The organism is Neorhizobium galegae (assembly GCF_021391675.1).
Lineage (GTDB): Bacteria > Pseudomonadota > Alphaproteobacteria > Rhizobiales > Rhizobiaceae > Neorhizobium > Neorhizobium galegae_B.
The window spans coordinates 1,692,380-1,746,076 of the sequence record NZ_CP090095.1 but is presented as its reverse complement, the minus strand read 5'-3'; the positions used below and the strand labels follow the sequence as shown (position 1 = coordinate 1,746,076).

Genomic DNA, 53,697 nt, shown 5'->3' with positions numbered 1-53,697 from the left:
GCCCCGTCCGATCTCCGGGTCCAAACCAAGAATCGCCAAGGGATAAGTGTCTTATAAAACCATCCCTCCGCTCTTCATCAATCCGTCGCAGCCGCGAGAATTTGGCCGCCATTGCGCTCCTGAACGAGCAGAGCACGTTTCTCGTTGGGCTTTGCCGGCGATATCGTCTGGCTTTGTGCCTTGCCGTTCCACAGCCCAAGATGCGTCAGTTCGCGCACCACATGTGCATGGGGCAATGTCTCGCCGGCATTTTCGCCGCGCGCCACGGGAACCTCGACAAGGCCCGCATCATAGCGGACCAGCCAGATATCCGCAGGCGACGCCGGTTTGCCGCCGCCGTCGATCGTTGCAGTATCGCCCTTCAGGCGCACGGCAGGTCCGGCAAGCGGCCTCTCTGCTGAAATCAGGCTGCGGACTTCACCGAGATCCTGGCCGACCGTCGAAGTGCGGCCATTGATGACCATCTGAGGCGTGAACGGGCTCGACTGACCCAGCGCCGGTTCGTAGGTTACTTGGCGCTGGGTGAACTCCTCCTTGCCGAAAATGTCCTTCCAGCCGAGATAGTCCCAATAGGTCACGGCGAAGCTGAGCGCCAGGATGTCGGGATCGCTGCTCAGCTTGACCAGATTGGCATTGGCGGGCGGGCAGGACGAACAGCCCTGGCTCGTAAACAACTCGACCACCACGGGATTTCGCGCGCCGGCCGAGGCGGGCGCGGCGCCCAGAAGGCTCAGGGACGCGGCGGCGAATGCGAGACGAAACGAATTCCGGTTGTTCACGGGGATGCTCCTTGCAGCATGGCCATTACAGCCTCATTCGCGGCCGGCAGCACCCCGGTTACAGGCTCACGCTTTAGTGACCATTCGGGCTCGACCGGGGACGTCACCACACCTTGAACCGGTCCGTCGGCAACCGCCCCGTCTCTGCAAAAATCGTTAAATAACTCGGCGTCAGGAACCAACCGTCGGCCGGCGTGTTGGGGGAACGCAATTCGACAACAAACTGTGTTCTTTCAGGAGGTTCACCATGGGACGCGGCATTCTGCTTTGGCTTCTCGGCATCCCGCTGCCGATCGTCATCCTTCTCGTTCTCTTCATGCGTTGAGGAGGCGGAAAATGCCCATTTCATCCACAGGCTCCGCGGTCGCAACTCCGGTGGAGTCGTCAAAATCTGCGATCGCATGGGGCCCGATCATCGGCGGCGCGGTTGCCGCCATCGGCATCAGCCTCATCCTCATCCTTTTCGGTTCCGGCCTCGGCCTCACCATGATCTCCCCCTGGTCGGGTGAAAGCAGTTCGGCCGCCACCGTCGGTATCAGCGCCGCGATCTGGCTGGTGGTGGTGCAATGGCTGTCGGCAGCGCTCGGCGGATATCTGACCGGCCGGCTGCGCACCAAATGGGCCGCAGTCCACACCGACGAAGTGTTCTTCCGCGATACCGCCCACGGCTTCGTTTCCTGGGCCGTCGCAACCGTCTTCGTCGCGGGTTTCCTCGCTTCGTCGCTCGGTTCGCTTGCCGGCGCCGGCGCTCAGGCGGTCGGCTCGGCGGCGGCGACTGCCGGCGTCGCCGGTACCGCAGCGGCCGCGTCGTCGGACAGCTCGTCCGGCGGCACAGATATGGCGACGTCCTACTTCACCGATGCGTTGCTGCGTCCGCAGCAGGCCCAGGCCCGCGCCCAGAACGACGACGGGGCGGCCACCGCGGAAGTGTCGCGCATTCTTCTCAACGGTGCCGTAAAGGGCGGCGTGCCGGAAGACGACAAGGCCTATCTGGCAACCATCGTCGCGGCCCGCACCGGCCTTTCGCCGCAGGATGCCCGTGCCCGCGTCGATGCGGTCCTCAAGCGGATCGAGGATGCCAAGGTCGCCGCCCAGCAGGCCGTGGACGAGGCCCGCAAGGCGGCCGCCACGACCGCCCTGGTCGGCTCGCTGTCGCTGCTCGTCGGCGCGTTCATCTCCTGTGCAGCCGCCGCCCTCGGCGGCCGCCAGCGGGACGAGGAGGAAGACCTGCTGGTCGCGACGCGCTACTAGACGCCGCGATCATGATCGAGCGGCCATGCGAAAAGCGTGGCCGCTCTTTTCGCGTCTCAAGGTTTGCCGGCGCGGATATGCAGGAAGATCGGCGCAACGCGGGTATCGGCAACGACCGGTTCTGCCAGCGCCACCTCTTCCGACGCCATCGGCTCGCCAAAGGCTTCGATCACCAGCCCGGCCTCGACAATCATCGACACCCAGGTGGTCAGCGTCCGGTGGAAACGCGGCACCGCAAACGGCGTCAGCTTCGCCCGCTCCTCGGCCGGGATGTCCGAAAACAGCCAGCGTTCGATGCGGCCATCGGTCTCGTCGAAATAGTCAGCGATCTGCACCGCCACGGCCTCGCCCGTCTCGTCGCGGATGTTCTTGCGCGTCGGCGGCACGAAACAGGGATGCAGGATCGAGAACTGCAGGAAGCCGCCGGGTTTCAGCACACGGCAGATGCCCGTCAGCACCCCTCGCTGATCGGCCATGTCCATCATCGACATGAAGGCGGTGACGAAATCGAAGCTCTCGTCCGGGAAGTCGATCCCCTGCCCGTCACCGAGCACATAAGTGACGCCGAGCGGATCGGCAGCCTCCGTCTCGCGGGCATAACGGATGAAGGTCGGGGCGATGTCGAGGCCGGTCATATTGGCCCCGCGCCGCGCGACCTCGCGGGTATTGGTGCCCTCGCCGCAGCCGAGATCGAGGCCTTTCAATCCGGCGACCGGCGGCAACATCTCGAGGAAGGCCGGCGTATTCAGCGCATCCCGATATTTGTCGTAACCCGCCCGCGAATAGATCGTCCAGGTCTCGGCATTGCTCTCCCAATGGGCGCCGACATCAGTCGCATCCATGCTCGTCCTCCTCTCAATCGTCGAATGGGCCGCGAGCTATACCGCCACGCGATGACTGTGGAAAGACGAGAGAAGTGCCTCCCGGCAGCCGAAACCGCCGGAAGGCCTTTGCGAGAACCGGTCCCCGCGGTCAAAAACCCGGAAAGCGGTTGCGGTGGAAACGGGACACCTCCTCGCGAAAGCCGATATCGCGCAGCAGGTGCTCGTCGATCATGGGCAGCGCCCTGAGCCTCGCCCGGCCCCGCTCGCCATCGGCATCCTTCACCGTAACGCAGGGATTGAGCCAACGGCCGGAGATCAGGGCGATGGCGCCGAGCAATGTAGTGGCAGGCATGCTCCTCCCTCCTCCCTCAGGCCGCGGCCGCCGGCAGGCAGGCGTCGCAGATCGCCTGCAGGTGCCGGTGGTCGGTGCCGCAGCAACCGCCGAGCACCCGCATTGCCGGATGGTTTTGGCGCAGCCTCCGGTAACGGGCGCCGAGATCGCGCGGATCGCCGATATCAAGCTCCGTCGACTCGTCGAGTTCCTGGTGGCTCTTGGCGGACGCGTTGGCGCGAATGCCCGCGATCCGCTTCACCCAGGCCTCGCCGCGGACAAGCGCATCCTCGAAATGGCTCGGATGGGCGCAGTTGACCATGTAATAGGCCGCGTAACCATCCGTCGCCGCATCGGTCTCCTCGATCGCCGCCTGCAGCGTCTTGCCGTTGACGAGCCTGCCGTCGGTCTCGACCGTGAAGGAAACGACGCAGGGCATGCCGGCACGTTTCGAGGCCCGGACGATGCCGACCGCCTCGCCGACATTGTTCATGGTGATCGCCGAGATCATGTCCGCCTCGCTGTCGGCAAAAGCCTCAGCCTGGAAGGCGTGATAGTCCTCGGCCGCCAGGGGCTCCATGTTGCCGTCCTTGTAGCCGTCGCCGCGCGGTCCGATCACGCCGTTGAGGACGATCGGGGTGCTTGGCCGTTCCCACAGGCGGCGCAGCTTCTCGACATAGTCGACCGAGCGGATGTTGAGCGCCCTCAGTGCCGCGCGGTCGTAACCGAGCTGCGGCCCCCAATCGGCATTCGCCCGCCAGGTCGGCGTGTCGAGGATGAAGCCGAGGCCCCGCTCGCGGGCGATCGCCAGGTAGGCCTCGTAATATTCGGTCAGTTCCTCGCGGCCCTTTGCGGCATCGAGAAGCGGGAAGGCGGCGAAGGCCGGAAGATCGATGCCGCGGTGGAAGACCAGCGTCGTCTCGAGCCCGCCGTCGGAAAGGAAGTCGCCGCGTTTGAGCTGCGGCAGGTTATGGCGATACTTGGCCATCATCTGTCTCCTGTGGTAAAACATGGCAAGCGGATCCCGGCTTTGCTCCGGGCCGCTCTGGGAATGACCGATTTTTTGCAGATTTCCGTGCCGAGCTTCTAGTAAGCTTACGGTACAGCCGGTATATTTTTTGAAATTCTCTAGAATTCACGGGAGGTTAGCATGTCTCAACGGACGGGTATGCTTGACGCTGCCGATGCTGGGCAGGGCGAAACTGTACCGGCGGTCAAGTTTTCGGAAACGCGGGAGACACGCAAAGGGGCAGCCACCCGCGACCGCATCCTGGAGATTGCGGAAGCCGCGGTGCTCGCCAAGGGCTTCGCCGCCACCTCGATCGACGAGCTGATCGCCGAAGCCGGGATCACCAAGAGCGGGTTCTTCTACCATTTCCGGGACAAGAACGAGCTGGCGCGCGCGATGCTGCGCCGCTATGTCGCCGAGAACGACCGTATCTTCGACGATATCTTCGGCCGGGCCCGGGAGCTCAACGACGATCCGCTGCAGGCTTTTCTTCTGGGGCTGAAGTTGCTCAGCGAGCTGGTGCGCAATCTGCCGGGCGGCCATCCGGGCTGTCTGATCGCCTCGGTCTGCTACCAGGAGCGGCTGTTCGACCATGAGGTGCTGACGCTGAACTCGGATTCGATCCGGTCCTGGAACGCGCGGTTTCTAGGGTATATTGAGGAGATCGCCACAATCTATCCGCCGCGCGAACCGGTCAATCTGGTCGATGTCGCCAACATGGTGTCCTGCGTCATGGACGGGGCGATCATCATGTCGAAGGCGCTCAAGGAGCCCGCCCTGCTGGAGCGGCAGGTTCTCGCCTACCGCTCCTATGTCAAACTGCTGTTTTCGAAATAGGCCGGAGCCTGATTACTGCAGCGTGCGCTGGTAAGGCTGCATGTCCGGCGAAGTGCCCGGAGCAACACCCGCTTCGCCGCCATCGAGGCCGGTCGCGACGACCGAGACGCGGAACTTGCCGTCGAGATTGCGGTCGAAGATCGCGCCGACGACGATGTCGGCATCGTCCATGACCTCGTCGCGGATGCGGCTTGCGGCTTCGTCCACCTCGAACAGCGTCATGTCGGAACCGCCGGAGATCGAGATCAGCACGCCCTTGGCGCCCTTCATCGAGATGTCGTCGAGCAGCGGGTTGGCGATCGCGGCTTCGGCGGCGAGCAATGCACGACCTTCGCCGGAAGCTTCGCCGGTGCCCATCATCGCCCGGCCCATGCCCTTCATCACCGATTTCACGTCGGCGAAATCGAGGTTGATGAGGCCTTCCTTGACGATCAGGTCGGTGATGCAGCCGACGCCGGCAAACAGCACCTTGTCGGCGGTCATGAACGCGTCGGCGAACGTGGTCTTGGCGTCGGCGATGCGGAACAGGTTCTGGTTCGGGATGACGATGACGGTATCGGCGGCGCGGCGCAGTTCCTCGATGCCGGCATCGGCCGTCTTCATGCGGCGGTTGCCTTCGAAGGTGAACGGCTTGGTGACGACCCCGACGGTCAGGATGCCGGCATTGCGGGCCGCCTGGGCGATGACCGGTGCGGCACCGGTGCCGGTGCCGCCGCCCATGCCGGCCGTCACGAAGCACATATGTGAGCCGGACAGGTGATCCATGATCTCGTCGATCGACTCTTCTGCTGCAGCGCGGCCGATCTCCGGCAGCGAACCGGCCCCGAGGCCTTCGGTCACGTGAGCGCCGAGCTGGATACGGCGGGATGCCTTGGAGGTCGCCAGAACCTGCGCGTCGGTATTGGCGGCAACGAAATCGACGCCCGCCAGCTCCTCGGCGATCATGTTGTTGATCGCGTTGCCACCGCCGCCGCCGACGCCGATCACGGTGATCTTCGGCCGCATTTCGGTGATCTGGTATTTCTTGGCGTCCGTCATCACAATCTCCTTGGCATCGGCACCCGCCGGCCGGGCGGCCTCGTGGCACCCGAATCACATGTATTTTAGCTCGGCAACAAGGCAGAGGCTTGGCGAAAGAACAAGCTTTGGGCCACAGAAAGCGTCCTCATGAAATTTTCCACAAGTTGGGTGGAACTTTTTCCGCTCACAGCAATTGTGAGGATTCGATCACAAAAGAGAGAGGAGCCCAGCGTATCATGCCTACGTCCGCTGCACGTACGTCCATCGCCCCGCCGGATGAGCATATCCTCACCGTTCAGGAGGCCCTCGAACCGCTCTTTCTTGCGCTCGAAGAGGAAGCGGAGATCAAGATGGTTGCCGCTGCCGTCAAGGCCGGTTGGTCCGTCGAAGACGCCGTCGCTGCGATCGACGAACTTCGCCGGACAGAGCTCATATCCGCCAGCTGGGCCCATTGATCCTCCCAAAAACTCGCTCGCCTGAGTGCCGAAGATGTCCTAAACCTACCGCGCTGCAATAAGCATTGGCGAGGACATCATGACCATCAGGAATATCTGCATCTATGGTGCGGGCGCTCTCGGGGGCACGTTTGCGACGAAGATCGCAAGCGGGCTCGGCGCGGAGGCCAATGTCTCGATCGTGGCGCGCGGCGCGCATCTCGCCGCCATTCGCGACAAGGGCCTGACCGTCGAGCAGGGCGGCGATACCGCGCCGCTCAAGGCGCGCGTCACCGCCACCAGCGACCCGTCGGAGCTGCCGAAACAGGACCTGATCGTTACCGGTCTCAAGGGACACCAGCTTGGCGATGCCGCCGAGGGCCTTGCCGGCCTTCTCAAGGAAGGCACACGGGTCATCATGATCCTCAACGGCATTCCCTGGTGGTATTTCCATCGGGATTCCGAAAGCGGGCATGCGGAAAGACAGCTCCCGGAACTCGATCCGGAAGGCAGGCTCTGGCGGCTGGTCGGGCCGGAACGGGTCATCGGCTGCGTCGCCTATCAGGGCGCGGAAGTGACCGAACCCGGCACCATTCGCCTCAATGGCGAGGGCCGCTTTTTCCTCGGCGAACCCTCCGGCGAGCTTTCGCCGGACCTGGTGTCAATCTCCGAGCTTCTCGGCCGCGCCGGCCTCAACATCATCCCAACCCAGCGTATCCGTAACGAGATCTGGACCAAACTGATGGGCAACGCCGCATACAACCCGATCAGCGCGCTTACCCGCGGCCGGATGAACAGCATCATGGAAAATCCAGTGCTGGTCGCGCAGGTCGGCAAGGTGATGGCGGAAACCAAGGCCGTTGGCGAGGCGCTCGGCGCGGTCTTCAGCAGCGGCGTCGACCAACAGCTCGGCCGTTCGGGCGGTTTCGGCCCGGTCAGAACCTCGATGCTGCAGGACCTGCTTGCTGGAAAGGCGCTGGAGATCGTTCCGCTGACCGGCATGGTGGTGGCGCTCGGCAAGCTCGCCGGCGTGCCGACCCCGACCTGCGAAACGGTGCTGGCGCTGACACTGCAGCTCGACCGCGAAAACCTCAGAAACTGATTCAAGTGTTTCCGAACGAGAATCCGCAGATGCCGGCAAGTGCTTGAAATCGAACCTATGCCGGCCTTTTGGCCGGCATAGCATTATTTTGATTTTCACTTCTTGACCTGCTCCGCCCAGTTCGGCGCGTTGCTCTTGCCGTCCAGGAAAGGAAGCACGGTCGGCGCCAGGGCCGGCGACGCGAATGCTTCGTAGTGGGTCAGATCGGGCAGGATCGCCAGCCGGTTCTTCGGCATGTTCTCACGCATCCAGCCGGCATCCTTCAGGCCGCCGCCGAGCTTCTGATAAAACTCGACGATATGCTCCGGGCGCACCATGTCGCTGTCGCCGAAGACCAGCATGACCGGCATGGTCAACCTGGCGACCGCATCGGAGAAATCGTAGTCCCGGCGCATCAGGTCGCCCATCGCATCGAGGAGCCGCGGGAATTCGGAGACATCCGAAGCCACGGCCTTGTAGGAGATGAACATCGGCGTGTCCTTCATCATCTCGGCCATGGCACCGGTGACGGACTCCTGCTGCGGGATCATTTCCGGAAAGAAGCCGCGCTTGGCAAACGGTGCCGAGGCAATGACGAGCCGCCGCACCTTTTCCGGCGCCTGAGCGGCCATCTGCAGCGCGATGCCGCCGCCCATGGAATAACCGAGCACATCGACCTGGCGGAAGCCGAGTTCGGAGACGATCTTGCCCATGTCGGCGCCCATGGCCTCCAGGCTGATCGGACGCTTGCCGAGCGGGGTGCGGCCATGGCCCTGGAGATCGACGGCGATGACCTGGCGGTGCTCCGTCAACGCCGGCATGATCGGGGCGAACATGTCGATGGAGCCGAGACCGCCATGGAGCAGCAGGAGCGGTTCGCCTTCCCCGCGGATCTCGTAATAATAGCTGATGCCGCCGGCCTCGACACGGCCCTTCTTCGACGGCTCGGCGGCGGCCGCCGCCTGCGGTGCGGCCGATTTCGGCTCCTGCGCTTCGGCGAATGCCGGAACGAACGATGCGGCAAGGGCTGCAATTGCGGTGGCGATTATCCTGATCGACATGATGTCCTCCTCGGGAATTTGGCTGGTGGTGATGCCCCAAGGACGGAGAGGAAGAGCCCGAGCCTACAATCCACGCCACAAAAATCCTGGCGCAAAGAAAATCCCGCCGCGAGGAGACGGCGGGACAGGCAGATTGGAGGTCAAAATATTATTCTTGTACGGCGGCTGCAGGGGACGAAAGCCGCCTGATTATCTTCGGCGCGGCATGGGGATTGTGCCGGCTGAAGCTGGTCTTCAGAAAACTAAACACACAGGTAGCCGCTATGTTCCACCATTCGTTAACGACATATCGTTAAGATTGATGAACTTCTATGCTGGCATCAATGAGGCAGGAATGGCCGTCCCGAATTTCCGCTTTACCCACTACGATCTGAAACCGCAGCGCGCGGGGACGACGATCGAGGTGACGTTGAATGCGGTCAACAACGTGCGCCTGATGAACGCCGCCAACTTCCAGCGCTTTACGGAGCTTCTCGATTTCAAATATGTCGGCGGCATCGCCAAGCGGTCCCCCATCCGCCTGGTGATCCCGGAGGCCGGCCACTGGCACGTCATCGTCGACATGGAAGGCCATCACGGGCTGGCGGAATCCTCCGTCCGGCTGATCGGGGCGCCGGCCAACGTCGTGGCCCAGAAACAGGCCTCCTGACCGGTTTCAGAAGAGAGTCACTTCGGGCTTCGTTCCTTGCGAAGCTTGGCCCACCAGTCGAGTCGCTTGCGGATGTCACGCTCGAAGCCGCGCTCCGGCGGGTCGTAGAACGTCTGACGGCCCATCTTTTCCGGAAAATAATCCTGACCTGAAAAAGCGTCCGGCTCATCGTGGTCGTAGCGATAACCGTCACCATACCCCTCGCCCTTCATCAGCTTGGTCGGGGCATTGAGGATGTGCTTGGGCGGCAGCAGCGAGCCGTTTTCCTTGGCGGCCCGGGTGGCAGCCTTGAAGGCCATGTAGACCGCATTGGATTTCGGCGCGGTCGCCAGATAGACGCAGGCCTGCGCGAAGGCCAGCTCGCCTTCCGGCGAACCGAGATAGTCATAGGCATCCTTGGCGGCATTGCAGACGACCAGCGCCTGCGGATCGGCAAGGCCGATATCTTCGACCGCCATGCGCACCAGCCGGCGGCCGAGATAGAGCGGGTCCTCGCCGGCATCGAACATGCGCGCCAGATAATAGAGCGCCGCATCCGGATCCGAGCCGCGCACCGACTTGTGGAGCGCCGAGATCAGGTTGTAGTGGCCGTCCTGCGCCTTGTCGTAGACCGGAGCGCGGCGCTGGACGATCTGGGTGAGGCCCGTCGTATCGAAGACCTCCCCTTCCCGCGCGGCGCGCCAGACCTCCTCGGCGAGCGTCAGCACGGCGCGGCCATCGCCATCCGCCATGCGGATCAGGCTGGCGCGCGCATCCTCGTCAAGCGGCAGCGGCTTGCTTTCGGCCTGTTCGGCGCGGATGAGAAGCTCGCTCAGGCTTTCCTCGTCATGGCTGCGGAAGGTCAGCACCCGGGCACGCGACAGAAGAGCGGCGTTGAGTTCGAAGCTCGGGTTTTCGGTGGTGGCGCCGACCAGGATGACGGTGCCGTCCTCCATGACGGGCAGGAAACTGTCCTGCTGGGCGCGGTTGAAGCGGTGTATCTCATCGACGAAGAGCAGCGTCTGGCGGCCGTCCATGCGGCGCAGGCGCGCCGTCTCGAAGACTTTCTTCAAATCGGCGACGCCGGAAAAGATCGCCGAGATCTGTTCGAAGGCAAGCCCCGCCTCGCCGGAAAGCAGCCGCGCCACCGTGGTCTTGCCGGTGCCGGGCGGGCCCCAGAAGATCATCGAACCGAGCGATCCGCTATCGATCATCCGCCGCAGCGCGCCGTCCTCGCCCGTCAGATGCGGCTGTCCGGTGACCTCGGCAAGCGACTTCGGCCGCAGCCGGTCGGCAAGCGGCCGCCGGTTGGCGATCTCTTCGGGAACCTTCGGCGCGAAGAGATCACCGCTCATCGGAAGAACTGCCTGATACGCTGGCCGCCACGCTCGATCTCCACCCGCCAGAAGCCCGGATCGTCGTCGAGCATGGTTTCCATGCCCTTGGTGCTGGTGACGGCAGTGCCGTTCAGGGAGATCAGGATGTCCTTCGGCTCGAAACCGAGGCGGGCGGCGGGAGAGTTGCGCGTCACGTCGGTCACGACCACGCCGGTCTTTTCAGCCGGGATGCGCAGTTCGGTCGCGAGCTTCGGCGACAGGTTGGCAACGCGAAGGCCGGCAAACGGATTGCGCCCCTCGATCAGCCGCTCGTCGCGCGGCGTGGTTTCGGGGGCGGTGTTGAGCGCCAGGTTCACCTGCCGCTGGCCATCGGCGGTCTGGACAGTCAGTACCGCCTGTCTGCCGAGACCGGCGGTCGTCAGCCGGTAACCGAGAGCATCGGGATGCTCGACCGAAATGCCGTTGACGGCGGTTACCACTTCGCCGGGCTTCAGGCCGGCCTTGTCCGCCGGTCCGCCTTCGACAACGCGTGTCACCAGCGCGCCGCGGGCGGTCTTGAGGCCGAGCGCTTCGGCCACATCCGAATTGACGGCATCGAAGCTCGCGCCGACGAAGGGGCGTTCGAAGCTCGTCTTGCCTTCGGAGGCGGCGGCCAGGAAGACTTTCACGAGATTGGCGGGGATCGCGAAACCGATGCCGTTCGAGCCGCCGCCGCGCGAAAAGATCGCGGTGTTGATGCCGATCAGCTCGCCGTTCATGTTCATCAGCGCGCCGCCGGAATTGCCCGGATTGATCGAGGCGTCGGTCTGGATGAAGAAGCCGAAATCGCCCGTGGTGACCTGGTTGCGGGCAAGTGCTGAGACGATGCCGCTCGTCACCGTCTGGCCCACGCCGAACGGGTTGCCGATCGCAAGCACCAGATCGCCTACTTCGGTGCGATCGGAATCACCGATGGCGAGAACCGGAAAATGCTCCTTCGACTTGATGCGCAGCACGGCCAAGTCGATGCTCGCGTCCTTCAGCACCACGTCGCAGGGGAATTCGCGGCCGTCGGCGAGCGCGATCTTGATATCGTCAGCACCTTCGATGACGTGGTTGTTGGTCACGACGAGGCCGTCTGCCGCAAGGATAACGCCGGAGCCCAGCGACGACTGCTTTTCCGAACGGTTCGGCATGCGCTGGCCGAAGAACTGCTCGAAGAAGGGGTCCCCCGCAAACGGATTGAGGCGCTGCACGACCCGTTCGGCATAAACGTTGACGACGGCGCCGGCGGTCTGCTTGACCAACGGCGAGAAGGAGAGCTGCATTTCCTGGCGGCTCTGCGGCACCGCCTTCTCCTGGGCGAGCACTGCCACGGGCATCAGGAGAGCGAGAGCGAGAAGGCCGGTCGACACGCGTTTCAGCATGGTCAGCATGTAAGTCCTCATTTTCAGAAAATCCGGATCGATTTGTAGCGCGGGACGCTAGAAAGGAAAGGTGGCGGAACAACGGAAATATGGCGAAAACCGTCAAGCTTTTCACACTATATAGGACCGATATGCGGAGAAGAACATGACCTGGTTGGCGAAGGCGAAAGGTTGGGCGAAACGGCTGAAACGCGACGTTCTGGCGTTGTGGTTCGCTGCGCGCGACCGCCGCGTGCCGTGGCATGCCAAGTTGGTCGCGGGCTCGGTTGCTGCCTATGCGCTGTCGCCAATCGACCTCATTCCCGATTTCATCCCCGTTCTCGGTTATCTCGACGATATACTGATCGTGCCGCTCGGTATCGTACTGGCGGTCAGGCTGATGCCAGCGCCGCTGATGAGCGAGTTCCGTGGCAAGGCCGAGCGCTGGGCGGAACGCCCCACCAGCCGCACCGGCCTCGCCTTCATCCTTTTCGTCTGGTTCTCTTGTCTCGTCTTCGCTCTGTGGAGCCTCTGGGAACTGACCTGATCTCCAGGCGTTGCGCATCGAGATCAGGAGTGCAGACATGAGACGTTTTACCATCGCCATCGCCTTGACGAGCCTTCTCGGCCTGACGCTTTCAGGCCGACCCGCCGCAGCGGCAAGCTTCGATTGCGAGCGGGGAAATCTTGCGGCAGATGAAAAAGTCATCTGCGACACCCGCACGCTCAACGATGCCGACGTGAAGATGGTGACGACCTTCGACATTCTCACCGGCCTCCTGGCGATGGGCAATCGCGGCAAGCTGCAGGACGAACAGAGCGCCTGGCTGAAGAAACGCCAGGCCTGCGGCGAGGATGTCGAATGCCTCCGGGCGTCTTATACGGAGCGGTTGAAGCAGCTTGACGAGGCTTACAAGAACTTGAGCCGGCCGCTTTGAAACCGCCAAAGGCTCGATTAGATGACCTCTATAAGCGTTTCGCCGCGTTCGAGAGCATCGATGATGTCCGGCAGCGCTCTTTCAAACCAATCAAGCAGATCACGGCGGCGTGAATTCGGCAGACGGACCCAGACGATAGACGGCCCAGACTGCAACAGGGCTTTACGCTGAGCGAAATCCTCATCCTTGGTGACAACGATCGCACCGGAGGCAGCCGCAAAATCCCATATCTCCCGATCTGGGGCTGACTGCAGGCCACAATCCATGACGTGTTCGGCCTCATGCCCCCGCTCAGCGAGCCATCGCGCGAGAGCTGGCGGTAGCTGTGCATCCACCAGAAAGCGCATCAGGCGACGCGCAATACGGTGTGATCGCTTTGACGGGCGGCGTATTCAAGCGCGGCAACAATGTCCGGCGCTTCCAGCAACGGGTAGTCTTCCAGAATTTCTTCATGCGTTGCGCCTGAAGCCAGCAGTTCCAGAACGTCTTTCACTCGGATGCGCAGCCCGCGGATTGTCGGGCGTCCCGAACAGATGTGCGGATCAAAAGTGATGCGATGAAGCTCGGACATTTCTCACCCCTTGGGCAACAGAAACATCAACATAACACAAAGCGCCGACAGGAAAACCTGACGGCGCTTTGTGAATTTTCAACACAGCTGCCTGCCAACTCTTACTCCGGCAAGATCCGCACGGCGCCCTTGTCAGCACTCGCAGCAAACGCAGCGTAGGCCTTCAGTGCCGTGGTGACATTGCGCTTGCGGGGCTGCGACGGCTTCCAGCCGAAAGCGTCCTGCTCTTTGCGGCGCTCGGCGAGGACGGCGTCCGAAACCGCGAGATTGATCGTGCGGTTCGGGATGTCGATCTCGATCATGTCGCCTTCGCGCACCAGACCGATCGTGCCGCCGTTTGCCGCTTCCGGGGAGGCATGGCCGATCGACAGGCCGGACGTGCCGCCGGAGAAGCGGCCGTCGGTGATGAGAGCGCAGGCCTTTCCAAGGCCCTTCGACTTCAGGTAGCTGGTCGGATAGAGCATTTCCTGCATGCCCGGGCCGCCCTTCGGGCCTTCGTAGATGATGACCACGACATCGCCCGCCACGATCTCGTTGGCGAGGATCGCCTTAACCGACGCATCCTGGCTTTCGAAGACGCGGGCCGGGCCGCTGAACTTCAGGATCGAGTCGTCGACGCCGGCCGTCTTCACGATGCAGCCGTCGATGGCGATATTGCCCTTGAGGACCGCAAGGCCGCCGTCCTTCGAGAACGGATGTTCGACCGAGCGGATGACGCCGTTTTCGCGGTCGGTGTCGAGCTCGTCCCAGCGCGCTTCCTGGCTGAAGGCGACCTGAGTCGGGATGCCGCCGGGTGCCGCGCGGAAGAAGTTGCGGACCGTCTCGCTGTTGGTGCGGGTGATATCCCAGCGGTCGATCGCGTCGCCGAGCGTTTCGGCATGGACGGTGTAGCAATCTCGGTTGAGCAGACCGCCCTTGTCCAGCTCGCCGAGGATCGACATGATGCCGCCGGCGCGGTGGACGTCTTCCATATGCACGTCGGCCTTGGCCGGCGCGACCTTGGAGAGGCACGGAACACGACGCGAGAGCTGGTCGATGTCGTCGAGGTTGAAATCGACCTCGCCTTCATAGGCTGCAGCTAGGATGTGCAGAACGGTATTGGTCGAGCCGCCCATGGCGATGTCGAGCGTCATGGCGTTCTCGAAGGCCTGCTTGGTGGCGATCGAGCGCGGCAGGACGGAATAGTCTTCCTGCTCGTAATGGCGGCGGGCGATATCGACGATCAAATGACCGGCCTCGACGAACAGGCGCTTGCGGTCCGCATGGGTTGCCAGCACCGAGCCATTGCCGGGCAGAGACAGGCCGAGCGCTTCGGTCAGGCAGTTCATCGAATTGGCGGTGAACATGCCCGAGCACGAGCCGCAAGTCGGACAGGCCGAGCGCTCGATGACCTTGACGTCCTCGTCGCTCATCTTGTCGTCAGCGGCGGCGACCATGGCGTCGATCAGGTCGAGCGAATGGGTCTTGCCCTTCAGGACGACCTTGCCGGCTTCCATCGGGCCGCCCGAGACGAAGACCGCCGGGATGTTCAGGCGCATTGCTGCGTTGAGCATGCCGGGAGTGATCTTGTCGCAGTTGGAGATGCAGACCATGGCGTCGGCGCAGTGAGCGTTGACCATGTATTCAACCGAGTCGGCGATGATTTCGCGCGACGGCAGCGAATAGAGCATGCCGTCATGGCCCATGGCGATGCCGTCGTCGACAGCGATCGTGTTGAATTCCTTGGCGACGCCGCCGGCCGCTTCGATCTCGCGGGCGACGAGCTGGCCGAGGTCCTTCAGGTGCACGTGGCCGGGCACGAACTGGGTGAAGGAGTTGACCACCGCAATGATCGGCTTGCCGAAGTCGCTGTCCTTCATGCCCGTCGCGCGCCAGAGCCCGCGCGCACCTGCCATGTTGCGGCCATGGGTCGTGGTTCTAGAACGGTAAGCTGGCATGGTGTTGTCCTCGATCTCTTGTTCGGGCCCGCGCAGTCTACCGGTTTCCTGACCGTGGCGCAAAAGCCCATAGTTTTGCGGCTTTCCTAGCGCAAAGCGCCCGGAGTGTCACTATCACGACAGGCCAAAGCGGTACGGTTGGAGCTGAGCGTCGGACCAGGCACCCTCACCTCTCCCGCAGCTCGTCCGGATGGATACCGAAGTGCTCGAGAATCATCTTCACGTTACGGCGGTGCGACTTGAAGAAGAGGTCGAAGACATCGCCCGCCAGCGGCACGCTGCCGAGCACGGAGTCGGCGGCGACATTGCCGAGCATCCTGGTGAGCTTTGCGGGCGGCAGGCCGAGCTTGCGCGCTTCGTTGACAATGTAAAGGCCGACCAGCGCACCGCCCGCATCCCCCACGAGCGGGATGAGGCCGAAGACGGAATCGGCGCCGAAACGGATGCGGGTGCCCGGAATGCCGATCGCCGTATCCATCAGCCGCGCGATGCCCGCAAGGCGGCGCAGGCGCCGCAATCTCTCGGCGCGATCGGCAATTGTTTCATCCCGCCCGGCATCCCAGGTGCGTGCCGTCATCTGCAATCTCCTCCTGTCGGGCGAATGGCCCTGCGATGAGAACTGAAGAAACCGAAATGGGGTTCCATCGATTGCATTTCCATCCGCAAACCTTCGGTTTTTCACGCAAACGTGGTTCGAAGCAATCTTCGCGCCGCTGTGAAACCTTTCGGTTCCGCGTTACGTATAGGAGCAAGAAGGCACCCGTTGCCGCAGAGGAGATTTTCGACATGCCCGCCTATCGTCCGCCGCATATTCCGGCTTCCGAGATCACACCCCGCGACATCTACATGTCGCGCCGGAATTTTATGGGCGCCGCGGCCGTCGCCGGGCTTGCCTTTGCGGGCGCAGACAGCGCTTTCGCCGCCCCACTGTCGGCCAACCCCAGCGCCTTCAAGCTGGACGAGACGCTGACACCGAAGGAAGCGGTCACCACCTACAACAATTTCTACGAATTCGGCGTCAACAAGGAAGATCCCGCCGCCAATTCCGGTGACTTCAAACCGACGCCGTGGTCCGTCAAGGTCGACGGCATGGTCGGCAAGCCGAAGGAATTCGGCCTCGAGGAACTGATGAAGATGACCCTCGAGGACCGCACCTACCGGATGCGCTGCGTCGAGGGCTGGTCGATGGTGATCCCGTGGATCGGTTTCCCGCTGTCTGCGCTTCTCGACCAGGTCGAGCCGCTCGGCAGCGCCAAATACGTCTCGTTCGAAACCGTGGTGCGGCCGGAGGAAATGCCGGGCCAGAAGGGCTTTTTCCAGGCGTTGCCCTGGCCCTATGTGGAGGGCCTTCGCCTCGACGAGGCGCGCCATCCCCTGACGATCCTCGCGGTCGGCCTTTACGGCGAGACGCTGCCGAACCCGAACGGCGCCCCGATCCGGCTCGTGGTGCCGTGGAAATACGGCTTCAAGAGCATCAAGTCGATCGTCAGGATCTCGCTTGTCGAGAAGCAGCCGGAGACCACCTGGAAGAACGCCAACGCCCGCGAATACGGCTTCTATTCCAACGTCAACCCGGCGGTCGATCATCCGCGCTGGAGCCAGGCGACTGAACAGCGGATCGGCGAAGGCGGTTTCTTCGGTGCCAACCGTCGCCCGACGCTGCCCTTCAACGGTTACGCCGATCAAGTGGCGAGCCTTTATGATGGCCTCGATCTGAAGGCGAATTATTGAGAATGGTGAGCCTCCCCGCCCTGCCCCGCCGCTATCACAAGGCCAGCGTCTGGGCGCTCTACGCAATCGGGCTCATTCCGGCCGCCTGGTACTTCTACCTCGGGCTGACCGGAGGGCTCGGCTTCAATCCGGTCAAGGAGTTCGAGCATCAGCTCGGCATCTGGGCGCTGCGGTTCATCATCGCGACACTTGCGATCACGCCGCTGCGCGATCTCGCCGGCATCAACTGGGTGCGCTATCGCCGGGCGCTCGGGCTGATCGCCTTCTACTACGTGCTCTTGCATTTCTCGGTCTATGTGTCGCTCGACCTACGCTTCAATTTCGGTGCGGTGGGCGGCGATATCGCCAAGCGGCCCTATATCACCATCGGGTTTGCCTGCCTGCTGATGCTGATCCCGCTTGCGGTCACCTCCAACAACTGGTCGATCCGCAAGCTCGCGCAGGGTTGGAACAGGCTGCACAGGCTGATCTACCTGATCGCCGCCGGCGGGGCGCTCCACTATGCGCTCGCGGTCAGATCGGTGACGCTGGTGCCGTTCATCCATATCGCGCTGATTACGCTGCTGCTTGCCTATCGATCCATCAGGCGGCCGGTCATGAATTGGAAGAGGGCCAACAGCAAACCGGCGAAGCCTGCAGCTTCCCAGAGGGCGAGGCAGAACGGTTGATGCGGAGGACGGATTTGGGCGCCGCGGGTCGCATGCTTGCCCTCAACGCAAAGAGCCGGATCCATCGGTCCGGCTCCTTTCATGTTCAGCAGCCTTTCGGGACCACTCAGAATTGCTTGCGGAACAGCAGCCGGTCGAGCGACAGGTAGCCTCCTCCGAAGGCGGCGTAAAGGAAGGCGCCTCCGGTCCAGAACAGCGATGCCAGTTCTGCCTTGCCCTGAACCTGTTCCAGGAAAACGTGACCGCCATCCTTCAGCCGCACCAATGCCTGCGGCGTGAACAACTGCTGGCCGCCGGCCTTCAACGCCTCGATGCCGGCCGGGGTCAGGAAGGCGTCGCCATAGGGATGGGTGACGTGGAACCAGAGGGTCATGGCCAGCATCACGGCATTGGCGAGCGCCATGGGGCGGGTGAACAGGCCGGCGGCGATGAACATGCCGCCGAAGAATTGCAGGGCGGCCAGGAAGGGCGACCAGAACCAGCCCGGGTACATTCCGATATTTTCGACGAAGCCGACCTGCGCAAACGGCGCAATGATCTTCGGCCATCCTTCGATTACCAGCATGCCGCCGACCGCCAGCCGGAATATGCTCCAGGCCATGGGCTGCGCCAGCTTTTCATAGACAGGGGCCAAAGCGGGAATGACGAGTTCGTCTTTTGCATTATCAAAAACTACATGTTCAACCATTTTCCGTACCTCACGATTTTGTCTCAATGCCGAGACCTTATCGCTTTGGCCGAGGAAGCTCTTGACGCAAGTCAAGCCATACGATCGATCGCGGGATCGCCACCATCGTTGGCCTGAAACGCGAAAAAGCCGGGCGTCTCCACCCGGCTTTTTCAATTCCGACGATGCGGAAAATTATGCGGCTTCGGCAGCTTCTGCTTCAGCGGCAACACGAGCCTTGTCGGCTGCGCCCTTGGCGTCAACATCGCGTTCAACGAACTCGATGACGGCCATGGCAGCGTTGTCGCCCTGGCGGAAGCCAGCCTTCATGATACGCAGGTAACCGCCGTTGCGGGTTGCGTAACGCGAAGCGATGGCGTCGAACAGCTTCTTGACGGCGTCCTGGTCCTGGATCTGCGAGATCGCCTGACGACGAGCGTGCAGGTCGCCGCGCTTGCCGAGGGTGACGAGCTTTTCAACGATCGGACGGATTTCCTTCGCCTTCGGAAGGGTCGTGACGATCTGCTCGTGGGTGATGAGCGAAGCCGCCATGTTGGCGAACATCGCCTTGCGGTGGCTGGCGGTACGATTGAGCTTGCGGCCGGCTACTCCGTGGCGCATGGCTATTCTCCTTTAATGCAGGTACCCATTCTTCTTAGGGCCTGCCGTTTCCTGGCACATACGGGCACTCCTATCTTTCGATCAGAGGCCCGCTGTTTGACGGGGAAAGGCAGTCAAAACCTGCCTTTGTTGATTTCAGTACTGGTCTTCGTAACGCTTGGCGAGATCTTCGATGTTTTCCGGCGGCCAGGCGGGAACTTCCATACCGAGATGGAGGCCCATGGATGCCAGAACTTCCTTGATCTCGTTCAGCGACTTGCGACCGAAATTCGGAGTGCGCAGCATTTCCGCCTCGGTCTTCTGGATGAGATCGCCGATGTAAACGATGTTGTCGTTCTTCAGGCAGTTGGCCGAACGGACCGAGAGTTCCAGTTCGTCCACCTTCTTGAGAAGCGCCGGGTTGAACGCGAGTTCGGTGACCGACTCTTCTTCGACGTCCTTCTGCGGTTCGTCGAAGTTGACGAAAACCGAGAGCTGGTCCTGAAGGATGCGAGCCGCGAAGGCAACGGCGTCTTCACCCGTGACCGAGCCATCGGTTTCGATGGTCATGGTCAGCTTGTCGTAGTCGAGAACCTGACCTTCGCGGGTGTTTTCCACCTTGTAGGACACTTTCTTGACCGGCGAATAGAGGCTGTCGACCGGGATGAGACCGATCGGAGCGTCTTCGGCACGGTTGCGATCGGCCGGGACGTAACCCTTGCCGTTGTTGACCGTGAATTCCATGCGGATCTCGGCACCCTCGTCGAGGGTGCAGATGACATGGTGCGGATTGAGGATCTCGATATCGCCAACCGTCTGAATGTCGCCGGCGGTTACCGAACCCGGGCCCTGCTTGCGCACGACCATGCGCTTTGCGTCGTCGCCATCCATCTTGATGGCGATTTCCTTGATGTTGAGCACGATATCCGTCACATCTTCCCGGACGCCCGGGATGGAGGAGAACTCATGCAATACGCCGTCGATCTGCACGGCGGTCACAGCCGCACCGCGCAGAGACGACAAAAGCACGCGACGAAGCGCGTTGCCGAGCGTCAGGCCGAAGCCGCGCTCGAGGGGTTCGGCAACCAGGGTTACCTTGGTACGGCCGGAGGAGGAGAATTCCACCTTGTTCGGCTTGATCAATTCCTGCCAGTTCTTCTGGATCATCACAAAATACCTTCCGTTCGTTGCCACCATCCAATCGTGGCAACCGAGCATGAGGGGCACCGATCGGAACCATGTCCATCGGCGATATGGGTAAAGCCGCCGAACCTCAGCAGAGGGTCAGGCGGCTATTCCCGAGTTCAGACAGAGGCCGCCCAATTCTCGATGTGAGATTCGGCAGCCCCTTCAATTTCCGACGATCAGACGCGGCGCTTCTTGCGCGGGCGGCAGCCGTTGTGCGGGATCGGTGTCACGTCACGGATCGAGGTGATCATGAAGCCGGCAGCCTGCAGAGCGCGCAGAGCCGATTCACGGCCGGAACCCGGGCCGCAGACTTCGACTTCCAGCGACTTCATGCCATGCTCCTGCGCCTTCTTGGCGCAGTCTTCGGCAGCGATCTGGGCTGCGAACGGGGTCGACTTGCGCGAACCCTTGAAGCCCTTTGCACCAGCAGACGACCAGGCAATCGCATTGCCCTGCGCGTCGGTGATGGTGATCATCGTGTTGTTGAAGGTAGAATTGACGTGGGCAACGCCCGACGTGATATTTTTACGCTCGCGTCTACGGACGCGGGTGGCTTCCTTGGCCATTTTATCCCTTTCGTTGATCTCTTCACCGCCGTAATTCCAGCGGCTCCACCTGGGAGTGAGTAGTCAATAGTAATTGGTGAGCAGGAACTAATCACTGCTCACCAACAACTAATCACCCCAAATTACTTCTTCTTACCAGCGATCGCCTTTGCCGGGCCCTTGCGGGTGCGGGCATTGGTGTGCGTGCGCTGACCGCGGACCGGAAGGCCACGGCGATGACGCAGGCCGCGGTAGCAGCCAAGGTCCATCAGACGCTTGATGTTCATCGCGGTTTCGCGACGAAGGTCGCCTTCGACCTGATAGTCGCGGTCGATGGTTTCGCGAATCTGGAGGATTTCCGAGTCCGTCAGCTGATGGACGCGCTTTTCAGCCGGAAGACCGACCTTCTCCATGATTTCCGATGCGAATTTCGGGCCGATCCCGTGAATGTAGGTCAGCGCGATGACAACGCGCTTCGCAGTCGGGATGTTGACGCCAGCGATACGTGCCACGCCTATTCTCCTTGTTCCAGTTGCCATCCGGCAAGTGGTACTTATTCCATGAAAGCAGCCTGATATGGCCGCCAGTTCAAACCCCATACGGAACAGGTCAAAACGACCGGTCTCGGATGTCCTTGCGGGAAATCCGCGCCGATCGCTAAAGCTGTCGCGAGTTGGCGCGGTGTTTAACGGAATCAGCGCTGAAATGCAACCGCTCCGCCCAAGATTCTTTAACAGATAGATGACGGCTCAAAGAGCCGCCAGGATATTTTCGATATCGGCCGTGACCTTGTCCATGTCGGCCATGCCGTCCACAGCCTTGAGCTTGCCCTTGGCGTGGTAATAACCGATCAGCGGCGAGGTTTCCTTGTAGTAGACCTCGAGGCGCTTGGTCATTGTCTCGGCATTGTCGTCGGGACGGCGCTTGAAATGCGTCGAACCGCACTTGTCGCAGACGCCTTCCTGAGACGGCTTCTTGTCCGTGTCGTGGTAGACCGTGCCGCACTGGGCGCAGGAATAGCGGCCGGAGACGCGGCGCACGAGTTCCTTGTCGTCGACACGCAGTTCGATGACGACCGAAAGATCGAGACCCTTGGCCTTCAGCATCGCCTCGGTCGCATCCGCCTGCACCAGGGTGCGCGGGAAACCATCGAGGATGAAGCCGTTGGCGCAATCGGGCTGGTCGATACGCTCGGAGACAATCGCGTTGACGATCTCGTCGGAGACAAGATTGCCGGCATCCATGACGGCCTTGGCGCGCTTGCCAACTTCCGTCTCGGCGGCGACGGCTGCACGCAGCATGTCGCCCGTGGAGAGCTGCGGGATACCGTGTTTCTCCACGATCCGCTGGGCCTGGGTCCCCTTCCCCGCGCCCGGCGGCCCTAAAAGAATCAGTCTCATCGTCCCCTCTTTCCTCCGCGCAGTTTCGACTTCTTGATCAGACCCTCATACTGCTGCGCAATGAGGTGCCCTTGGATCTGTGCTACCGTATCGAGGGTTACACTGACAACAATCAAAAGCGAAGTCCCACCAAGGGCTAATGGCACGCCGCTGCGGGCCACGAGGAATTCCGGCAGGATGCAGACGAAGACAAGGTAGATCGCGCCGACGACCGTGATGCGGGTCAGCACGTAATCGATGTATTCGGCCGTGCGTTCGCCCGGGCGGATGCCCGGAATGAAGCCGCCATGCTTCTTCAGATTGTCGGCGGTGTCCTTCGGATTGAAGACGATCGCCGTGTAGAAGAAGGCGAAGAAGGCAATCAGCAGGCCGTAGAGCAGCATGAACAGCGGCTGGCCGTGGCCGAGCGCCGAGATGATCATCGTCGCCCAGTCCGGCAGCCCGGCATTGCCGGCAAAGCCCGCAGCCGTCGCCGGCAGAAGCAGCAGCGACGAGGCGAAGATCGCCGGGATGACGCCCGAAGTGTTGAGCTTCAGCGGCAGGTGCGACGTATCGCCCTGGAACATGCGGTTGCCCACCTGGCGCTTCGGATACTGGATCAGAAGGCGGCGCTGGGCGCGCTCGACGAAAACGATGAGGGCGATGACGCCGATGGCCACCACGATGACGGTGAGAATCAGCGCAGTCGGAAGCGCACCGGTACGGCCAAGCTCCAACGTACCGGCCAGCGCGGTCGGAAGACCTGCGGCGATACCTGCGAAGATGATCAGCGAAATGCCGTTGCCGATGCCGCGCGAGGTGATCTGCTCACCGAGCCACATCAGGAACATGGTGCCGCCGAGCAGCGTCACGACCGTCGAAATCTTGAAGAACCAGCCCGGATCGAGCACCAGGCCCTGGCCGCTCTCGAGGCCGGCTGCAATGCCATAGGCCTGCAGCGTACCGAGCAGCACCGTGCCGTAACGGGTGTACTGGTTGATGATCTTGCGGCCGGCTTCGCCTTCCTTCTTGAGGTTTTCAAGCGAAGGGACGACCGAGGTCATCAGCTGCACGATGATCGATGCGGAAATATAGGGCATGATGCCGAGCGCGAAGATCGCCATGCGCTCCACTGCACCGCCCGAAAACATGTTGAAAAGTCCGAGGATGCCGCCGGCCTGGCCGCGGAAGGCCTGCGCATAGGCTTCGGGGTTCAAGCCCGGAAGCGGAATATGGGTGCCGAGGCGATACACCAAAAGTGCCGCGAGGGTAAACCAAAGCCGCTTCTTGAGATCCTCCGCTTTTGCGAAAGTCGCAAAATTCAGATTGGAGGCAAGTTGTTCCGCTGCAGAAGCCATGCAATTCTCCGCCTGACCAATTCTCCGGCGGCGGGGAAATGCCGGATCCGGAAAGCAGTCTAAAAATTCTGGTTCAAAAAACCGGGCGCGCGAGATTGCCGATGCAATCGGATGCCTCACCCTGTTTTCCGTATGATCCCGGTCAGGCGACCAACAGGATCGCTTCGGGATCGTGAGGCTCACATATGGAGATAAAATCGCCCGGTGTGAAGCACAAACCGGGCGATTTCAAAACGATTTATTCGGCCGCTGCTTCGGCTACGACGAGCAGCTTGATCGAAGCGCCGGCCTTCTCGATCTTCTCGACGGCAGCCTTGGAGGCGCCGGCAACTTCGATCGAAACCTTCGCCGTCAGCTCGCCGTCGGCGAGGAGACGAACGCCGTCCTTGGGACGACGGATGACGCCGGCAGCCTTGAGGGCGGCAGCATCGATCGTTGCCTTCGGGTCGAGCTTCTTGGCATCAATCGCGGTCTGGATACGGCCGAGCGAAACGACGGCGTAGTCAGTCTTGAAGATGTTGGTGAAGCCGCGCTTCGGCAGGCGACGATAGATCGGCATCTGGCCGCCTTCGAAGCCCTTGATGGCGACGCCGGAACGGGCCTTCTGACCCTTCACGCCGCGACCACCGGTCTTGCCCTTGCCCGAACCGATACCGCGACCTACGCGGATACGGTCCTTGGAAGAGCCTTCGTTGTCCTTGATCTCATTCAGTTTCATGGTCAATTCCTCCGTCTCACTTCTCGTCGACGACGCGAACGAGATGCTGGACAGCCCGGATCATGCCACGAACGGAAGGAGTATCTTCCAGCGTACGGGTCCGGTGCATCTTGTTGAGGCCTAGACCGATCAGCGTCTGACGCTGTACGGCCGGGCGGCGGATGGGGCTACCGGTCTGCTCGACGGTAACCGTCTTCTTGGCTTCTGCCTGAGTGGCTTTCTTGGCCATTATCGCTCTCCTTATTCTTCCTGCGCATTGCCGGAAGCGGCGCGGCGAGTCTGCAGCGTTGCATACTTGATGCCGCGCTGAGCTGCTACGTCCTTCGGATGCACCTGATGCTTCAGGGCGTCGAACGTGGCGCGAACCATGTTGTAAGGGTTCGACGAACCGGTCGACTTGGCAACGACGTCATGGACGCCGAGCGTTTCGAATACGGCGCGCATCGGGCCGCCGGCGATGATGCCGGTACCAGCCTTGGCCGAGCGCAGCAGAACCTTGCCGGCGCCGTGACGGCCGTTGACATCGTGATGCAGCGTACGGCCATCACGCAGGGGAACGAAAATCAGATCGCGCTTTGCGCTTTCGGTCGCCTTGCGGATGGCTTCCGGCACTTCGCGTGCCTTGCCATGGCCGAAGCCGACGCGGCCCTTCTGGTCGCCGACGACGACGAGAGCTGCGAAACCAAAACGACGGCCGCCCTTGACGACCTTGGCGACGCGGTTGATCGCGACCAGCTTGTCGACGAATTCGCTATCGCGCTCTTCGCGGCTCTGGCGATCTTCGCGCTGGCCTCTTCTTTCTTGTGCCATTGTTCTTTTCCTTTTTCTTTTCCGGGTGCAATGGGCAATTTCCGGGAGCCAACCATCCCCTGCCCGTGAAGGACTAGGATGGGACGACTGATGCGTGCGGCGAACCGCATTTCGCCCGCCTCCCCTTCTTCAGGGATGCGGGCGAAAATTCTTAGAAGCTCAGGCCGCCTTCGCGGGCAGCTTCGGCCAGGGCCTTGATGCGGCCGTGATAGATGAAGGCGCCGCGATCGAACACGACTTCCGTCACGCCGGCCTTGGTGGCGCGTTCCGCAACCAGCTTGCCGACAGCGGCGGCAGCCGCAACGTCAGCGCCGGTCTTCAGCGAGGCGCGCAGACCAGCGTCGAGCGTGGAGGCGGCAGCGAGCGTGCGGCCGGCCACGTCGTCGATGACCTGGACATAGATGTTCTTGGACGAGCGGTGAACCGACAGACGCGGACGGCCGTTTGCGACCTTCTTGATCTGGCGGCGAACACGGCTCGCACGCTTGGTGAGTGCTTCTTTTCTCGTTGCCATGATCCGTCGTCCTTACTTCTTCTTGCCTTCCTTGCGGACGATCCGTTCCTCAGCGTACTTGACGCCTTTGCCCTTGTAGGGCTCTGGACCGCGGTATTCACGGATCTCCGCGGCAACCTGACCGACCTGCTGCTTATTGATGCCGGTGACGATGATTTCCGTCGGCTTCGGCACGGCAATGGTGATGCCTTCCGGGGTCTGATAGACCACGTCGTGGGAAAAGCCGAGAGCCAGCTGCAGGTTCTTGCCCTGCAGAGATGCGCGGTAACCAACGCCGTTGATTTCAAGCTTGCGCTCGAAACCGTCCTTCACACCCTTGAAGATGTTTTCGATCATCGTGCGGGACATGCCCCACTTCGAACGAGCATCCTTGCTGTCGTTGACCGGGGTCACCGAGACAGCATTGTTTTCGAGTTCCAGCTTGATTTCGTCGTTTGCGACGAAGAAAAGCTCACCCTTCGGGCCCTTGGCAGTCACTTTCTGGCCATCAACAGTGGCCGTGATCCCTGCAGGAACCTGAACGGGCTTTTTACCGATACGAGACATGTTTCAATCCTGTCTGTTCGCTATGGAGTTCCCCTACCCTGTCTTAGAAGACAGAGCAGAGAACCTCGCCACCAACGTTCTGTTCGCGAGCCTGGTGATCGGCCATCACGCCCTTCGGAGTCGAAAGGATGGTGATGCCGAGGCCGTTCGCGACCTGCGGAATGGACTTTACCGAGACATAGACCCGGCGGCCCGGCTTGGACACGCGGCCGATCTCACGGATCACCGACGCGCCTTCGTAGTACTTGAGTTCGATTTCGATCTCGGCCTTGCCGTTACCGAAGTCGATTTCCGAATAACCGCGGATATAGCCTTCAGCCTGCAGAACGTCGAGGACGCGAGCACGCAGCTTGGAAGCAGGCGTGGAAACGGTCGACTTGCGGCGGGCTGCGCCGTTGCGGATACGGGTGAGCATATCGCCCAAGGGATCAGTCATGGTCATCTAACGATCTCCTTACCAGCTCGACTTGACGATGCCCGGCACCTTGCCGAGATTGCCGAGCTCACGAAGCGCGATACGCGACATCCTGAGCTTGCGATAGAAAGCGCGCGGGCGACCGGTGACTTCGCAACGGTTGCGGATACGCGTCTTCGAGCCATCGCGCGGCAGAGAAGCGAGCTTCAGGGTTGCCTTGAACCGTTCTTCGATCGAAAGTTCCTGGTTCATGATGGTTGCCTTCAGGGTCGCACGCTTGGCGGCCTGGTTGGCAACTGTCTTGCGGCGGCGCTTGTTCTTTTCAACTGCGCTGGTTTTCGCCATATGGGAGTTCCTTCTAAACGCTCGTCGTTACGGTTACTGGCGGAACGGGAAGTTGAACTCTTTCAAGAGAGCCCGTGCTTCGTCGTCCTTGGTAGCCGTCGTGCAAACGATGATGTCCATGCCCCACATCTGATCAACCTTGTCGTAGTTGATCTCTGGGAACACAATGTGCTCCTTGATGCCCATGGCGAAGTTGCCACGGCCGTCAAAGCTTTTCGGGTTCAAGCCACGAAAGTCGCGAACGCGCGGAAGCGCGATGTTGATCAGACGGTCCATGAATTCGTACATGCGGGCGCCGCGAAGCGTAACCTTTGCACCGATCGGCATGAATTCGCGAACCTTGAAGCCCGCGATGGAATTCCGTGCCTTGGTGATGATCGGCTTCTGGCCGGCAATGGCGGCCAGGTCGGCGGCAGCCACGGAAGGCTTCTTCGAGTCAGCCGTCGCTTCGCCGACACCCATGTTGATGACGATCTTGTCCAGCTTGGGGATCATCATGTCGTTTGCGAAGGAGAACTGTTCCTTCAGTGCGGCGCGGATACGGGAATTGTATTCCACCTTGAGCCGCGGCTCATACTTTGCCTCAGCCATCGATCACATCTCCCGTACGCTTGGCTACACGCACCTTCTTGCCGTCGACGACGGAGAAGCCAACGCGGGTCGGCTTGCCGTCTTTCGCGACGATCGCGATGTTCGACAGGTGAATGGACGCTTCCTTGTTGATGATGCCGGCTTCCTGCGTCTGAGACTGACGCTGGTGGCGCTTCACCATGTTGATGCCACGCACGACGGCGCGGTCTTCCTTCGGCATAACCTGAAGGACTTCGCCGGAGCGACCCTTGTCCTTGCCGGCGAGTACGACGACGCTGTCGCCCTTCTTGATCTTGTTCATCGCATGAGCTCCTTACAGTACTTCCGGAGCCAGCGAGATGATCTTCATATGGTTCTTGGCGCGAAGTTCGCGCGGAACCGGTCCGAAGATACGGGTGCCGATCGGCTCTTTCTTGTTGTCGATGAGGACCGCTGCGTTGTTGTCGAAGCGGATGACGCTGCCGTCCGGACGACGGATGTCCTTGGCGGTACGCACAACAACCGCCTTCATCACGTCACCCTTCTTGACGCGGCCGCGCGGGATGGCTTCCTTGATCGAAACGACAATGATGTCGCCGATGGAAGCGTACTTGCGCTTGGAGCCGCCCAGCACCTTGATGCACATGACACGACGTGCGCCGGAATTATCCGCCACGTCGAGGTTTGTTTGCATCTGAATCATGTCAGGTCGCCTTTTTCTAATGACCGGAACGACCGGGCGCTAAAAACGCCCCGTTTCGGCTTATGGACAGAATCTCGTTGTGCGCGGGTGGGGTCTTGCCAAGGTGGTTTCCTTAAAAGGACCTTCCCTGCGCTCAAAGCAAAAGAACGCTCGTTTCCGAGCGTCCTGCGCCAGTGGGGTGCTTCTTACAGGATTCTGCGCCGGGCGCAAGGCCCAGACGCGGATCCGAAGCAAATTAAGCCTGGGCGGAAACGACCGTCCAGGTCTTGTCCTTGGAGATCGGCGCGCATTCCTCGATGGAAACGACGTCACCTACCTTGTACTGGTTGTTCTCGTCATGCGCCTTGTACTTCTTGGAACGGCGGACCGTCTTCTGAAGCAGCGGATGCGCGAAGCGGCGCTCGACCCGGACAACAACGGTCTTCTCGTTCTTGTCGGAAACTACGACGCCCTGCAGAATGCGTTTCGGCATATTATTTTTCCTTAGGCCTTGGCTTCTGCCGCCTTCTGGCGGGCAATGGTTTTCACGCGGGCGATGTCCTTGCGAACTTCGGTGATGCGCGAGGACTTCTCGAGCTGGCCGGTTGCCTTCTGGAAGCGCAGGTTGAACTGCTCTTTCTTCAGGTCGGCGAGCTTGTCCTTGAGCTGATCGGCCGTGAGGCCGCGAACGTTTTCGGCTTTCATGTGCCTTGCTCCTTACTCTGCGATGCGCTGTACGAAGCGCGTCTTGACCGAGAGCTTGGCAGCACCGAGACGAAGCGCCTCGCGGGCGAGCTCCTCGGAAACACCGTCGATCTCGAACATCATGCGACCGGGCTTGACCTTGCAGGCCCAGTATTCGACGCCGCCCTTACCCTTACCCATGCGGACTTCGGTCGGCTTTGCGGTGACCGGAACGTCCGGGAACACGCGGATCCAGACACGGCCGGCGCGCTTCATCGCGCGGGTGATCGCGCGGCGGGCCGCTTCAATCTCGCGGGCGTTGACGCGGTTGGGTTCCTGGGACTTCAGACCAAATTCACCGAAGGCCAGGTCGAAGCCGCCCTTGGCCACACCCTTGATGCGACCCTTGAACTGCTTGCGGTACTTGGTACGCTTTGGCTGCAACATTTTCTTACTTCTCCGAGCTTATCTTTCGCCAGCGTTGATCAAGCGTTTTCGCGGCGGCGATCGCCACGGTCACCACGATCGCCGCGTTCGCGGCTTGCGGGACCCTGGGCATCGCCTTCCATGGCGCGACGTTCAGAAGCCATCGGATCGTGCTCAAGGATTTCGCCCTTGAAGATCCAGACCTTGATGCCGCAGATGCCGAATGCGGTTTCGGCTTCCGCCGTACCGTAGTCGATGTCTGCACGCAGCGTATGGAGCGGAACGCGACCTTCGCGGTACCATTCGGTACGGGCGATTTCAGCACCGCCGAGACGGCCGGCGCAGGTGATCTTGATGCCTTCGGCACCGAGACGCATGGCCGACTGAACGGCACGCTTCATCGCACGGCGGAAGGCCACGCGACGCTCGAGCTGCTGGGCGATCGACTGGGCGACGAGCGTCGAGTCGATTTCCGGCTTGCGCACTTCAACGATGTTGAGATGCGTTTCCGAATTGGTCATCGTCGCGATCTTCTTGCGAAGCTTCTCGATGTCAGCGCCCTTCTTGCCGATGATCAGGCCCGGGCGAGCCGAGTGGATCGTGACGCGGCACTTCTTGTGCGGACGCTCGATGACCACCTTGGCGATACCGGCCTGCTTCAGTTCCGACATCAGGTAGGCGCGGATCTTCAGGTCCTCATGGAGGAGCTGACCGTATTCCGCGTTGTCGGCGAACCAACGGCTGTCCCAGGTGCGGTTAATTCCGAGGCGGAAACCGATCGGATTAATTTTCTGGCCCATTATGCAGCCTCCCCTTTTTCCTCGACTTCGCGGACGACGATCGTCAGATGCGAGAAAGGCTTCTCGATCCGCGATGCCCGGCCGCGGCCGCGAGCGTGGAAGCGCTTCATCACGATCGACTTGCCTACATAGGCTTCCGAAACGATCAACGCGTCGACGTCGAGGTCATGGTTGTTTTCGGCATTGGCGATTGCAGACTCGAGGGTCTTCTTCACCGTGCCGGCGATGCGCTTGCGCGAGAATTCGAGTTCTGCAAGCGCGCGTTCTACCTTCTTGCCGCGGATCATGGCGGCAACGAGGTTCAGCTTCTGGGGGCTGACGCGGAGCGTACGCGCAACTGCCTGCGCCTCGTTATCCTTCAGCCGGCGTTCGGTCTTAGCCTTCGCCATGATTACTTCCTCTTCGCCTTCTTGTCCGCGCCGTGACCGTAATAGGTACGGGTGGGAGCGAATTCACCGAACTTGTGTCCGACCATGTCTTCGTTGACGCTGACCGGAATGTGCTTGCTGCCGTTGTAGACGCCGAACGTCAAGCCAACGAACTGCGGCAGGATGGTGGACCGACGGGTCCACATCTTGATTACTTCACTCCGTCCGCCTTCGCGCACCTTCTCAGCCTTCTTGAGAAGATAGCCGTCAACAAACGGACCTTTCCATACTGAACGAGCCATTAGTGACTTCCTCTCTTACTTCTTGCGCTGGTGGCGCGAACGCATGATGAACTTGTCCGTGGACTTGTTCGAACGTGTGCGCTTGCCCTTGGTCGGCTTGCCCCAGGGGCTGACCGGATGACGGCCACCCGAGGTGCGGCCTTCACCACCGCCGTGCGGATGGTCGACCGGGTTCATGACGACGCCGCGGTTATGCGGACGCTTGCCGCGCCAGACGGTACGACCGGCCTTGCCGTCGTTGATGTTGCCGTGATCCGGGTTGGAAACCGCACCGATCGAAGCCAGGCAGGAGCCCGGTACGAGGCGCTGTTCGCCGGAGTTGAGGCGCAGGATCGCCATGCCGGCATCGCGGCCGACGAGCTGAACGTAGGTGCCGGCGGAGCGAGCCATCTGGCCACCCTTGCCCGGCTTCATTTCGACGTTGTGCACGATCGAACCGACCGGGATGTACTGCAGCGGCATGGTGTTGCCGGGCTTTACGTCGACGGCCTTTTCGGACGCGATCACCTTGTCGCCGGCAGCGAGACGCTGCGGAGCCAGGATGTAGGCCTGCTCGCCGTCGGTATAGGTGACGAGAGCGATGAAGGCCGTACGGTTCGGGTCGTATTCCAGACGCTCGACCGTGCCTTCAACGTCGAACTTGCGACGCTTGAAGTCGATCAGGCGATAGGTCCGCTTGTGACCGCCGCCGATGAAGCGGGCGGTGATGCGGCCGTAGTTGTTGCGGCCGCCGCTCTTGGAGAGACCCTCGGTGAGCTTCTTGACGGGCTTGCCCTTCCAGAGGCCGGACCGGTCGACGATGACCAGCTGACGCTGGCTCGGGGTCGTCGGGTTGTAGCTTTTCAATGCCATTATCTTATACCTCAGAGACCGGTGGAGACGTCGATCGTCTGACCTTCGGCCAGGGTGACGACAGCCTTCTTGACGTCCTTCTGCTTACCGATGAAGCCGCGGAACCGCTTCACCTTGCCCTTGCGGACAAGCGTGTTGACGGCCGTGACCTTCACACCGAACAGCGCCTCTACGGCAGCCTTGATTTCCGGCTTGGAAGCAGTCTTGGCAACGTTGAAGACGACCTGGTTCTGTTCAGATGCCATGGTCGACTTTTCGGTGATCGAGGGAGATACGATCACATCATAGTGGCGAATGTCGGTCACTTGAAACGCTCCTCTAGAGCTTCCACCGCAGCCTTGGAAAGCACCAGCTTGCCGCGACGCAGGATGTCGTAAACATTGATGCCCTGAACCGGCAGAACATCGACGTTCGGGATGTTCTGGGCTGCGAGCTTGAAGTTGCTGTCGAGCTCAACGCCGCCGATGAACAACACGTTGGTGAGGCCGAGCGAAGCGAACGAACCGGCAAGCGCCTTGGTCTTTGCTTCGGCGGCAACCAGGTTGTCGACGATGATGATGTCTTCAGCCTTCATCTTTGCAGAGAGGGCGTGACGGAGAGCCAGCGCGCGAACCTTCTTCGGAAGGTCATGCTCGTGGCTGCGAACGACCGGGCCGTGAGCCTTGCCGCCGCCGCGGAACTGCGGAGCGCGAGCCGAATGGTGACGAGCGCGGCCCGTACCCTTCTGCTTGTACATCTTGGCGCCGGTGCGGGAGACTTCAGCACGACCCTTGGTCTTGTGCGTGCCCTGCTGCTTCTTGGCGAGCTGCCAACGAACCATACGGGCCAGAATGTCTTCGCGGGGATCGAGGCCGAAAATCTCGTCCGACAGGGCTACCTTGCCGGCGTCTTTTCCCTCGAGGGTCTTGACGTTAAATTCCATGTGCTTGGCTCCCTTACTTCGCGGCCGACTTGACGGCATCGCGAACGACGATCCAAGCGCCCTTGGAGCCGGGAACGGCACCCTTGACGAGGATCAGGCCACGGTTCTCGTCGGTGGAAACGACTTCGAGGTTCTGGGTGGTGATACGCGTCTGGCCCATGTGACCAGCCATGCGCTTGCCCTTCCAGACCTTGCCCGGATCCTGGTTGTTACCAGTCGAACCATGCGAACGGTGCGAAACGGACACACCGTGCGTGGCGCGGAGACCACCAGAAGTTATGGCGCTTCATGGCGCCGGCGAAACCCTTACCGATCGAGGTACCGGTGACGTCCACCAGCTGACCCGCCGTGAAGTGACCTGCCGTCAGCTCGGTGCCGACGTCGATCAGATTGTCTTCGGAAACGCGAAACTCGACGAGCTTCGCCTTCGGCTCGACTTCGGCGACGGCGAAATGGCCGCGCAGCGCCTTGGTCGTGTTCTTTACCTTGGCAGTGCCGGCACCCAGCTGAACGGCAGTGTAGCCATTCTTGTCTACGGTGCGCTGAGCCACGACCTGGCAGTTTTCCAACCGCAATACGGTTACAGGGACATGCTCGCCTGCGTCGTTGTAGACGCGCGTCATTCCCACCTTCTGTGCAATTACACCTGAACGCATCGGTTCAATCCTTCTCACTCAGCTCGAGACAGAAGTCTCAGAGCTTGATCTCAACATCGACACCAGCGGCGAGGTCGAGCTTCATCAGCGCGTCCACCGTCTGCGGTGTCGGGTCAACGATATCGAGAAGGCGCTTATGCGTGCGCATCTCGAACTGCTCGCGGCTCTTCTTGTCGATGTGGGGGGACCTGTTAACCGTAAACTTCTCGATGCGGGTCGGAAGCGGAACGGGGCCCCGGACGCTTGCGCCGGTGCGCTTCGCCGTCGACACGATCTCGCGCGTCGACGCGTCGAGAATGCGGTGATCGAACGCCTTCAGGCGAATGCGGATATTTTGGCCGTTCATTCGACGTTATCCTTGTTGTCTGTTTATCCACGTGCCAACCCAATAGGGCACGGGTTGTTCTCTTACCTTAAGGCGGACCACCGGTTTCAAAGATCGAAGGGGACACCGAGGATACGGCGTCCCTTTCCAGTCTTCGGGCCTTCGGCCCACCTTGTCTGTTCATTGCCTGCCTCGAACCCGAAGCAGAGGGCAAATCACGCTCGCGCGCCATTTGCTACATTTTTGTGTCATACGCAAGCGGCCAAGGCCGCCTGCGTTAAAACTTACTCGACGATCGAGGCGACGATACCGGCGCCGACGGTGCGGCCGCCTTCGCGGATTGCGAAGCGCAGCTTTTCTTCCATCGCGATCGGGTTGATCAGCGTGACCTTAACAGTCACGTTGTCGCCCGGCATGACCATTTCCGTGCCTTCTGGAAGCTCAACGATGCCGGTCACGTCCGTCGTGCGGAAGTAGAACTGCGGACGGTAGTTGGTGAAGAACGGCGTATGACGACCGCCTTCTTCCTTCGTCAGGATGTAGGCTTCTGCCATGAACACCGTGTGCGGCTTGACCGAACCCGGCTTGCACAGGATCTGGCCACGCTCGACGCCGTCACGCTGGACGCCACGGATCAGCGCGCCGATGTTGTCGCCGGCCTGGCCCTGGTCGAGCAGCTTGCGGAACATTTCAACGCCGGTCACCGTCGTCTTGGTGGTGGCGCGGATGCCGACGATCTCGACTTCTTCGCCAACCTTGACGATGCCACGCTCGACGCGGCCGGTCACGACCGTACCACGGCCCGAGATCGAGAACACGTCTTCGATCGGCAGCAGGAACGGCAGGTTGATCGGGCGCTCAGGCGTCGGGATGTAGGCGTCGACGGCGGCCATCAGCTCGCGGATCGAATCTTCGCCGATCTTCTTGTCCGAATCTTCAAGAGCGGCCAGCGCCGAACCCTTGATGATCGGGATGTCGTCGCCCGGGAAATCGTAAGAGGTCAGAAGTTCGCGCACTTCCAGCTCGACGAGCTCGAGAAGCTCGGCGTCGTCGACCTGGTCGACCTTGTTCAAAAACACCACGATCGCCGGAACGCCGACCTGACGGGCGAGCAGGATGTGCTCGCGGGTCTGCGGCATCGGGCCGTCGGCAGCCGAGCAAACCAGGATCGCGCCGTCCATCTGCGCAGCACCGGTGATCATGTTCTTGACGTAGTCGGCGTGGCCGGGGCAGTCGACGTGGGCATAATGGCGGGCCGGCGTCTCGTATTCGACGTGCGCCGTCGAAATGGTGATGCCGCGTGCCTTTTCTTCAGGAGCCGCGTCGATCTGGTCATAGGCCTTGTACTCGCCGAAGTACTTCGTGATCGCGGCCGTCAGCGACGTCTTGCCATGGTCAACGTGACCGATCGTGCCAATGTTGACGTGCGGCTTGTTGCGCTCAAACTTGCTCTTTGCCATTTCCGGCTTCTCCGTTCTTATCCCCGTCAGGGGTTATTCTCTAATTGATTGGGCGGGTTACCCCGGTCACTTCTGACCGGAGTACTTAGCCTGGATTTCGTTTGCGACGTTGGTCGGAACCGGTGCGTAGTGATCGAAGGTCATCGAGTACTGCGCGCGGCCCTGGGACATGGAGCGCAGGTTGTCGACGTACTTGAACATGTTCGCGAGCGGCACGTGGGCGTTGATCACCACGGCGATGCCGCGCGATTCCTGGCCCTGGATCTGGCCGCGACGGGAGTTCAGGTCACCGATGACGTCACCGACGTAATCTTCCGGAGTGACGACTTCGACCTTCATCATCGGCTCGAGGAGCTGTGCACCGGCCTTCTTGGCTGCTTCACGGAAGCAGGCGCGGGAGGCGATTTCGAATGCCAGAACCGACGAGTCGACGTCGTGGAAGGCGCCGTCGATGAGGGTCGCCTTGACGCCCAGCATCGGGAAGCCAGCCAGCGGGCCGGAAGACAGGACGCTTTCGATGCCCTTCTGGACGCCCGGGATGTATTCCTTCGGAACAGAACCACCGACGATCTTGGACTCGAACTTGAAGTCATCGCCATCCGGGTTCGGTTCGAAGACGATCTTGACGCGCGCGAACTGGCCGGTACCACCGGACTGCTTCTTGTGCGTGTAATCCTCTTCGTGCTTACGCGTGATGGTTTCGCGATAAGCAACCTGCGGAGCACCGACGGTGGCTTCGACCTTGAACTCGCGACGCATGCGGTCGACGAGAATGTCGAGGTGAAGTTCACCCATGCCGGCGATGATCGTCTGGCCGGATTCCTCGTCGGTCTTGACGCGGAAGGACGGGTCTTCGGCAGCCAGGCGGTTGAGCGCGAGGCCCATCTTTTCCTGGTCGCCCTTGGACTTCGGCTCGATGGCGATCTGGATGACCGGCTCGGGGAATTCCATGCGCTCGAGGATGACCGGCTTCAGCGGATCGCAGAGCGTGTCGCCCGTGGTGGTTTCCTTGAGGCCTGCGAGAGCGACGATGTCGCCGGCGAAAGCTTCTTCGATGTCTTCACGGGAGTTCGAGTGCATCTGCAGCATGCGGCCGACGCGCTCGCGCTTTTCCTTGACCGTGTTCAGCAGCGCAGAACCCTTTTCGAGCTTGCCCGAATAGATACGGCAGAAGGTCAGCGAACCGACGAAGGGGTCGTTCATGATCTTGAACGCCAGCATGGAAAGCGGCTCGGTGTCATCGGGATGACGGTCGATTTCGGCTTCGGTCTTGACGTCGATGCCCTTGATCGCCGGAATATCCGCCGGGGACGGCAGGAATTCGACAACGGCGTCGAGGAGCGGCTGAACGCCCTTGTTCTTGAAGGCGGAACCGCAGAACATCGGGAAGAACTTGACGTCGATGGTGCCGCGACGGATGAGCGCACGGATCTTATCGTTGTCCGGCATGACGCCGTTCAGATAGTTTTCCATGGCTTCTTCGTCGATGTCGACGATCGTCTCGATCATCTTTTCGCGGAACTCTTCAGCGCGTTCCTTGAGGTCTTCCGGGATTTCGACGACGTCCCACTGGGCGCCGAGCGACTCGTCGCGCCAGACGAGAGCGTTCATCTCGATCAGATCGACGATGCCCTTGAACTCGGTTTCGGCACCGATCGGCAACTGGCAGACAACCGCAGTCGCGCCGAGGCGCGTCTTGATCATCTCGACCGAGCGATAGAAATCGGCGCCGGTCTTGTCCATCTTGTTGCAGAAGATCAGGCGCGGAACGTTGTACTTGTCGGCCTGACGCCAGACGGTTTCCGTCTGCGGCTCAACGCCGGCATTGGCGTCGAGAAGAGCAACCGCACCGTCGAGCACACGCAGCGAACGTTCGACTTCGATGGTGAAGTCGACGTGGCCGGGGGTGTCGATGATGTTGAAGCGACGCATCTTGCCGTCGCGGCCCTTCCAGAAGGTCGTGGTCGCAGCGGAAGTGATCGTGATGCCACGCTCCTGCTCCTGCTCCATCCAGTCCATCGTGGCTGCGCCGTCGTGAACTTCGCCGATCTTGTGCGACTTGCCGGTGTAATAAAGAATACGCTCGGTGGTCGTGGTCTTGCCGGCGTCGATATGCGCCATGATACCGAAATTGCGGTAGTCTTCGATTTTATATTCGCGAGCCATAGGACTGCCTTTCGAAATTCGATCGAGTGAAGATTACCAACGGTAATGCGAGAATGCGCGGTTGGCGTCGGCCATCTTGTGCGTGTCTTCACGCTTCTTGACGGCGCTGCCACGGTTGTTTGCAGCATCCATGAGTTCACCGGAAAGGCGATCGACCATCGTCGTTTCGTTGCGCTTGCGGGCAGCAGCGATCACCCAACGGATCGCGAGAGCCTGACGGCGCTCGGGACGAACGTCGACCGGAACCTGGTAGGTCGCACCACCAACGCGGCGCGAACGAACTTCGACATGCGGCGCGACATTGTCGAGCGCCGAATGGAAGATACCCAGCGGGTCGGCCTTGGCCTTGCCCTGCACGACGTCGAACGCGCCGTAAACGATGTTTTCAGCCACGGACTTCTTGCCGTGGAGCATGATCGCATTCATGAACTTCGTGACGACCAGATCGCCGAACTTCGGGTCCGGGTTGATCTCACGCTTCTCTGCACTATGGCGTCGGGACATACTTCTCGTCTCTCAATTGTTGCGGGCGCTTTACCACGCGGAGAACCTCGCGCAGCGCCGGATAATCAGAATGCCGAATTACTTCGGACGCTTCGCACCGTACTTGGAACGGCGCTGCTTGCGGTTCTTGACGCCCTGGGTGTCGAGAACGCCGCGGATGATGTGGTAACGAACGCCCGGCAAGTCCTTGACGCGGCCGCCGCGGATCATCACGACGGAGTGTTCCTGCAGGTTGTGGCCTTCACCCGGGATATAGCCGATGACTTCGAAGCCGTTGGTCAGGCGGATCTTGGCAACCTTACGCAGAGCCGAGTTCGGCTTCTTCGGGGTCGTCGTGTAAACGCGGGTGCAAACGCCGCGCTTCTGGGGGTTTTCCTGCAGAGCAGGAACCTTGTTACGCTTTACGTTCGCCTGGCGAGGCTTGCGGATCAGCTGGTTTACGGTAGGCATTCAACCATCCCTTACGTTTTTCTCAGTACCCTTTCGGGCCGATCTGATGCCGTTTCCGGCGGCGGCACACACATTTCCTCATGCGCAAAACGTGGCCCGATCCGCTTTTCGGATGGACCACAAAAAGCAGAGGACGCATTCCTCATGCGTCGTGCGTGCAGCATTCGTGTCTTCAACGTGCGTATGGAACCGTGTCTGAGGCGTACTCCGGAACGAGTCGTTCCGAACGGGCAAGCCTCACATCGCTTCCGATGCGGGGCGTGTACTGTTTTCCCCCCTGCCCGTCAAGACCAAATCCTAAATTATTGCCCCAAACCCTTGGTTTCGGGGCCAAACGGAGGGTTTCGAGACGGGGTTTCCAGAAATATGACATGCCCTCGCGGATAATGTTTGGGAATCATCGCTGATCGCACTAAAGAGTGCGGGAACCTTCCGTTCCGCCTCGTCTTCGGACGATACTAGGGATTCGCTCGCGGAGATGACCATGATCGCCACACCCGACAATGACAACAACCTCGACGGGCCGATGGTCTTCATCATCATCGGCAAGGGCTATGAGACGAAGGGCACCGAAGGCATCGAGCTGCATATCATGCTGCGCGCGCCGGACGACGATTCCGCCGTGCGCGAGGCGCTCAACGCCCTCTCGGAAGAAGGCTTCATCGAGGCCGACCTCGACCAGATCGGCGTCCTGACCGACGAGCCGACCGAAGAACCGCATGCCTCGGCCTACCAGGGCGCGCTCGAAGGCGAAGTGGCGATCATCCGGTTCGAGTAGTCTCGATCGATAAAGAGGCGGGCTGCCCTTGCCTCTTTCTCCACCGGCGGCCTGCAAGAGTGCGGACCCATTCCGTTCGCTTGGCTCTCCCTAACCTCACCCGCGGCGAAGCGCCCACGTTTCGCCAAAGCATGCACGAAGCCGCCGAAAAGTCTCGGCGGCTTTTTTGATGTTCGGTCCCCTCGCCGCGTGAAACAAAAAAACCGCCCGGATCGCTCCGGGCGGTTTTTGATGTTCAATCGGCAGCAGCCGGATTACTCGGCAGCCGGAGCCTTTTCGCCGGCGAGGTCCTGAAGCATCGGGGTGGCGGACGATGCGCCCGAACCCTTCTTGCGTTCTTCCAGGATGAGCTCGTCGCGCGAGGTGGCGATGCGGCGGATCTGAGTCATGGTGCCGCCCGTACCGGCCGGGATGAGACGGCCGACGATGACGTTTTCCTTCAGGCCCTGCAGCGTGTCGGTCTTGCCGGCGATCGCAGCTTCCGTCAGCACCTTGGTCGTTTCCTGGAAGGAAGCGGCCGAGATGAAGGACGGGGTCTGCAGCGACGCCTTGGTGATGCCGAGCAGAACCGGTTCGCCGTAAGCGGGCTTCTTGCCTTCTTCGGCAAGACGCTCGTTGGCTTCGTCCAGTTCGATCCGGTCGACATTGTCACCGACGATATACTGGCTGTCGCCGGCATCGGTGATCTCGACCTTCTGCAGCATCTGACGGACAATCACCTCGATGTGCTTGTCATTGATGACAACGCCCTGCAGGCGGTAGACTTCCTGGATTTCGTTGACGAGGTAGGAAGCGAGTGCTTCCACGCCCTTGATCGCCAGGATGTCGTGGGGTGCCGGATTGCCGTCGAGGATGTAGTCGCCCTTTTCGATGTAGTCGCCTTCCTGAAGATGGAACGGCTTGCCCTTCGGGATCAGGTATTCGACCGGTTCGACACCGTCTTCCGCCGGCTCGATCATGACGCGACGCTTGTTCTTGTAGTCGCGGCCGAGGCGGATCGTACCATCGATCTCAGCGATGATGGCGTGATCCTTCGGACGACGGGCTTCGAAGAGCTCGGCGACGCGCGGCAGACCACCGGTGATGTCCTTGGTCTTGGCGCTTTCCAGCGGCACGCGGGCGAGAACGTCGCCCTGCGATACCTTGCTGCCCGGCTCGACCGACAGGATGGCGTCGACCGACAGGTTGAAGCGGGCTTCGCCACCGCGGGCAAGCTTCAGGATGGTGCCCGAAGCGTCCTTGATGACGATCGCCGGCTTCAGGTCGATGCCACGCGGCGTCGAACGCCAGTCGATAACCTGACGCTTGGTGATGCCGGTGGATTCGTCGGTGGATTCCGAAACCGAGATCGAGTCGACCACGTCTTCGAAGTAAACCGTACCTTCCACTTCCGTCATCATCGGGCGTGTGTAGGGATCCCACTCTGCCAGACGCTGACCGCGACGAACCTTGTCGCCATCATCCACGAACAGCTTCGAACCGTAGGCGACGCGCTGCGAGGAACGCTCGACGCCGCGCTCGTCAAGGATGGTGACCGCCATGTTGCGGCCCATCGCGACGAGAACGCCTTCGGAGTTCCGCAGCATGTTGCGGTTCTTGATCTGGATCGTGCCTTCGTAGGACGCTTCCAGGAACGACTGGTCGACCACGTTTGCCGTACCGCCCAAGTGGAAGGTACGCATGGTGAGCTGGGTTCCCGGCTCGCCGATCGACTGAGCCGCGATGACGCCGACGGCTTCTCCCATGTTGACCGGAGTACCACGGGCCAGATCTCGGCCGTAGCAGACCGAGCAGACGCCCGTCTGAACTTCGCAGGTCAGTGCCGAACGGATGCGGATCGACTGGATACCAGCCTTTTCGATCTCGATGACGTCCGGCTCGAGGATCATCTTGCCGGCGTCGACGATGCGGGCACCCGTGACCGGGTGATCGATATCGTCGAGTGCGGTACGGCCAAGGACGCGAGCGCCGATGGAAGCCACGACCTGGCCGGCGTCAACGATCGCCGTCATGGTGAGGCCGCTCTCGGTGCCGCAATCGACCAGGTTGACGATGCAGTCCTGCGCCACGTCGACGAGACGACGTGTCAGGTAACCGGAGTTCGCGGTCTTCAAGGCGGTGTCTGCGAGACCCTTACGGGCACCGTGGGTCGAGTTGAAGTACTCGTTAACGGTCAGGCCTTCCTTGAAGTTCGAGATGATCGGCGTTTCGATGATCTCGCCCGACGGCTTGGCCATCAGGCCACGCATGCCGCCCAGCTGGCGCATCTGGTTCGGAGAACCACGGGCACCCGAGTGGGACATCATGTAGATGGCGTTCATCTGCTTCTGGCGGCCGGTTTCAGGATCGAACTCGACAGCCTTAATGCGGGCCATCATGTCTTCTGCAACCTTTTCGGTGGCCTTGCCCCAGGCGTCGACGACCTTGTTGTACTTCTCGCCCTGAGTGATCAGGCCGTCGTTGTACTGCTGCTCGTATTCCTTCACCAGGGTTTCGGTGTCGCCAACGATCTTGGCCTTGGTTTCAGGAATGATCATGTCGTCCTTGCCGAACGAAATGCCGGCCTTGCACGCATGCGTGAAGCCGAGCTGCATGATGCGGTCGCAGAAGATCACCGTGTCCTTCTGACCGCAGTGACGGTAGACCGTGTCGATCATCTTGGAGATGTTCTTCTTGGTCATTTCCTGGTTGCAGGTCTCGAACGGCACGTTGACGTTCTTCGGCAGAAGTTCGCCGATGATCATGCGGCCGGGGGTCGTCTCATAGATCTTGGAAACCGGCTTGCCTTCGGCGTCCACGGTCTTGAAGCGGCCGCGGATCTTGGCATGCAGGGTGACGATCTTGTTTTCCAGAGCGTGGTGCAGTTCGCCCATGTCGGAGAAGGCCATGCCTTCGCCCGGCTCGTTCTGGTTCATGATCGCCAGATAGTAGAGACCGAGAACCATGTCCTGCGACGGAACGATGATCGGTGCGCCGTTGGCCGGATGCAGGATGTTGTTCGTCGACATCATCAGCACGCGGGCTTCGAGCTGGGCTTCGAGCGACAGCGGCACGTGAACGGCCATCTGGTCACCGTCGAAGTCGGCGTTGAAGGCCGTGCAGACGAGCGGATGCAGCTGGATAGCCTTGCCTTCGACCAGGATCGGTTCGAAGGCCTGGATGCCCAGGCGGTGCAGCGTCGGTGCGCGGTTCAGGAGAACCGGATGCTCGCGGATGACCTCGTCGAGGATATCCCAGACTTCCGGCTTTTCCTTTTCAACCAGCTTCTTGGCCTGCTTGACGGTCGAGGAGTAACCCTTGGCGTCGAGGCGGGCGTAGATGAACGGCTTGAACAGTTCGAGCGCCATCTTCTTCGGCAGGCCGCACTGGTGCAACTTCAGTTCCGGACCGGTCACGATGACCGAACGGCCGGAATAGTCGACGCGCTTGCCGAGAAGGTTCTGGCGGAAGCGGCCCTGCTTGCCCTTCAGCATGTCGGACAGCGACTTCAGCGGACGCTTGTTGGCGCCGGTGATGACGCGGCCACGACGGCCGTTGTCGAACAGCGCGTCCACAGATTCCTGCAGCATGCGCTTTTCGTTGCGGATGATGATGCCCGGAGCGCGCAGTTCGATCAGGCGCTTCAGACGGTTGTTACGGTTGATGACGCGACGATAGAGATCGTTCAGGTCGGAGGTCGCAAAGCGGCCGCCATCGAGCGGAACCAGCGGGCGCAGGTCCGGCGGGATGACCGGGACGACCTTCATGATCATCCATTCCGGACGGTTGCCCGACTCCATGAAGTTCTCGACGATCTTCAGGCGCTTCATCAGCTTCTTCTGCTTCAGATCCGACGTGGTGTCGGCAAGTTCCGAACGCAGGTCGCCGGCGATCTTTTCGAGATTCATCGAAGCCAGCATCTCGTAGATGGCCTCGGCGCCGATCATCGCCGTGAACTGATCTTCGCCGAACTCGTCGACGGCGATCATGTATTCTTCTTCGGAAAGAAGCTGGTTTTCCTTGAGCGAGGTGAGGCCCGGCTCAGTGACGATGTAGTTCTCGAAATAGAGAACGCGCTCGACATCCTTCAGCGTCATGTCGAGAAGGGTCGAGATACGCGACGGAAGCGACTTCAGGAACCAGATATGGGCGACGGGAGCAGCGAGCTCGATATGGCCCATGCGCTCACGGCGAACGCGCGACAGCGTGACTTCGACGCCGCACTTTTCGCAGATGATGCCCTTGTACTTCATGCGCTTGTACTTGCCGCACAGGCACTCGTAGTCCTTGATCGGCCCGAAGATGCGGGCGCAGAAAAGGCCGTCGCGTTCCGGCTTGAAGGTACGGTAGTTGATGGTCTCCGGCTTTTTGATCTCGCCGTAGGACCAGGAGAGAATCTTCTCCGGAGACGCGATCGAGATACGGATCGAGTCGAAGTGCTGTGCAGGCACCTGCGGATTGAAAAGATTCATGACCTCTTGGTTCATGCCTATCTCCTTTAGGGGCGGAAGCCCTCGGCTTGCGATCGGAACAGCCCAAATTCCCGGGGCGGACCGTCCGATGCTTTAAAACGGTATTAGCCGCGAAATGCGGCGAAAGTTTCCCTATCCTGCCGGCGGATCCGGCGGAGGGAGCAGCGCGCGCCTTCAATCGGCGCGCGCCTTATTATGATCATTCGGCTGCGTCGGGCAGCTGGCCGACGTTCGCGTCGTCGATCTTCGAGTTCTCGAGCTCGACGGACAGGCCGAGAGAGCGCATTTCCTTGACGAGAACGTTGAAGCTCTCCGGAATGCCTGCCTCGAACGTGTCGTCGCCGCGCACGATCGCTTCGTAGACCTTGGTACGGCCAGCCACGTCGTCCGACTTCACGGTCAGCATTTCCTGCAGCGTGTAGGCGGCGCCGTAGGCTTCGAGCGCCCAGACTTCCATTTCGCCGAAGCGCTGGCCGCCGAACTGCGCCTTGCCACCGAGCGGCTGCTGGGTAACCAGCGAGTACGGACCAATCGAACGCGCGTGGATCTTGTCGTCCACAAGGTGGTTCAGCTTGATCATGTACATGTAGCCGACAGTCACCTTGCGGTCGAACTGCTCACCGGTACGGCCGTCATAGAGGACCGACTGACCGGACGGATCGAGGCCCGCCTTGGTCAGCATCGCTGCGACGTCCGGCTCATGCGCGCCGTCGAAGACCGGTGTCGCAATCGACAGACCACGCTTGGACTGCTCGGCCAGACGAACCAGGGAGTCGTCGTCGAAGCTGGCAACTTCGGCGTTTGCCTCACTCTGATAGGCTTCGGTCAGCTCTTTCTTCAGGTCCGTGATGTCGTTCGACTTCCGGTACTCTTCGAGCAGCGCACCGATACGCTTGCCCATGCCGGCGCAAGCCCAGGCCAGGTGCGTCTCGAGGATCTGGCCGACGTTCATGCGCGAAGGCACGCCGAGCGGGTTCAGAACGATGTCGACATGCGTGCCGTCTTCGAGGAACGGCATGTCCTCGACCGGAACGATGCGCGACACGACGCCCTTGTTGCCGTGACGGCCGGCCATCTTGTCGCCCGGCTGGATCTTGCGCTTCACAGCGACGAAGACCTTGACCATCTTCATCACGCCCGGAGGCATTTCGTCGCCGCGCTGGACCTTTTCGACCTTGTCCATGAAGCGCTGTTCAAGGCGCGACTTGGATTCGTCGTACTGGCCGCGGAGCGCTTCGACTTCGCCCTGCACCTTTTCGTCCTCGACTGCGAACATCCACCACTGCGAGCGGGGATATTCGGAGATGACGGCGTTGGTGAGCTCGATGCCCTTCTTGAAGCCCTTCGGACCGGCAACCGACATCTGGCCGCGCAGCATGTCCGTCAGACGGCCATAGACGTTGCGGTCGAGGATTGCCTGTTCGTCGTCGCGGTCCTTGGCGAGGCGTTCGATTTCCTCACGCTCGATCGCCATGGCGCGTTCGTCCTTCTCCACACCGTGACGGTTGAAGACGCGGACTTCGACGACCGTGCCGAACGTGCCCGGGGGCATGCGCATGGAAGTGTCGCGAACGTCGGAGGCCTTTTCACCGAAGATGGCGCGCAGAAGCTTTTCTTCCGGCGTCATCGGGCTTTCGCCCTTCGGTGTGATCTTGCCGACGAGGATGTCGCCCGGCTGAACTTCGGCGCCGATGTAGACGATGCCGGCTTCATCGAGGTTCTTCAGCGCTTCTTCCGAAACGTTCGGAATGTCGCGCGTGATTTCTTCCGGACCAAGCTTGGTGTCACGCGCCATCACTTCGAATTCTTCGATGTGGATGGAGGTAAACACGTCGTCCGACACGATGCGCTCGGAGAGCAGGATCGAGTCTTCGTAGTTGTAGCCGTTCCAGGGCATGAACGCGACGAGCGCGTTGCGGCCGAGCGCCAAGTCACCGAGGTCCGTCGACGGGCCGTCGGCGATGATGTCGCCCTTGTTCAGGATGTCACCGACGGCGACCAGCGGACGCTGGTTTACGCAGGTGTTCTGGTTCGAACGCTGGAACTTCTGCAGACGATAGATATCGACGCCCGACTTCGACGGATCGAGGTCTTCGGTGGCGCGGATAACGATACGCGTCGCATCGACCTGGTCGACAACGCCGCCACGGCGGGCAGCAATCGCTGCACCGGAGTCGCGAGCGACGACCGGTTCCATGCCGGTGCCGACGAACGGAGCTTCAGCACGTACCAGCGGCACGGCCTGACGCTGCATGTTCGAGCCCATCAGAGCGCGGTTGGCGTCGTCGTTTTCCAGGAACGGGATCAGAGCGGCCGCGACCGAAACGAGCTGCTTCGGCGAAACGTCCATCAGGTTGATGGTGTCGCGCGGGGACAGCATGACTTCGCCGGCATGACGGCAGACCACGAACTCTTCCACGAAAGAGCCGTTCTTATCCAGTTCGGCGTTCGCCTGTGCGACGTAATACTTCGCCTCTTCCATAGCGGAGAGGTAAAGCACTTCCTTCGTCACGATGCCGTCGATGATCTTGCGGTACGGGCTTTCGATGAAGCCGTACTTGTTGACGCGGGCAAAGGTCGCGAGCGAGTTGATCAGACCGATGTTCGGGCCTTCCGGCGTTTCGATCGGGCAAATACGGCCGTAATGGGTCGGGTGAACGTCGCGGACTTCGAAGCCGGCGCGCTCGCGGGTCAGACCACCCGGGCCAAGTGCCGAAAGACGGCGCTTGTGAGTGATTTCCGAAAGCGGGTTCACCTGGTCCATGAACTGCGACAGCTGCGAGGAACCGAAGAATTCACGAACCGCGGCTGCTGCCGGCTTCGCGTTGATCAGGTCCTGCGGCATGACGGTGTCGATCTCGATCGACGACATGCGTTCCTTGATGGCGCGCTCCATGCGGAGCAGGCCAAGGCGATACTGATTTTCCATCAGTTCGCCGACAGAACGGACGCGGCGGTTGCCGAGGTTGTCGATGTCGTCGATTTCGCCCTTGCCGTCGCGCAGTTCGACCAGCATCCGGACTACGGCCAGGATGTCGTCCTTGCGGAGCGTGCGGACGGTGTCGGCGACTTCGAGGTCGAGGCGCATGTTCATCTTGACGCGGCCGACGGCGGAGAGGTCGTAACGCTCCGAATCGAAGAACAGCGAGTTGAACATGGCTTCGGCCGATTCCATGGTCGGCGGTTCACCCGGACGCATGACGCGGTAGATGTCGAACAGAGCGTCCTGACGGTTCTCGTTCTTGTCGGCCGACAGCGTGTTGCGGATGTAGGCGCCGACATTGATATGGTCGATGCCGAGAACCGGGATCTCGTCGAAACCGGCGTTGAGGATGACCGGAAGGGTCTTTTCGTCGATCTCGTCGCCGGCTTCGAGGTAAATCTCGCCGGTTGCCGCGTTGACGATGTCTTCGGCAAGATAGTTGCCGTAGATGTCGTCATTGGTCGCCTTCAGAGCCTTGAGGCCCTTGTCCGTCAGCTGACGGAGAAGACGCGGGGTGAGCTTCTTGCCGGATTCGACGACCACTTCGCCGGTATCGGCGTCGATCATGTCGGAAAGGGTCTTGGCACCCTTCAGGGTTTCCGGCTGGAACGGAATCCGCCAGCCGTCGCCGTCGCGCTGATAGGACGACTTCGTATAGAAGGTCGACAGGATTTCTTCGCCGTCCATGCCAAGCGCCATCAGCAGCGAGGTCACGGGGATCTTACGGCGGCGGTCGATACGGGCGTAGACGATGTCCTTGGCGTCGAATTCGATGTCGAGCCAGGAACCGCGATACGGAATGACGCGGGCTGCGAAGAGCAGCTTGCCGGAAGAATGGCTCTTGCCCTTGTCGTGGTCGAAGAAGACGCCCGGCGAACGGTGCATCTGGGACACGATGACGCGTTCGGTGCCGTTCACGATGAACGTCCCGTTGTCGGTCATGAGCGGCATGTCGCCCATGTAGACCGACTGTTCCTTGATGTCCTTGATCGACTTTGCGCCCGTATCCTCGTCGATATCGAACACGATCAGGCGCAGCGTCACCTTCAGCGGCGCCGCATAGGTCAGATCGCGCTGACGGCATTCTTCCACGTCAAACTTCGGCAGCTCGAATTCGTAGGACACGAATTCGAGCATGGAGGCGCCGGAAAAATCGGTGATCGGGAAGACCGACCGGAAGACAGCGTTCAGACCTTCGTCCGGACGACCGCCCTTCGGTTCATCGACCATCAGGAATTGGTCATAGGATGCCTTCTGAACCTCGATGAGGTTCGGCATCTCCGTGACTTCGGGGATTTTTCCAAAAAACTTGCGTACGCGCCTGCGACCATTAAAGGAAAGGGTCTGAGCCATCGTCGCTCCTTCAAACTTGCATCCGGGCCTGCAACGGACGGGGTTCGCTGGCCAGTCGATCCCGTCGATCAATGGGTATTCCCAATCTCGTCCCACCTCTCGAACACGCCAGGCCGGATTGCCTTTTCTGTTCGATTCGGGACCATCCTCTTGAGAACCCATTACCCAGGAACCGTTTTGACGGTTCCTGGGTAATATGTTCGGAGGAAACCAGCGGGAGAGGAGACCTCTCCCGCTGCATTCCGATATTACTTAACGTCGACCTTGGCGCCGGCGTCCTCAAGCTTCTTCTTGAGATCAGCGGCTTCAACCTTGTTGACGCCTTCCTTGACAGCCTTCGGAGCGCCTTCGACGAGGTCCTTGGCTTCCTTGAGGCCGAGACCGGTGATGGCGCGGACTTCCTTGATGACGTTGATCTTGTTGGCGCCGGCCTCAACGAGGATGACGTCGAACTCGGTCTTTTCTTCTTCAACGACGGCAGCAGCAGCGCCACCGCCAGCAGCAGCAACGGCTACGGGAGCAGCTGCAGATACGCCCCACTTCTCTTCGAGCAGCTTGGAAAGCTCAGCAGCTTCCAGAACGGTCAGAGCAGAGAGGTCTTCAACGATCTTTGCGAGATCAGCCATTTTGATAGTTCCTTATATTCGGTTCGAACTTGATTTGGGTATGAACAGCGAAAAACCGCCTTAAGCGGCTTCCTCGTCCTTCTTGGCGTAGGCCGCGAACACGCGGGCAAGCTGGCTTGCCGGTGCTGCAACAACCGTAGCGACGCGGGTAGCCGGGGCATTCAAGAGGCCCAGCAGCTTGCCGCGAAGCTCGTCCAGCGAAGGCAGGGTCGCAAGCGACTTGACCGCATCCGCAGTGAGCGTGGTTGCACCCATGGAACCACCCAGAACAATGATCTTGTCATTGGTCTTGGCGAAATCCATGACGACCTTCGGAGCCGTTACCGGGTCTTCGCTGAATGCGATCAGCGTCTGACCCTTGAAGAGATTTGACATCCCTTCCGACTCCGTACCCTGAAGAGCGATCTTGGCCAGACGGTTCTTCGCGACTTTGACGGTGCCGCCAGCAGCGCGCATCTTCGAACGAAAATCGTTCATCTGCGCAACTGTGACACCAGCATAGTGGGCCACGACAACCGAACCAGAAGCCTTGAAGACTTCGTTCAGCTCCGTGACAAATTCGCGCTTTTCCGCTCTTTCCACTGTCTGTCTCCAGTTGACGGGACCGCAATCCTGCAGGCCCCATCGGGTTGCCTTTGCCTCAAGGGATCCCTTGATTAGGACCCCAAGCGACGCTTGAGGATCCTGTCCCCTCGCACTGTCGCCACAGGGGCTCCAGGCACAAGGCACACTAGGCTCGAACCGATTTTACGAGGCGCATGGCACCTCAAAAATCTCGGGTCTTACCCGTCTCATGCAGGCATCAAGTGATTAAGGTCGAAACCACCCGCAATCTCGGACAGGAATTCCCAGGTTTCCCTGGGAAATTCCCGGCCCCGAAGGACCGGGAATTCATGCAGTCCGGAACCCGAAGACTCCGGACGAAACTTTTAGATCGTCACCGTCGACGGATCGATCTTGACGCCCGGACCCATGGTCGAGGAGATCGCTACCCGCTTGAGGTAGTTGCCTTTGGCGCCTGCCGGCTTGGCCTTGATGACGGCGTCAGCGAAGGCCTTGATGTTTTCTTCAAGAGCCTTGGCTTCGAACGAAGCCTTGCCGATACCGGCGTGGATGATGCCGGCCTTTTCGACGCGGAACTCGACAGCGCCGCCCTTGGAAGCCTTGACGGCGCCCGTGACGTCCATGGTGACGGTTCCGACCTTCGGGTTCGGCATCATGCCGCGGGGGCCGAGGACCTTACCGAGACGGCCGACGAGCGGCATCATGTCCGGAGTGGCGATGCAGCGATCGAAGTCGATCTTGCCGCCCTGGACGATTTCGACGAGGTCTTCGGCGCCGACGATGTCCGCACCGGCTGCCTTGGCTTCGTCAGCCTTGGCGCCGCGTGCGAAAACGGCAACACGAACGTCACGGCCAGTGCCGTTCGGCAGATTGACCACGCCGCGGACCATCTGGTCTGCGTGACGCGGATCGACGCCGAGGTTCATCGCGATTTCGACGGTTTCGTCGAACTTGGCGACCGCACGTTCCTTGACCATCGAGATGGCGTCGGTGAGCGCTACGAGCTTGGTCGGATCCACGCCTTCGCGGATCTTCTGAATACGCTTTGCAAGCTTTGCCATGTTAAGCCACCACTTCCAGGCCCATGGCGCGGGCAGAGCCCTCGATCATGGCCATTGCGCCTTCGAGATCAGCAGCGTTCAAATCCTTCATCTTCGCCTGGGCGATGGTCTGGATCTGAGCCTTGGTCAGGGTGCCTGCCTTGGCGCCCTTGCCCGGGGTCTTGGAACCCGAGGTGATCTTCGCTTCCTTCTTCAGCCAGTAGCTGACCGGAGGCTGCTTCATCGCGAAGGTGAAGGACTTGTCCTGGAAATAGGTGATGACGACCGGGATCGGCATGCCCTTTTCCATTTCCTGCGTGGCAGCGTTGAACGCCTTGCAGAATTCCATGATGTTGATGCCGCGCTGACCAAGTGCAGGACCGATCGGCGGGGACGGATTGGCCGACCCTGCCTTCACCTGCAGCTTGAGGTGGCCCATAACTTTCTTAGCCATAACTCTCTGCCTTTCGTTAGAGACCGGTTTCCCGGTCCGACATGCCGGCTTTCACCGGCGGCTGCGGTTGCGTGGTTCGGTCGAGATGCCCGGCTAAGGCACCATCCCTCCCACGCGCTTGCGGCAAACGCCGCACGAGGCCCGCCGAATAAACGGCCGGCCCCATTTCGAAACTCATCAGACCTTTTCGACCTGAGCGTATTCCAGCTCGACCGGGGTCGCACGACCGAAGATCGAGACTTCCACCTTGAGGCGGGAGCGCTCTTCGTCGACATCCTGAACGGTGCCGTTGAAGGACGCGAAAGGACCGTCCGAAACGCGAACCTGCTCGCCGATCTCGAAAGTGATCGAGGACTTCGGCCGCTCGACGCCTTCCTGGACCTGGCCAAGGATGCGCTCGGCTTCAAAGTCAGGGATCGGAACCGGCTTGTTGTCGGAACCGAGGAAGCCCGTGACCTTCGGCGTATTCTTGATCAGGTGATAGGCTTCGTCGGTCAGGTTCGCACGAACCATGACGTAGCCCGGAAAGAACTTGCGCTCCGAGTCGACCTTGCGGCCACGACGCACCTCGACGACCTTCTCGGTCGGCACCAGGATCTTCTCGAACAGATGCTCAAGCCCCTTCTGGCGAGCCTTGTTCTCGATGTCCTCAGCCACCTTCTTCTCAAAATTGGAATATGCGTGGACGATGTACCAACGCGCCGCCATCTTTAATTCTCCAGATTCAAACGCTGACGTTCAGTACGAGACGGAGCAACCATCCCATGAGCTGGTCTGCAGCGAAGAAAAACAGCGCGGCGAACACAACCATTACCAGAACCATGGCCGTGGAAATCATGGTCTCGCGACGCGACGGCCAATGGATTTTCGACGCTTCGGATCGCACCTGGCGCAGAAACGTAACTGGATTGGTCTTGGATGCCATTGATTGCCCACGCAATTACGGCGCGTAAAGCTGAACTTGCTCAGCCCCACGCACCGCGTGTCTGTTTTGACCTACATAAACACCCCTTCCCCTTTACACAAGTGGGAAAACAGTGTTCGATGAAATTTCGCCGTTTTGCACGGCGACCATTTCCCGACAATTCCGCTGCGGATAATCTCGCGCCAATCATCTGAAAGTGGCAGGGGCGGCCGGGCTTGAACCGACGACCTGCGGTTTTGGAGACCGCCGCTCTACCAACTGAGCTACACCCCTTCAACCTTGGCGGACCATAAACCGGAAACTCGGCCTGGCCGCCAACTGGCTAGGCGCTCCCTTTAAGGGGATGCGTTGCGCTTTGCAAGAGCATTTTTGATATCCGGACCGTTCTGCCTCAGCTTTCGGCCGGACCCGTCAAACGCCTCGGCAAAGCGAACGCCCGAAAGCGCCGTCCCGGCGCCGCCTGCGCCTATTTCCCTGCCCGGCAGCCGATCCGCAATGGCTTCGATTGATCGGCAGAGGCTCCCCCAGGAGGTCGGTCGGGAGGCGATTCGCAACGGAAGCAATCGGTGGGGCCGCGCTTACACCAGTAGAGGTGATCGCCGACGGGCATTTACGCTTGCCCCCAACCCGTCACCGGGCGGCGACTTGCCGGCTCGGGTGGGTGTCTGCCCGCCTCCCCGGCCGGTATCCGTCAATTCCACGGTCGGCCTGACAGCGCCCGGCTGTAGCGGGCCCGTCGTCGCGTAAGGGGCTCGGCAGTCTGCGATGTGCCGGGCCGCGACAAAAGCTCATTTCCGTGGCGAGAGCACGCTTTTTCCCAAAGCTGACTCAGGGTGAGCCGCCCGATTGACTCAAGGGCAGGGCTTGAATGCGAAAGGCCCCGCCGTTGCCGGCAGGGCCTTTGCTATTTGATGTCGCTATCGATTACTCGATGATCGAGGCGACGATGCCGGCGCCGACGGTGCGGCCGCCTTCGCGGATCGCGAAACGCAGCTTTTCTTCCATCGCGATCGGAACGATTAGCTCGACTTCAACCGTGACGTTGTCGCCCGGCATCACCATTTCCGTGCCTTCCGGCAGCGATACGATGCCCGTCACGTCCGTCGTGCGGAAGTAGAACTGCGGACGGTAGTTGGTGAAGAACGGCGTATGACGGCCACCTTCTTCCTTCGTCAGGATGTAGGCTTCGGCCATGAACTTCTTGTGCGGCTTGACCGAACCCGGCTTGCACAGGATCTGGCCACGCTCGACGCCGTCACGGTTCACGCCGCGGACGAGAGCGCCGATGTTGTCGCCGGCCTGGCCCTGGTCGAGCAGCTTGCGGAACATTTCAACGCCGGTCACCGTCGTCTTCGAGGTCGGGCGGATGCCGACGATCTCGACTTCTTCGCCAACCTTGACGATGCCGCGCTCGACACGGCCGGTCACGACCGTACCGCGACCCGAGATCGAGAACACGTCTTCGATCGGCATCAGGAACGGCATGTTGATCGGACGCTCAGGCGTCGGGATGTAGGCGTCGACAGCGGCCATCAGCTCGCGGATCGAATCTTCGCCGATCTTCTTGTCCGAATCTTCAAGAGCGGCCAGCGCCGAACCCTTGATGATCGGAATGTCGTCGCCCGGGAAGTCGTAGGACGACAGAAGTTCGCGCACTTCCAGCTCGACGAGCTCGAGAAGCTCGGCGTCGTCGACCTGGTCGACCTTGTTGAGGAACACGACGATTGCCGGAACGCCAACCTGACGGGCGAGCAGGATGTGCTCGCGGGTCTGCGGCATCGGGCCATCGGCAGCCGAGCAGACCAGGATCGCGCCGTCCATCTGGGCAGCACCGGTGATCATGTTCTTCACGTAGTCGGCGTGGCCGGGGCAGTCGACGTGGGCATAATGGCGGGCAGTCGTCTCATATTCGACGTGCGCCGTCGAAATGGTGATGCCGCGTGCCTTTTCTTCAGGAGCCGCGTCGATCTGGTCATAGGCCTTGTACTCGCCGAAGTACTTCGTGATCGCGGCCGTCAGCGACGTCTTGCCATGGTCAACGTGACCGATCGTGCCAATGTTGACGTGCGGCTTGTTGCGCTCAAACTTGCTCTTTGCCATTGAATGCTTCCTGTGAACATAAGGGTGGACCCGGCGACCGGGTTTGGTGTCGCCGTTTAAGGCTTTCCACTAGAATGCGCAAGACATAATTACGACGCGCGCCCGGACAAGGGGAGCAGGCGAAATCGGCTTGAAAATGCCCGGGGACGGCCGGTTCAGCACGCGCTCAGGGCAAGATCCAGACCGGCTCTGATTTCGGGCTTCAGCGAACTGACGAGCGCCGTAAGCGCAAAAAGCCCCGCGGTCGGGTAAGGCCGCGGGGCTCCAGGTCCGCCTTGATGACGCCAGTATAGCACAGAAGTTTGTTCCGGGACTGCCTGTCGGCCACCGCACCTACCGGCCGGGAGCT

General features: G+C 61.0%; 63 protein-coding genes, 1 tRNA gene and 1 pseudogene. 10 read left to right on the top strand and 55 right to left on the bottom strand.

Annotated elements, in window-relative coordinates:
- Positions 1-77: 77 nt before the first annotated feature.
- Entirely contained in the window at positions 78-779 is a 702-nt protein-coding gene (locus LZK81_RS08790; RefSeq protein ID WP_233955861.1) for a DUF1223 domain-containing protein, read from the bottom strand.
- 103 nt (positions 780-882) lie between these two features.
- The gene (locus tag LZK81_RS08785) at positions 883-1,128 is read right to left on the bottom strand and encodes a hypothetical protein (RefSeq protein WP_233955859.1); all 246 of its coding nucleotides are present in this window, start codon (positions 1,126-1,128) and stop codon (positions 883-885) included.
- Between LZK81_RS08785 and LZK81_RS08780 the strand changes: the two genes are divergently transcribed.
- Positions 1,116-2,030, top strand: coding sequence for a membrane protein (locus LZK81_RS08780; protein WP_046605419.1), 915 nt, complete (start codon positions 1,116-1,118; stop codon positions 2,028-2,030). The genes LZK81_RS08785 and LZK81_RS08780 overlap by 13 nt on opposite strands.
- A 56-nt stretch (positions 2,031-2,086) precedes the next feature.
- On the opposite strand, the gene LZK81_RS08775 is transcribed toward LZK81_RS08780, so the two are convergent.
- The 3 genes from LZK81_RS08775 to LZK81_RS08765 form a co-directional block, all read right to left on the bottom strand.
- Positions 2,087-2,872: a class I SAM-dependent methyltransferase gene (locus tag LZK81_RS08775; protein ID WP_046605420.1), complete on the bottom strand. Its 786-nt coding sequence runs from the start codon at positions 2,870-2,872 to the stop codon at positions 2,087-2,089.
- A 130-nt stretch (positions 2,873-3,002) separates the two neighbouring features.
- The gene (locus LZK81_RS08770) at positions 3,003-3,206 is read right to left on the bottom strand and encodes a hypothetical protein (protein ID WP_233955857.1); all 204 of its coding nucleotides are present in this window, start codon (positions 3,204-3,206) and stop codon (positions 3,003-3,005) included.
- Positions 3,207-3,222: 16 nt separating this feature from the next.
- Complete coding sequence (locus tag LZK81_RS08765) at positions 3,223-4,173, bottom strand: homocysteine S-methyltransferase family protein (protein ID WP_233955855.1); 951 nt, start codon at positions 4,171-4,173, stop codon at positions 3,223-3,225.
- A 162-nt stretch (positions 4,174-4,335) separates the two neighbouring features.
- On the opposite strand from LZK81_RS08765, the gene LZK81_RS08760 reads away from it, so the two are divergent.
- Positions 4,336-5,031, top strand: coding sequence for a TetR/AcrR family transcriptional regulator (locus LZK81_RS08760; RefSeq protein ID WP_233955853.1), 696 nt, complete (start codon positions 4,336-4,338; stop codon positions 5,029-5,031).
- Between the two features lie 12 nt (positions 5,032-5,043).
- Here the strand turns inward: LZK81_RS08760 and ftsZ are convergent, their stop codons facing one another.
- Entirely contained in the window at positions 5,044-6,069 is a 1,026-nt protein-coding gene (gene ftsZ, locus LZK81_RS08755; protein ID WP_046605422.1) for a cell division protein FtsZ, read from the bottom strand.
- 218 nt (positions 6,070-6,287) lie between these two features.
- Here ftsZ and LZK81_RS08750 point away from each other — a divergent pair, with 218 nt between their 5' ends.
- Together LZK81_RS08750 and LZK81_RS08745 are read left to right on the top strand one after the other, a co-directional pair.
- Positions 6,288-6,506, top strand: coding sequence for a hypothetical protein (locus LZK81_RS08750; RefSeq protein ID WP_046605423.1), 219 nt, complete (start codon positions 6,288-6,290; stop codon positions 6,504-6,506).
- 79 nt (positions 6,507-6,585) lie between these two features.
- A complete protein-coding gene (locus LZK81_RS08745) occupies positions 6,586-7,587 on the top strand; it encodes a ketopantoate reductase family protein (protein ID WP_046605424.1) in 1,002 nt (333 codons plus the stop codon).
- A 95-nt stretch (positions 7,588-7,682) separates the two neighbouring features.
- Here the strand turns inward: LZK81_RS08745 and LZK81_RS08740 are convergent, their stop codons facing one another.
- Positions 7,683-8,627 carry an alpha/beta fold hydrolase gene (locus LZK81_RS08740; protein ID WP_233955851.1) on the bottom strand — a complete coding sequence of 315 codons (945 nt, stop codon included), beginning with the start codon at positions 8,625-8,627 and terminating at the stop codon, positions 7,683-7,685.
- Positions 8,628-8,961: 334 nt separating this feature from the next.
- Here LZK81_RS08740 and LZK81_RS08735 point away from each other — a divergent pair, with 334 nt between their 5' ends.
- Positions 8,962-9,276, top strand: coding sequence for a DUF1883 domain-containing protein (locus LZK81_RS08735; RefSeq protein WP_037084690.1), 315 nt, complete (start codon positions 8,962-8,964; stop codon positions 9,274-9,276).
- Between the two features lie 17 nt (positions 9,277-9,293).
- On the opposite strand, the gene LZK81_RS08730 is transcribed toward LZK81_RS08735, so the two are convergent.
- Together LZK81_RS08730 and LZK81_RS08725 are read right to left on the bottom strand one after the other, a co-directional pair.
- On the bottom strand, positions 9,294-10,610 hold the full coding sequence (locus LZK81_RS08730; RefSeq protein ID WP_233955849.1) for a replication-associated recombination protein A: 1,317 nt from the start codon (positions 10,608-10,610) through the stop codon (positions 9,294-9,296).
- The gene (locus tag LZK81_RS08725; protein WP_046624191.1) at positions 10,607-12,007 is read right to left on the bottom strand and encodes a DegQ family serine endoprotease; all 1,401 of its coding nucleotides are present in this window, start codon (positions 12,005-12,007) and stop codon (positions 10,607-10,609) included. Before LZK81_RS08725 ends, LZK81_RS08730 begins: the two co-directional genes overlap by 4 nt.
- Before the next feature lie 136 nt (positions 12,008-12,143).
- Between LZK81_RS08725 and LZK81_RS08720 the strand changes: the two genes are divergently transcribed.
- A complete protein-coding gene (locus LZK81_RS08720; RefSeq protein WP_233955847.1) occupies positions 12,144-12,524 on the top strand; it encodes a YkvA family protein in 381 nt (126 codons plus the stop codon).
- 37 nt (positions 12,525-12,561) lie between these two features.
- Positions 12,562-12,915, top strand: a complete 354-nt coding sequence (locus LZK81_RS08715) for a lysozyme inhibitor LprI family protein (protein ID WP_233955845.1) — start codon at positions 12,562-12,564, stop codon at positions 12,913-12,915.
- A gap of 17 nt (positions 12,916-12,932) precedes the next feature.
- Here LZK81_RS08715 and LZK81_RS08710 read toward each other — a convergent pair whose 3' ends face one another.
- The 4 genes from LZK81_RS08710 to LZK81_RS08695 all read right to left on the bottom strand — a co-directional run bounded on the left by LZK81_RS08710 (position 12,933) and on the right by LZK81_RS08695 (position 16,000).
- Positions 12,933-13,262 carry a DUF5615 family PIN-like protein gene (locus LZK81_RS08710; RefSeq protein ID WP_233955843.1) on the bottom strand — a complete coding sequence of 110 codons (330 nt, stop codon included), beginning with the start codon at positions 13,260-13,262 and terminating at the stop codon, positions 12,933-12,935.
- On the bottom strand, positions 13,262-13,486 hold the full coding sequence (locus LZK81_RS08705) for a DUF433 domain-containing protein (RefSeq protein WP_233955842.1): 225 nt from the start codon (positions 13,484-13,486) through the stop codon (positions 13,262-13,264). Before LZK81_RS08705 ends, LZK81_RS08710 begins: the two co-directional genes overlap by 1 nt.
- Positions 13,487-13,587: 101 nt before the next feature.
- The gene (ilvD, locus tag LZK81_RS08700) at positions 13,588-15,423 is read right to left on the bottom strand and encodes a dihydroxy-acid dehydratase (protein ID WP_046609133.1); all 1,836 of its coding nucleotides are present in this window, start codon (positions 15,421-15,423) and stop codon (positions 13,588-13,590) included.
- A gap of 166 nt (positions 15,424-15,589) precedes the next feature.
- Positions 15,590-16,000, bottom strand: a complete 411-nt coding sequence (locus tag LZK81_RS08695) for a DUF4112 domain-containing protein (protein ID WP_046609091.1) — start codon at positions 15,998-16,000, stop codon at positions 15,590-15,592.
- A 209-nt stretch (positions 16,001-16,209) separates the two neighbouring features.
- On the opposite strand from LZK81_RS08695, the gene msrP reads away from it, so the two are divergent.
- Together msrP and msrQ are read left to right on the top strand one after the other, a co-directional pair.
- On the top strand, positions 16,210-17,154 hold the full coding sequence (msrP, locus tag LZK81_RS08690) for a protein-methionine-sulfoxide reductase catalytic subunit MsrP (RefSeq protein ID WP_046609134.1): 945 nt from the start codon (positions 16,210-16,212) through the stop codon (positions 17,152-17,154).
- A gap of 2 nt (positions 17,155-17,156) precedes the next feature.
- Entirely contained in the window at positions 17,157-17,822 is a 666-nt protein-coding gene (msrQ, locus tag LZK81_RS08685) for a protein-methionine-sulfoxide reductase heme-binding subunit MsrQ (RefSeq protein ID WP_233955841.1), read from the top strand.
- Between the two features lie 106 nt (positions 17,823-17,928).
- Here msrQ and LZK81_RS08680 read toward each other — a convergent pair whose 3' ends face one another.
- From LZK81_RS08680 to rpsL, 32 genes and pseudogenes are all read right to left on the bottom strand, one after another.
- A complete protein-coding gene (locus LZK81_RS08680) occupies positions 17,929-18,510 on the bottom strand; it encodes a DoxX family protein (protein WP_233955840.1) in 582 nt (193 codons plus the stop codon).
- 174 nt (positions 18,511-18,684) lie between these two features.
- A complete protein-coding gene (gene rplQ / locus LZK81_RS08675; RefSeq protein WP_038585860.1) occupies positions 18,685-19,110 on the bottom strand; it encodes a 50S ribosomal protein L17 in 426 nt (141 codons plus the stop codon).
- A 135-nt stretch (positions 19,111-19,245) separates the two neighbouring features.
- Complete coding sequence (locus tag LZK81_RS08670) at positions 19,246-20,256, bottom strand: DNA-directed RNA polymerase subunit alpha (protein ID WP_007766867.1); 1,011 nt, start codon at positions 20,254-20,256, stop codon at positions 19,246-19,248.
- A 197-nt stretch (positions 20,257-20,453) separates the two neighbouring features.
- Positions 20,454-20,843, bottom strand: coding sequence for a 30S ribosomal protein S11 (gene rpsK, locus LZK81_RS08665; protein ID WP_007766864.1), 390 nt, complete (start codon positions 20,841-20,843; stop codon positions 20,454-20,456).
- Positions 20,844-20,965: 122 nt separating this feature from the next.
- Positions 20,966-21,334, bottom strand: coding sequence for a 30S ribosomal protein S13 (gene rpsM / locus LZK81_RS08660; RefSeq protein WP_037084707.1), 369 nt, complete (start codon positions 21,332-21,334; stop codon positions 20,966-20,968).
- Positions 21,335-21,571: 237 nt separating this feature from the next.
- Entirely contained in the window at positions 21,572-22,222 is a 651-nt protein-coding gene (locus LZK81_RS08655; RefSeq protein WP_046605437.1) for an adenylate kinase, read from the bottom strand.
- The gene (gene secY / locus LZK81_RS08650; protein ID WP_046605438.1) at positions 22,219-23,559 is read right to left on the bottom strand and encodes a preprotein translocase subunit SecY; all 1,341 of its coding nucleotides are present in this window, start codon (positions 23,557-23,559) and stop codon (positions 22,219-22,221) included. Before secY ends, LZK81_RS08655 begins: the two co-directional genes overlap by 4 nt.
- A 238-nt stretch (positions 23,560-23,797) precedes the next feature.
- Complete coding sequence (rplO, locus tag LZK81_RS08645; RefSeq protein WP_046605439.1) at positions 23,798-24,277, bottom strand: 50S ribosomal protein L15; 480 nt, start codon at positions 24,275-24,277, stop codon at positions 23,798-23,800.
- Between the two features lie 16 nt (positions 24,278-24,293).
- The gene (gene rpmD / locus LZK81_RS08640) at positions 24,294-24,506 is read right to left on the bottom strand and encodes a 50S ribosomal protein L30 (RefSeq protein WP_037084714.1); all 213 of its coding nucleotides are present in this window, start codon (positions 24,504-24,506) and stop codon (positions 24,294-24,296) included.
- Between the two features lie 11 nt (positions 24,507-24,517).
- On the bottom strand, positions 24,518-25,087 hold the full coding sequence (rpsE, locus tag LZK81_RS08635; protein ID WP_038542164.1) for a 30S ribosomal protein S5: 570 nt from the start codon (positions 25,085-25,087) through the stop codon (positions 24,518-24,520).
- Positions 25,088-25,238: 151 nt separating this feature from the next.
- Complete coding sequence (rplR, locus tag LZK81_RS08630) at positions 25,239-25,601, bottom strand: 50S ribosomal protein L18 (RefSeq protein ID WP_037084721.1); 363 nt, start codon at positions 25,599-25,601, stop codon at positions 25,239-25,241.
- A 12-nt stretch (positions 25,602-25,613) separates the two neighbouring features.
- A complete protein-coding gene (rplF, locus tag LZK81_RS08625; protein WP_038585850.1) occupies positions 25,614-26,147 on the bottom strand; it encodes a 50S ribosomal protein L6 in 534 nt (177 codons plus the stop codon).
- 43 nt (positions 26,148-26,190) lie between these two features.
- Positions 26,191-26,589: a 30S ribosomal protein S8 gene (gene rpsH / locus LZK81_RS08620; RefSeq protein WP_038542158.1), complete on the bottom strand. Its 399-nt coding sequence runs from the start codon at positions 26,587-26,589 to the stop codon at positions 26,191-26,193.
- Positions 26,590-26,601: 12 nt separating this feature from the next.
- Positions 26,602-26,907 (bottom strand): 30S ribosomal protein S14, encoded by a 306-nt coding sequence (gene rpsN / locus LZK81_RS08615; RefSeq protein WP_007770129.1) that lies wholly within the window; start codon positions 26,905-26,907, stop codon positions 26,602-26,604.
- Between the two features lie 33 nt (positions 26,908-26,940).
- Positions 26,941-27,498 (bottom strand): 50S ribosomal protein L5, encoded by a 558-nt coding sequence (gene rplE / locus LZK81_RS08610; protein ID WP_046605440.1) that lies wholly within the window; start codon positions 27,496-27,498, stop codon positions 26,941-26,943.
- On the bottom strand, positions 27,491-27,799 hold the full coding sequence (rplX, locus tag LZK81_RS08605) for a 50S ribosomal protein L24 (RefSeq protein ID WP_038585844.1): 309 nt from the start codon (positions 27,797-27,799) through the stop codon (positions 27,491-27,493). The genes rplE and rplX overlap by 8 nt, the downstream gene beginning before the upstream one ends.
- A gap of 12 nt (positions 27,800-27,811) precedes the next feature.
- Positions 27,812-28,180, bottom strand: a complete 369-nt coding sequence (rplN, locus tag LZK81_RS08600; protein ID WP_007770138.1) for a 50S ribosomal protein L14 — start codon at positions 28,178-28,180, stop codon at positions 27,812-27,814.
- A gap of 235 nt (positions 28,181-28,415) precedes the next feature.
- Entirely contained in the window at positions 28,416-28,652 is a 237-nt protein-coding gene (rpsQ, locus tag LZK81_RS08595; protein ID WP_037084728.1) for a 30S ribosomal protein S17, read from the bottom strand.
- Positions 28,653-28,663: 11 nt separating this feature from the next.
- Positions 28,664-28,864, bottom strand: coding sequence for a 50S ribosomal protein L29 (rpmC, locus tag LZK81_RS08590; RefSeq protein ID WP_046605441.1), 201 nt, complete (start codon positions 28,862-28,864; stop codon positions 28,664-28,666).
- Positions 28,865-28,876: 12 nt separating this feature from the next.
- Entirely contained in the window at positions 28,877-29,290 is a 414-nt protein-coding gene (gene rplP / locus LZK81_RS08585; RefSeq protein WP_007770145.1) for a 50S ribosomal protein L16, read from the bottom strand.
- A gap of 38 nt (positions 29,291-29,328) precedes the next feature.
- A complete protein-coding gene (rpsC, locus tag LZK81_RS08580; RefSeq protein WP_007770147.1) occupies positions 29,329-30,069 on the bottom strand; it encodes a 30S ribosomal protein S3 in 741 nt (246 codons plus the stop codon).
- Positions 30,069-30,458 (bottom strand): 50S ribosomal protein L22, encoded by a 390-nt coding sequence (gene rplV, locus LZK81_RS08575; RefSeq protein ID WP_007770149.1) that lies wholly within the window; start codon positions 30,456-30,458, stop codon positions 30,069-30,071. The genes rpsC and rplV overlap by 1 nt, the downstream gene beginning before the upstream one ends.
- Positions 30,459-30,460: 2 nt before the next feature.
- Positions 30,461-30,739 carry a 30S ribosomal protein S19 gene (gene rpsS / locus LZK81_RS08570; protein WP_007770151.1) on the bottom strand — a complete coding sequence of 93 codons (279 nt, stop codon included), beginning with the start codon at positions 30,737-30,739 and terminating at the stop codon, positions 30,461-30,463.
- 15 nt (positions 30,740-30,754) lie between these two features.
- The gene (rplB, locus tag LZK81_RS08565) at positions 30,755-31,591 is read right to left on the bottom strand and encodes a 50S ribosomal protein L2 (RefSeq protein WP_037084730.1); all 837 of its coding nucleotides are present in this window, start codon (positions 31,589-31,591) and stop codon (positions 30,755-30,757) included.
- An 11-nt stretch (positions 31,592-31,602) separates the two neighbouring features.
- The gene (locus tag LZK81_RS08560) at positions 31,603-31,896 is read right to left on the bottom strand and encodes a 50S ribosomal protein L23 (protein ID WP_037084732.1); all 294 of its coding nucleotides are present in this window, start codon (positions 31,894-31,896) and stop codon (positions 31,603-31,605) included.
- A complete protein-coding gene (gene rplD, locus LZK81_RS08555) occupies positions 31,893-32,513 on the bottom strand; it encodes a 50S ribosomal protein L4 (RefSeq protein ID WP_037084733.1) in 621 nt (206 codons plus the stop codon). The genes LZK81_RS08560 and rplD overlap by 4 nt, the downstream gene beginning before the upstream one ends.
- Positions 32,514-32,526: 13 nt before the next feature.
- Positions 32,527-33,169, bottom strand: a pseudogene (gene rplC, locus LZK81_RS08550) (50S ribosomal protein L3).
- Positions 33,170-33,206: 37 nt separating this feature from the next.
- Complete coding sequence (gene rpsJ / locus LZK81_RS08545) at positions 33,207-33,515, bottom strand: 30S ribosomal protein S10 (RefSeq protein ID WP_003547547.1); 309 nt, start codon at positions 33,513-33,515, stop codon at positions 33,207-33,209.
- A 263-nt stretch (positions 33,516-33,778) separates the two neighbouring features.
- Positions 33,779-34,954 (bottom strand): elongation factor Tu, encoded by a 1,176-nt coding sequence (gene tuf, locus LZK81_RS08540; RefSeq protein ID WP_105401079.1) that lies wholly within the window; start codon positions 34,952-34,954, stop codon positions 33,779-33,781.
- Positions 34,955-35,020: 66 nt separating this feature from the next.
- Positions 35,021-37,120: an elongation factor G gene (fusA, locus tag LZK81_RS08535; protein WP_046605442.1), complete on the bottom strand. Its 2,100-nt coding sequence runs from the start codon at positions 37,118-37,120 to the stop codon at positions 35,021-35,023.
- Between the two features lie 33 nt (positions 37,121-37,153).
- On the bottom strand, positions 37,154-37,624 hold the full coding sequence (gene rpsG, locus LZK81_RS08530) for a 30S ribosomal protein S7 (RefSeq protein ID WP_007755828.1): 471 nt from the start codon (positions 37,622-37,624) through the stop codon (positions 37,154-37,156).
- 78 nt (positions 37,625-37,702) lie between these two features.
- Positions 37,703-38,074 carry a 30S ribosomal protein S12 gene (gene rpsL / locus LZK81_RS08525; RefSeq protein ID WP_003547537.1) on the bottom strand — a complete coding sequence of 124 codons (372 nt, stop codon included), beginning with the start codon at positions 38,072-38,074 and terminating at the stop codon, positions 37,703-37,705.
- 484 nt (positions 38,075-38,558) lie between these two features.
- On the opposite strand from rpsL, the gene LZK81_RS08520 reads away from it, so the two are divergent.
- The gene (locus tag LZK81_RS08520) at positions 38,559-38,852 is read left to right on the top strand and encodes a hypothetical protein (RefSeq protein ID WP_046605717.1); all 294 of its coding nucleotides are present in this window, start codon (positions 38,559-38,561) and stop codon (positions 38,850-38,852) included.
- Between the two features lie 254 nt (positions 38,853-39,106).
- Here the strand turns inward: LZK81_RS08520 and rpoC are convergent, their stop codons facing one another.
- The 10 genes from rpoC to tuf (LZK81_RS08470) form a co-directional block, all read right to left on the bottom strand.
- Entirely contained in the window at positions 39,107-43,318 is a 4,212-nt protein-coding gene (gene rpoC / locus LZK81_RS08515) for a DNA-directed RNA polymerase subunit beta' (protein WP_046605443.1), read from the bottom strand.
- A gap of 184 nt (positions 43,319-43,502) precedes the next feature.
- Entirely contained in the window at positions 43,503-47,639 is a 4,137-nt protein-coding gene (gene rpoB, locus LZK81_RS08510) for a DNA-directed RNA polymerase subunit beta (RefSeq protein ID WP_046605444.1), read from the bottom strand.
- Positions 47,640-47,887: 248 nt separating this feature from the next.
- Positions 47,888-48,265: a 50S ribosomal protein L7/L12 gene (gene rplL / locus LZK81_RS08505; protein WP_046605445.1), complete on the bottom strand. Its 378-nt coding sequence runs from the start codon at positions 48,263-48,265 to the stop codon at positions 47,888-47,890.
- Positions 48,266-48,325: 60 nt separating this feature from the next.
- Positions 48,326-48,883 (bottom strand): 50S ribosomal protein L10, encoded by a 558-nt coding sequence (rplJ, locus tag LZK81_RS08500; RefSeq protein ID WP_245363563.1) that lies wholly within the window; start codon positions 48,881-48,883, stop codon positions 48,326-48,328.
- Positions 48,884-49,194: 311 nt separating this feature from the next.
- Positions 49,195-49,890, bottom strand: coding sequence for a 50S ribosomal protein L1 (rplA, locus tag LZK81_RS08495; protein WP_046605446.1), 696 nt, complete (start codon positions 49,888-49,890; stop codon positions 49,195-49,197).
- A 1-nt stretch (position 49,891) separates the two neighbouring features.
- The gene (gene rplK / locus LZK81_RS08490; protein WP_037088457.1) at positions 49,892-50,323 is read right to left on the bottom strand and encodes a 50S ribosomal protein L11; all 432 of its coding nucleotides are present in this window, start codon (positions 50,321-50,323) and stop codon (positions 49,892-49,894) included.
- Between the two features lie 177 nt (positions 50,324-50,500).
- Positions 50,501-51,031 (bottom strand): transcription termination/antitermination protein NusG, encoded by a 531-nt coding sequence (gene nusG, locus LZK81_RS08485; protein WP_007770615.1) that lies wholly within the window; start codon positions 51,029-51,031, stop codon positions 50,501-50,503.
- 16 nt (positions 51,032-51,047) lie between these two features.
- The gene (secE, locus tag LZK81_RS08480; RefSeq protein WP_037088459.1) at positions 51,048-51,248 is read right to left on the bottom strand and encodes a preprotein translocase subunit SecE; all 201 of its coding nucleotides are present in this window, start codon (positions 51,246-51,248) and stop codon (positions 51,048-51,050) included.
- A 197-nt stretch (positions 51,249-51,445) separates the two neighbouring features.
- A tRNA-Trp gene (locus LZK81_RS08475) sits at positions 51,446-51,521 on the bottom strand.
- 651 nt (positions 51,522-52,172) lie between these two features.
- Complete coding sequence (tuf, locus tag LZK81_RS08470; RefSeq protein WP_233955839.1) at positions 52,173-53,348, bottom strand: elongation factor Tu; 1,176 nt, start codon at positions 53,346-53,348, stop codon at positions 52,173-52,175.
- Positions 53,349-53,697: the final 349 nt, after the last annotated feature.

What these genes read in the sequence shown, in the direction of transcription:
- LZK81_RS08785 (WP_233955859.1), bottom strand. Translation starts at nt 1,128, where the DNA reads ATGAAATGGGCATTTTCCGCCTCCTCAACGCATGAAGAGAACGAGAAG.
- LZK81_RS08680 (WP_233955840.1), bottom strand. Translation starts at nt 18,510, where the DNA reads ATGGTTGAACATGTAGTTTTTGATAATGCAAAAGACGAACTCGTCATT.
- fusA (WP_046605442.1), bottom strand. Translation starts at nt 37,120, where the DNA reads ATGGCTCGCGAATATAAAATCGAAGACTACCGCAATTTCGGTATCATG.
- rplD (WP_037084733.1), bottom strand. Translation starts at nt 32,513, where the DNA reads ATGGAATTTAACGTCAAGACCCTCGAGGGAAAAGACGCCGGCAAGGTA.
- LZK81_RS08725 (WP_046624191.1), bottom strand. Translation starts at nt 12,007, where the DNA reads ATGCTGACCATGCTGAAACGCGTGTCGACCGGCCTTCTCGCTCTCGCT.
- ilvD (WP_046609133.1), bottom strand. Translation starts at nt 15,423, where the DNA reads ATGCCAGCTTACCGTTCTAGAACCACGACCCATGGCCGCAACATGGCA.
- rpmC (WP_046605441.1), bottom strand. Translation starts at nt 28,864, where the DNA reads ATGAAAGCCGAAAACGTTCGCGGCCTCACGGCCGATCAGCTCAAGGAC.
- ftsZ (WP_046605422.1), bottom strand. Translation starts at nt 6,069, where the DNA reads ATGACGGACGCCAAGAAATACCAGATCACCGAAATGCGGCCGAAGATC.
- msrP (WP_046609134.1), top strand. Translation starts at nt 16,210, where the DNA reads ATGCCCGCCTATCGTCCGCCGCATATTCCGGCTTCCGAGATCACACCC.
- rplR (WP_037084721.1), bottom strand. Translation starts at nt 25,601, where the DNA reads ATGGCAACGAGAAAAGAAGCACTCACCAAGCGTGCGAGCCGTGTTCGC.
- LZK81_RS08780 (WP_046605419.1), top strand. Translation starts at nt 1,116, where the DNA reads ATGCCCATTTCATCCACAGGCTCCGCGGTCGCAACTCCGGTGGAGTCG.
- LZK81_RS08770 (WP_233955857.1), bottom strand. Translation starts at nt 3,206, where the DNA reads ATGCCTGCCACTACATTGCTCGGCGCCATCGCCCTGATCTCCGGCCGT.
- rpsK (WP_007766864.1), bottom strand. Translation starts at nt 20,843, where the DNA reads ATGGCCAAGGAAGCCACCCGCGTCCGTAGACGCGAGCGTAAAAATATC.
- rpsL (WP_003547537.1), bottom strand. Translation starts at nt 38,074, where the DNA reads ATGCCTACCGTAAACCAGCTGATCCGCAAGCCTCGCCAGGCGAACGTA.
- LZK81_RS08765 (WP_233955855.1), bottom strand. Translation starts at nt 4,173, where the DNA reads ATGGCCAAGTATCGCCATAACCTGCCGCAGCTCAAACGCGGCGACTTC.
- rpsQ (WP_037084728.1), bottom strand. Translation starts at nt 28,652, where the DNA reads ATGCCGAAACGCATTCTGCAGGGCGTCGTAGTTTCCGACAAGAACGAG.
- LZK81_RS08520 (WP_046605717.1), top strand. Translation starts at nt 38,559, where the DNA reads ATGATCGCCACACCCGACAATGACAACAACCTCGACGGGCCGATGGTC.
- rplK (WP_037088457.1), bottom strand. Translation starts at nt 50,323, where the DNA reads ATGGCTAAGAAAGTTATGGGCCACCTCAAGCTGCAGGTGAAGGCAGGG.
- rplE (WP_046605440.1), bottom strand. Translation starts at nt 27,498, where the DNA reads ATGGCTGAGGCAAAGTATGAGCCGCGGCTCAAGGTGGAATACAATTCC.
- rplF (WP_038585850.1), bottom strand. Translation starts at nt 26,147, where the DNA reads ATGTCTCGTATCGGTAAAAAGCCCGTTCAGGTTCCTGCAGGGATCACG.
- LZK81_RS08775 (WP_046605420.1), bottom strand. Translation starts at nt 2,872, where the DNA reads ATGGATGCGACTGATGTCGGCGCCCATTGGGAGAGCAATGCCGAGACC.
- LZK81_RS08705 (WP_233955842.1), bottom strand. Translation starts at nt 13,486, where the DNA reads ATGTCCGAGCTTCATCGCATCACTTTTGATCCGCACATCTGTTCGGGA.
- secY (WP_046605438.1), bottom strand. Translation starts at nt 23,559, where the DNA reads ATGGCTTCTGCAGCGGAACAACTTGCCTCCAATCTGAATTTTGCGACT.
- rplX (WP_038585844.1), bottom strand. Translation starts at nt 27,799, where the DNA reads ATGAACAAGATCAAGAAGGGCGACAGCGTCGTCGTACTCGCCGGCAAG.
- rpsC (WP_007770147.1), bottom strand. Translation starts at nt 30,069, where the DNA reads ATGGGCCAGAAAATTAATCCGATCGGTTTCCGCCTCGGAATTAACCGC.
- LZK81_RS08760 (WP_233955853.1), top strand. Translation starts at nt 4,336, where the DNA reads ATGTCTCAACGGACGGGTATGCTTGACGCTGCCGATGCTGGGCAGGGC.
- LZK81_RS08715 (WP_233955845.1), top strand. Translation starts at nt 12,562, where the DNA reads ATGAGACGTTTTACCATCGCCATCGCCTTGACGAGCCTTCTCGGCCTG.
- rpsG (WP_007755828.1), bottom strand. Translation starts at nt 37,624, where the DNA reads ATGTCCCGACGCCATAGTGCAGAGAAGCGTGAGATCAACCCGGACCCG.
- rpsE (WP_038542164.1), bottom strand. Translation starts at nt 25,087, where the DNA reads ATGGCACAAGAAAGAAGAGGCCAGCGCGAAGATCGCCAGAGCCGCGAA.
- LZK81_RS08750 (WP_046605423.1), top strand. Translation starts at nt 6,288, where the DNA reads ATGCCTACGTCCGCTGCACGTACGTCCATCGCCCCGCCGGATGAGCAT.
- LZK81_RS08695 (WP_046609091.1), bottom strand. Translation starts at nt 16,000, where the DNA reads ATGACGGCACGCACCTGGGATGCCGGGCGGGATGAAACAATTGCCGAT.
- rplP (WP_007770145.1), bottom strand. Translation starts at nt 29,290, where the DNA reads ATGTTGCAGCCAAAGCGTACCAAGTACCGCAAGCAGTTCAAGGGTCGC.
- rplO (WP_046605439.1), bottom strand. Translation starts at nt 24,277, where the DNA reads ATGAAACTGAATGAGATCAAGGACAACGAAGGCTCTTCCAAGGACCGT.
- LZK81_RS08655 (WP_046605437.1), bottom strand. Translation starts at nt 22,222, where the DNA reads ATGAGACTGATTCTTTTAGGGCCGCCGGGCGCGGGGAAGGGGACCCAG.
- rplA (WP_046605446.1), bottom strand. Translation starts at nt 49,890, where the DNA reads ATGGCAAAGCTTGCAAAGCGTATTCAGAAGATCCGCGAAGGCGTGGAT.
- LZK81_RS08735 (WP_037084690.1), top strand. Translation starts at nt 8,962, where the DNA reads ATGGCCGTCCCGAATTTCCGCTTTACCCACTACGATCTGAAACCGCAG.
- rpoC (WP_046605443.1), bottom strand. Translation starts at nt 43,318, where the DNA reads ATGAACCAAGAGGTCATGAATCTTTTCAATCCGCAGGTGCCTGCACAG.
- msrQ (WP_233955841.1), top strand. Translation starts at nt 17,157, where the DNA reads ATGGTGAGCCTCCCCGCCCTGCCCCGCCGCTATCACAAGGCCAGCGTC.
- rplB (WP_037084730.1), bottom strand. Translation starts at nt 31,591, where the DNA reads ATGGCATTGAAAAGCTACAACCCGACGACCCCGAGCCAGCGTCAGCTG.
- rpsN (WP_007770129.1), bottom strand. Translation starts at nt 26,907, where the DNA reads ATGGCGAAAACCAGCGCAGTTGAAAAGAACAAGCGCCGCCGCAAGACA.
- LZK81_RS08710 (WP_233955843.1), bottom strand. Translation starts at nt 13,262, where the DNA reads ATGCGCTTTCTGGTGGATGCACAGCTACCGCCAGCTCTCGCGCGATGG.
- rplV (WP_007770149.1), bottom strand. Translation starts at nt 30,458, where the DNA reads ATGGCGAAGGCTAAGACCGAACGCCGGCTGAAGGATAACGAGGCGCAG.
- tuf (WP_233955839.1), bottom strand. Translation starts at nt 53,348, where the DNA reads ATGGCAAAGAGCAAGTTTGAGCGCAACAAGCCGCACGTCAACATTGGC.
- tuf (WP_105401079.1), bottom strand. Translation starts at nt 34,954, where the DNA reads ATGGCAAAGAGCAAGTTTGAGCGCAACAAGCCGCACGTCAACATTGGC.
- LZK81_RS08745 (WP_046605424.1), top strand. Translation starts at nt 6,586, where the DNA reads ATGACCATCAGGAATATCTGCATCTATGGTGCGGGCGCTCTCGGGGGC.
- rplN (WP_007770138.1), bottom strand. Translation starts at nt 28,180, where the DNA reads ATGATTCAGATGCAAACAAACCTCGACGTGGCGGATAATTCCGGCGCA.
- rplQ (WP_038585860.1), bottom strand. Translation starts at nt 19,110, where the DNA reads ATGCGCCACGGAGTAGCCGGCCGCAAGCTCAATCGTACCGCCAGCCAC.
- rpsH (WP_038542158.1), bottom strand. Translation starts at nt 26,589, where the DNA reads ATGACCATGACTGATCCCTTGGGCGATATGCTCACCCGTATCCGCAAC.
- rpsS (WP_007770151.1), bottom strand. Translation starts at nt 30,739, where the DNA reads ATGGCTCGTTCAGTATGGAAAGGTCCGTTTGTTGACGGCTATCTTCTC.
- secE (WP_037088459.1), bottom strand. Translation starts at nt 51,248, where the DNA reads ATGGCATCCAAGACCAATCCAGTTACGTTTCTGCGCCAGGTGCGATCC.
- LZK81_RS08720 (WP_233955847.1), top strand. Translation starts at nt 12,144, where the DNA reads ATGACCTGGTTGGCGAAGGCGAAAGGTTGGGCGAAACGGCTGAAACGC.
- rpoB (WP_046605444.1), bottom strand. Translation starts at nt 47,639, where the DNA reads ATGGCTCAGACCCTTTCCTTTAATGGTCGCAGGCGCGTACGCAAGTTT.
- LZK81_RS08670 (WP_007766867.1), bottom strand. Translation starts at nt 20,256, where the DNA reads ATGATCCAGAAGAACTGGCAGGAATTGATCAAGCCGAACAAGGTGGAA.
- rpmD (WP_037084714.1), bottom strand. Translation starts at nt 24,506, where the DNA reads ATGGCCAAGAAAGCCACTCAGGCAGAAGCCAAGAAGACGGTTACCGTC.
- LZK81_RS08740 (WP_233955851.1), bottom strand. Translation starts at nt 8,627, where the DNA reads ATGTCGATCAGGATAATCGCCACCGCAATTGCAGCCCTTGCCGCATCG.
- LZK81_RS08730 (WP_233955849.1), bottom strand. Translation starts at nt 10,610, where the DNA reads ATGAGCGGTGATCTCTTCGCGCCGAAGGTTCCCGAAGAGATCGCCAAC.
- rplL (WP_046605445.1), bottom strand. Translation starts at nt 48,265, where the DNA reads ATGGCTGATCTCGCAAAGATCGTTGAAGACCTCTCTGCTCTGACCGTT.
- rpsJ (WP_003547547.1), bottom strand. Translation starts at nt 33,515, where the DNA reads ATGAACGGCCAAAATATCCGCATTCGCCTGAAGGCGTTCGATCACCGC.
- nusG (WP_007770615.1), bottom strand. Translation starts at nt 51,031, where the DNA reads ATGGCGGCGCGTTGGTACATCGTCCACGCATATTCCAATTTTGAGAAG.